This window comes from Colwellia sp. TT2012 (genome assembly GCF_001440345.1).
In the GTDB taxonomy this organism is placed as follows: Bacteria; Pseudomonadota; Gammaproteobacteria; order Enterobacterales; family Alteromonadaceae; genus Colwellia.
In genome coordinates this window covers 115,343-173,013 of the sequence record NZ_LJYX01000009.1, presented here as the reverse complement: position 1 = coordinate 173,013, position 57,671 = coordinate 115,343, and the positions used below count along the sequence as shown (strand labels likewise).

39 protein-coding genes and 3 tRNA genes (2 of these 42 running past the window's edge) are annotated in these 57,671 nt (G+C 40.1%); 13 read left to right on the top strand and 29 right to left on the bottom strand.

Translation table 11 applies throughout. The annotated features are described in order from the left end of the window. The 20 genes from ASU03_RS06855 to ASU03_RS06760 form a co-directional block, all read right to left on the bottom strand. A protein-coding gene (locus ASU03_RS06855) for a SpoIIE family protein phosphatase (protein ID WP_057831132.1) crosses the window boundary here: on the bottom strand, positions 1 to 1,579 show its 5' portion. The gene continues 170 nt to the left of window position 1, outside the view; the window shows 1,579 of its 1,749 coding nt (coding positions 1–1,579); the start codon lies at positions 1,577 to 1,579; its stop codon lies beyond the left edge, outside the window. A 39-nt stretch (positions 1,580 to 1,618) separates the two neighbouring features. Then, on the bottom strand, positions 1,619 to 1,924 hold the full coding sequence (locus tag ASU03_RS06850; protein WP_057831131.1) for an STAS domain-containing protein: 306 nt from the start codon (positions 1,922 to 1,924) through the stop codon (positions 1,619 to 1,621). Between the two features lie 36 nt (positions 1,925 to 1,960). Beyond that, positions 1,961 to 3,151 (bottom strand): methyl-accepting chemotaxis protein, encoded by a 1,191-nt coding sequence (locus tag ASU03_RS21750; protein ID WP_057831130.1) that lies wholly within the window; start codon positions 3,149 to 3,151, stop codon positions 1,961 to 1,963. Next, complete coding sequence (locus ASU03_RS06840; protein WP_057831167.1) at positions 3,148 to 4,257, bottom strand: protein-glutamate methylesterase/protein-glutamine glutaminase; 1,110 nt, start codon at positions 4,255 to 4,257, stop codon at positions 3,148 to 3,150. The genes ASU03_RS21750 and ASU03_RS06840 overlap by 4 nt, the downstream gene beginning before the upstream one ends. Before the next feature lie 33 nt (positions 4,258 to 4,290). Further along, the gene (gene cheD, locus ASU03_RS06835) at positions 4,291 to 4,950 is read right to left on the bottom strand and encodes a chemoreceptor glutamine deamidase CheD (protein ID WP_231731513.1); all 660 of its coding nucleotides are present in this window, start codon (positions 4,948 to 4,950) and stop codon (positions 4,291 to 4,293) included. A 36-nt stretch (positions 4,951 to 4,986) separates the two neighbouring features. Further along, positions 4,987 to 5,892 (bottom strand): CheR family methyltransferase, encoded by a 906-nt coding sequence (locus ASU03_RS06830; RefSeq protein WP_442855129.1) that lies wholly within the window; start codon positions 5,890 to 5,892, stop codon positions 4,987 to 4,989. Between the two features lie 61 nt (positions 5,893 to 5,953). Then, the gene (locus ASU03_RS19780; protein WP_082627185.1) at positions 5,954 to 9,988 is read right to left on the bottom strand and encodes a methyl-accepting chemotaxis protein; all 4,035 of its coding nucleotides are present in this window, start codon (positions 9,986 to 9,988) and stop codon (positions 5,954 to 5,956) included. A gap of 91 nt (positions 9,989 to 10,079) precedes the next feature. Next, positions 10,080 to 10,631 (bottom strand): chemotaxis protein CheW, encoded by a 552-nt coding sequence (locus ASU03_RS06820; RefSeq protein ID WP_082627184.1) that lies wholly within the window; start codon positions 10,629 to 10,631, stop codon positions 10,080 to 10,082. A gap of 96 nt (positions 10,632 to 10,727) precedes the next feature. After that, positions 10,728 to 11,255 (bottom strand): chemotaxis protein CheW, encoded by a 528-nt coding sequence (locus ASU03_RS06815; protein WP_057831129.1) that lies wholly within the window; start codon positions 11,253 to 11,255, stop codon positions 10,728 to 10,730. Then, positions 11,252 to 13,372: a chemotaxis protein CheA gene (locus tag ASU03_RS06810; RefSeq protein ID WP_057831128.1), complete on the bottom strand. Its 2,121-nt coding sequence runs from the start codon at positions 13,370 to 13,372 to the stop codon at positions 11,252 to 11,254. The genes ASU03_RS06815 and ASU03_RS06810 overlap by 4 nt, the downstream gene beginning before the upstream one ends. 129 nt (positions 13,373 to 13,501) lie before the next feature. Beyond that, positions 13,502 to 13,864, bottom strand: coding sequence for a response regulator (locus ASU03_RS06805; RefSeq protein ID WP_057831127.1), 363 nt, complete (start codon positions 13,862 to 13,864; stop codon positions 13,502 to 13,504). A 71-nt stretch (positions 13,865 to 13,935) separates the two neighbouring features. After that, positions 13,936 to 14,211: an STAS domain-containing protein gene (locus ASU03_RS06800; RefSeq protein ID WP_057831126.1), complete on the bottom strand. Its 276-nt coding sequence runs from the start codon at positions 14,209 to 14,211 to the stop codon at positions 13,936 to 13,938. Between the two features lie 1,508 nt (positions 14,212 to 15,719). Then, positions 15,720 to 16,223: an FKBP-type peptidyl-prolyl cis-trans isomerase gene (locus ASU03_RS06795; RefSeq protein WP_057831125.1), complete on the bottom strand. Its 504-nt coding sequence runs from the start codon at positions 16,221 to 16,223 to the stop codon at positions 15,720 to 15,722. A gap of 176 nt (positions 16,224 to 16,399) precedes the next feature. Continuing rightward, positions 16,400 to 17,299: a DMT family transporter gene (locus ASU03_RS06790; RefSeq protein WP_057831124.1), complete on the bottom strand. Its 900-nt coding sequence runs from the start codon at positions 17,297 to 17,299 to the stop codon at positions 16,400 to 16,402. Positions 17,300 to 17,359: 60 nt separating this feature from the next. Next, complete coding sequence (locus tag ASU03_RS06785; RefSeq protein ID WP_057831123.1) at positions 17,360 to 21,280, bottom strand: AAA family ATPase; 3,921 nt, start codon at positions 21,278 to 21,280, stop codon at positions 17,360 to 17,362. Continuing rightward, entirely contained in the window at positions 21,277 to 22,812 is a 1,536-nt protein-coding gene (gene sbcD, locus ASU03_RS06780) for an exonuclease subunit SbcD (RefSeq protein WP_331456663.1), read from the bottom strand. Before sbcD ends, ASU03_RS06785 begins: the two co-directional genes overlap by 4 nt. Before the next feature lie 337 nt (positions 22,813 to 23,149). Then, entirely contained in the window at positions 23,150 to 25,618 is a 2,469-nt protein-coding gene (locus ASU03_RS06775) for a response regulator (RefSeq protein ID WP_057831121.1), read from the bottom strand. A 243-nt stretch (positions 25,619 to 25,861) separates the two neighbouring features. Beyond that, entirely contained in the window at positions 25,862 to 26,404 is a 543-nt protein-coding gene (locus tag ASU03_RS06770) for a hypothetical protein (RefSeq protein ID WP_057831120.1), read from the bottom strand. An 8-nt stretch (positions 26,405 to 26,412) separates the two neighbouring features. Beyond that, positions 26,413 to 27,744 carry a S41 family peptidase gene (locus ASU03_RS06765; RefSeq protein ID WP_197411212.1) on the bottom strand — a complete coding sequence of 444 codons (1,332 nt, stop codon included), beginning with the start codon at positions 27,742 to 27,744 and terminating at the stop codon, positions 26,413 to 26,415. 300 nt (positions 27,745 to 28,044) lie between these two features. Next, positions 28,045 to 29,736 (bottom strand): 7TM diverse intracellular signaling domain-containing protein, encoded by a 1,692-nt coding sequence (locus ASU03_RS06760; protein WP_057831118.1) that lies wholly within the window; start codon positions 29,734 to 29,736, stop codon positions 28,045 to 28,047. A 368-nt stretch (positions 29,737 to 30,104) separates the two neighbouring features. Here ASU03_RS06760 and ASU03_RS06755 point away from each other — a divergent pair, with 368 nt between their 5' ends. Together ASU03_RS06755 and ASU03_RS06750 are read left to right on the top strand one after the other, a co-directional pair. Next, positions 30,105 to 31,616 carry an MFS transporter gene (locus ASU03_RS06755; protein ID WP_057831117.1) on the top strand — a complete coding sequence of 504 codons (1,512 nt, stop codon included), beginning with the start codon at positions 30,105 to 30,107 and terminating at the stop codon, positions 31,614 to 31,616. A 95-nt stretch (positions 31,617 to 31,711) separates the two neighbouring features. Next, positions 31,712 to 33,439 (top strand): bifunctional protein-serine/threonine kinase/phosphatase, encoded by a 1,728-nt coding sequence (locus tag ASU03_RS06750; RefSeq protein WP_057831116.1) that lies wholly within the window; start codon positions 31,712 to 31,714, stop codon positions 33,437 to 33,439. 369 nt (positions 33,440 to 33,808) lie between these two features. Here ASU03_RS06750 and ASU03_RS06745 read toward each other — a convergent pair whose 3' ends face one another. Then, the gene (locus tag ASU03_RS06745; RefSeq protein WP_057831115.1) at positions 33,809 to 36,169 is read right to left on the bottom strand and encodes a S8 family serine peptidase; all 2,361 of its coding nucleotides are present in this window, start codon (positions 36,167 to 36,169) and stop codon (positions 33,809 to 33,811) included. A 209-nt stretch (positions 36,170 to 36,378) separates the two neighbouring features. Between ASU03_RS06745 and ASU03_RS06740 the strand changes: the two genes are divergently transcribed. Beyond that, complete coding sequence (locus ASU03_RS06740; RefSeq protein ID WP_057831114.1) at positions 36,379 to 37,077, top strand: 2OG-Fe(II) oxygenase; 699 nt, start codon at positions 36,379 to 36,381, stop codon at positions 37,075 to 37,077. Between the two features lie 151 nt (positions 37,078 to 37,228). Beyond that, positions 37,229 to 39,544 (top strand): FdhF/YdeP family oxidoreductase, encoded by a 2,316-nt coding sequence (locus ASU03_RS06735; protein WP_057831113.1) that lies wholly within the window; start codon positions 37,229 to 37,231, stop codon positions 39,542 to 39,544. 87 nt (positions 39,545 to 39,631) lie between these two features. Here the strand turns inward: ASU03_RS06735 and ASU03_RS06730 are convergent, their stop codons facing one another. After that, positions 39,632 to 40,669 (bottom strand): formate dehydrogenase accessory sulfurtransferase FdhD, encoded by a 1,038-nt coding sequence (locus ASU03_RS06730; RefSeq protein WP_057831112.1) that lies wholly within the window; start codon positions 40,667 to 40,669, stop codon positions 39,632 to 39,634. A 281-nt stretch (positions 40,670 to 40,950) separates the two neighbouring features. Here ASU03_RS06730 and ASU03_RS06725 point away from each other — a divergent pair, with 281 nt between their 5' ends. The 3 genes from ASU03_RS06725 (at position 40,951) to ASU03_RS21405 (ending at position 42,910) form a co-directional block, all read left to right on the top strand. Further along, on the top strand, positions 40,951 to 42,060 hold the full coding sequence (locus ASU03_RS06725) for an NAD(P)/FAD-dependent oxidoreductase (protein ID WP_057831111.1): 1,110 nt from the start codon (positions 40,951 to 40,953) through the stop codon (positions 42,058 to 42,060). 272 nt (positions 42,061 to 42,332) lie between these two features. Next, a complete protein-coding gene (locus ASU03_RS21745; protein ID WP_269432997.1) occupies positions 42,333 to 42,464 on the top strand; it encodes a hypothetical protein in 132 nt (43 codons plus the stop codon). 23 nt (positions 42,465 to 42,487) lie between these two features. After that, positions 42,488 to 42,910 (top strand): GGDEF domain-containing protein, encoded by a 423-nt coding sequence (locus tag ASU03_RS21405; protein ID WP_057831110.1) that lies wholly within the window; start codon positions 42,488 to 42,490, stop codon positions 42,908 to 42,910. A gap of 8 nt (positions 42,911 to 42,918) precedes the next feature. On the opposite strand, the gene ASU03_RS06715 is transcribed toward ASU03_RS21405, so the two are convergent. From ASU03_RS06715 to murQ, 3 genes are read right to left on the bottom strand one after another with little or no spacing between them, the layout of a single operon-like run. Beyond that, a complete protein-coding gene (locus ASU03_RS06715; protein WP_057831109.1) occupies positions 42,919 to 45,876 on the bottom strand; it encodes an FAD-binding and (Fe-S)-binding domain-containing protein in 2,958 nt (985 codons plus the stop codon). Between the two features lie 44 nt (positions 45,877 to 45,920). Beyond that, positions 45,921 to 47,105 carry a DUF1343 domain-containing protein gene (locus ASU03_RS06710; protein ID WP_157465837.1) on the bottom strand — a complete coding sequence of 395 codons (1,185 nt, stop codon included), beginning with the start codon at positions 47,103 to 47,105 and terminating at the stop codon, positions 45,921 to 45,923. Positions 47,106 to 47,115: 10 nt separating this feature from the next. Then, positions 47,116 to 48,042, bottom strand: a complete 927-nt coding sequence (murQ, locus tag ASU03_RS06705) for an N-acetylmuramic acid 6-phosphate etherase (protein ID WP_057831108.1) — start codon at positions 48,040 to 48,042, stop codon at positions 47,116 to 47,118. 223 nt (positions 48,043 to 48,265) lie between these two features. On the opposite strand from murQ, the gene alr reads away from it, so the two are divergent. Continuing rightward, entirely contained in the window at positions 48,266 to 49,348 is a 1,083-nt protein-coding gene (gene alr / locus ASU03_RS06700) for an alanine racemase (protein ID WP_057831107.1), read from the top strand. A gap of 36 nt (positions 49,349 to 49,384) precedes the next feature. Here the strand turns inward: alr and queE are convergent, their stop codons facing one another. Then, on the bottom strand, positions 49,385 to 50,053 hold the full coding sequence (gene queE, locus ASU03_RS06695; protein WP_057831163.1) for a 7-carboxy-7-deazaguanine synthase QueE: 669 nt from the start codon (positions 50,051 to 50,053) through the stop codon (positions 49,385 to 49,387). Between the two features lie 139 nt (positions 50,054 to 50,192). Here queE and queC point away from each other — a divergent pair, with 139 nt between their 5' ends. Together queC and ASU03_RS06685 are read left to right on the top strand one after the other, a co-directional pair. After that, on the top strand, positions 50,193 to 50,849 hold the full coding sequence (gene queC / locus ASU03_RS06690; protein WP_057831162.1) for a 7-cyano-7-deazaguanine synthase QueC: 657 nt from the start codon (positions 50,193 to 50,195) through the stop codon (positions 50,847 to 50,849). Between the two features lie 525 nt (positions 50,850 to 51,374). Continuing rightward, complete coding sequence (locus ASU03_RS06685) at positions 51,375 to 51,587, top strand: hypothetical protein (RefSeq protein WP_057831106.1); 213 nt, start codon at positions 51,375 to 51,377, stop codon at positions 51,585 to 51,587. A 48-nt stretch (positions 51,588 to 51,635) separates the two neighbouring features. Here ASU03_RS06685 and uvrB read toward each other — a convergent pair whose 3' ends face one another. Continuing rightward, positions 51,636 to 53,657, bottom strand: coding sequence for an excinuclease ABC subunit UvrB (gene uvrB / locus ASU03_RS06680; RefSeq protein WP_057831105.1), 2,022 nt, complete (start codon positions 53,655 to 53,657; stop codon positions 51,636 to 51,638). Beyond that, positions 53,654 to 55,042 carry an MATE family efflux transporter gene (locus ASU03_RS06675; protein ID WP_057831104.1) on the bottom strand — a complete coding sequence of 463 codons (1,389 nt, stop codon included), beginning with the start codon at positions 55,040 to 55,042 and terminating at the stop codon, positions 53,654 to 53,656. Before ASU03_RS06675 ends, uvrB begins: the two co-directional genes overlap by 4 nt. A gap of 662 nt (positions 55,043 to 55,704) precedes the next feature. On the opposite strand from ASU03_RS06675, the gene ASU03_RS06670 reads away from it, so the two are divergent. The 3 genes from ASU03_RS06670 (at position 55,705) to ASU03_RS06660 (ending at position 56,138) form a co-directional block, all read left to right on the top strand. Further along, positions 55,705 to 55,780: transfer RNA gene (locus ASU03_RS06670), tRNA-Asn, on the top strand. 102 nt (positions 55,781 to 55,882) lie between these two features. Beyond that, positions 55,883 to 55,958 (top strand) — tRNA-Asn (locus tag ASU03_RS06665). A 104-nt stretch (positions 55,959 to 56,062) separates the two neighbouring features. Then, a tRNA-Asn gene (locus ASU03_RS06660) sits at positions 56,063 to 56,138 on the top strand. A gap of 1,074 nt (positions 56,139 to 57,212) precedes the next feature. On the opposite strand, the gene clpA is transcribed toward ASU03_RS06660, so the two are convergent. Beyond that, a protein-coding gene (gene clpA, locus ASU03_RS06655; protein ID WP_057831103.1) for an ATP-dependent Clp protease ATP-binding subunit ClpA crosses the window boundary here: on the bottom strand, positions 57,213 to 57,671 show its 3' portion. It continues 1,797 nt past the right edge of the window; only the last 459 of its 2,256 coding nucleotides appear in the window; the start codon falls outside the window, past its right edge — the gene reads right to left on this strand; the stop codon is at positions 57,213 to 57,215.

Below are 57,671 nucleotides of genomic sequence, written 5' to 3'. Positions count from 1 at the left end.
TATCTTTAATATTTATTATCATCTTGCCACCTTTAGTCAGGGGAAAGTATTTAAGGGTAATGCCAACAAAATCTTCAGAGCCTTGAATATCATCATTCGCCAACATCTCTAGCCTGTTTGCTCGCTCTTTAAAATATTGACTGAAACCTTCCGCTGAATTTTTTAGTGAGGAGTTCAACCCGAGTACTCCATGATCTAGGGCATTAATAAACAGCTCTGTTAATATAGTATATAAACTTTGCCAATGCTCACCAGCGCCTTCTAAATCATTAATTTGATTCATAACTAACGGGATTGGATTAACCTTTTTGAGTAACGCTCCCGTTAAATGTAAGTGATAAGACCAAGTGGGTAATAAATTTTTGACGGTAGCAAAATAGTTATCCTCTTCGGTAAAACCTTCAGGTATTGTTACTTTATTACTCAATTTAATTTGTTGCCAGCCACTACAGGGAACATCGACCAATGAAATATCATCCTCTTGGGCGCAGTTCTGGCAAAAATCATCAAGGCGATTCAAAACCGTGTTTACCAGCATGTTATTGCCTACTCCATCCATAGCTGCTTTTTCAAAACGCGAAAAGCCAAAGAGTTCCCCTGCCTGATTACGTGCTTCAACAATGCCATCAGTGATAAATACTATGCGGTCATTAGCCGTAACTTGCACGACTTCGACCTGAGCATCGGCAAGCAATTTTGGTAAAATTCCTAAGGGGGGATGTGTTGAAATAAATTGTTTTTTTATGTTTGCCTGAACATCAAATAAGTATCCATCGGGTAAACCGGCATTAAATATATATGCCGATTTCTCATGCTCTGAAATGCAGGCAAAACTGGCCGCAAAAAACAAATCTCCGGGTAATAAGGTAAACATTTGCCGGTTTAATTGAGCGATTATTTCTAATAGGGAAAAACCCTTTTTAGTCATTGCTCTGAACGTTTCAGTGACTGGAATAGCACCAATCGATGCCCGTAAGCCATGGCCAGTGAAATCCCCAAGTAAAATATGCAGATCACCATTAGGACATAAGGCACTCAATTGGATATCACCGCTAAAAATAGTGGCGGCTTTTTTAATAACACCAATCTTATCTAAGGCAAAATTTCTCGCTTCAATGACTCCTGACATCATTTTTTCAGCAAGCTCCGCATCATTCTGTTGCTCTAGTTGTAAACCTTTTACCTGGTCAACTAAATCACTAATCCTTTGAATAGACTTTATTTTAGCTTTGAAAACTCTAGGCGTAAAAGGCCGTACCAAAATACTATCACCGCCAGCCTCGACACTATCAATAAAAGCTTGTTCGCTATCCATGCTGGTAATAAATATAAGGGGTGCTAGTGTTCCCTCCCCCGACAGTTTCTTTATTCTCCTGGTCGCTTCAAAACCATCCATAATAGGCATATTAATATCCATTAAAACAAGATCTGGTTGGTGTTCAATATACATTTTCACACCACTAGCACCATCATTAGCAATAATGACTTGATAATTTTCCTCCTTCAATAACACAGTTAACAACTTACATTGCATTTTAGAATCATCAACAACCAAGGCAAGCTTTTGATTTGTAGACATATATCCACCATAAATATCGATAAACAAGAAGGTGTCAGATTATTCAATCGTCATTAACCGATGAAATTGAGCTATTTCTAAAATTTTCCTTACTGTATCGCTCGGTTTGGAAATAGTTAATTGTCCCGCATAAAGTTGTACATGATCTTTAAGTAATAAAATCATACCCAAAGCAGAACTGTCCATATATTCTGTTTTACTTAAATCCAGTACGTAGCTTAAATCTTGCGTGGTAATACTGGTGTAAGCATCACGAAATAGCTGGTGTAATGAGAAATCAAAGCGAGCATCAATGGCAATAACGAGTTCTTTTCCATCGGATGAAATTCTACGGATAACGGTCATAAAAGCATTCCTTATATAGTTAAATAATTAAACAAGTTAAAATAATTCCACTTCACCTTCTTCCATATTAAGCTGTAATACACTCCGTGAGTTATCTGATTTTTGAGTCGCTTGATAGACACTTTGACAAGTACATTTGAGCTGAATTAATTGTTCGTGCATATCTACATCAGTGTTTTTATTGAACATTACTAACACATCACTTATTTCATGAATATTACTGATATTCAGTTGTAAGGATTCTAATGACTGTCGGGTTATGTCTTCAAATTGCAACGAACGAATACCAAGGCTTACTGCTTGAGTTATCTGAGGAGCTAGGGTGGCAAGTTCTGCCACACTTTTAGCCGTTTGAATGTTGACCTGCTCAACATGACTCATCATGACAGACATCTGCTCCTTTGATTCCAGGGTTGAAGTCATATCTGCTGAGGCCATTATTTCAACGGATGAACGAAGGTTGGCAATAATGCCCTTAGCTTTTTTTATTTCTATACGAATATCCTCATTGAGTGCGGTTGAGCCGATAGACAATGAACGCACTTCATTAGCAACGACGGCAAAGCCACGACCAGCTTCGCCGGCTCTTGCCGCTTCAATGGCGGCATTTAAGGCTAATAAGTTAGTTTGACTTGCTAAGCCTTCAACCTGAGACAACAACTTAAATATACGGTCAAATTGTGACACCATTTCATCGGTATAAGTCATAGTTACCAGGCTTTGCTTACTGGTATTAATGATGACACTAACAAAGTCATCTAAGGTTTTATTTGAATCAGTGACAAAGTTTTCTAATGTTACACCTTTACCCTCTTCTGTCCTGCCAGAATGGGAAATCAGTACTTTGATCATATACTGCTGCTCTTCACTTAGACGCTGCAGATTCTTAAAACTATCCGATATCCCCGTTACGGCATCAGCGACAACCTCCTTTGTCCGGGCTAATTCTTGTTCAACGATATTAATTTCTTGATGAATAAATTGTTGTAATTCAAAAATAACGCTATGAATAAGTTCCTCATCAACCACAGGCATACCCGGCTCAGTCGTAGTCATACACTCTTGTTGGATTATTTTATTAACTTGAGCCGCTAAAGCGAGCAATATAATGAGTAAGATAGCTAATAAAAGCATAAGAATTGTTTTATCATCAGTAAAAAGGTAACTGGTCAATGACAGCAGACATAAAAAGCACGAGGCATACAAACCCTTTTTTAAATTTCTCATAAAACGGCCCCAACACAATTTTTCGCTAAGACATCTTGCATTTCAACACGAGTTAAACCGGCGTAATCGAGTAGATGTTTAGTGACTTCAAGCAAAGGAGCCTGCATAGTCTGAGCCGAAATTGCGTGGGCTCTACCAGGCATGCCCCATATTAAGCTCGAATTTTTATCTTGAATAATAGTGCGTGCACCCAATTCTTTTAGCCGTAACATGCCTTTGGCACCATCTTGTCCCATGCCAGTTAACAAAACAGCTTGTACATTGTCGGCAAAATCACGCATTGAATTGAACAAAACATCCACAGCCGGTTTATGCCTATTTACCTCGTCCCCGTCGCTTAAAGTACAAAATAAAATGCCATTTTTATGGACAACCTCTAGATGTTTATCGCCTGGGGCTATATAAACATGTCCCACTTTGATTTTTTGACCATGACTTGCCTCATGTACCTCCACTTGACAGTGTTCATTGAGGCGTTGCGCAAAACGTAAACTAAAGGTTTTAGGTATATGTTGAGTTATGACAATGGCGGGAGCATTACTAGGTAAGCTGACAAGAAGTTTTTTAATCGCTTCGGTGCCCCCCGTAGAAGCGCCTATAGCAATAAGGTGATTAGCCCGTTTGATACCAGTAAAAGATAATATATTGCCACTTTCTTTGATTTTTTTACCACTGGCTAAGGTATCCGATAACTTAAAATTCTTTTGGTCTATGGTGACTGCTTGAGTAATTTTTTCAATGAGCACTTCTTTAAAGCTGGCTTGGGGAGCTAGTAACTCTTGAATGGTTGGCTTAGCAATAAAGTCTACCGCTCCAATTTCAAGTGCTTGTAAGGTAATATCGGCTCCTTTAGTGGTTAACGTTGACAGCATAATGACCGGCATAGGTCGCAAGCGCATCAACTTAATAAGAAAAGTAATACCGTCCATTTTAGGCATTTCTATATCTAGGGTTAATACATCAGGGTTTAATTTTTTGATTAGTTCTCGGGCAACTAAAGGATCTTCAGCCTCGCCAACCACTTTAATATGTGGGCTATAGCTTAATGCATCCTTGATGATGTTACGAATAACCATAGAGTCATCAATAATAAGTACTTTAATTATATCCATACAATTTAATTCCTTAAGCGGTAGCCACTAAAAAAGTTCAATCTCGCCACTAACCTCTTTTTTATTAATTTGACTGCGATAGTCACTTTCTCGGCGATAAATAGTGTCATTGTGCAAGTTATCCAGTCGTTTAATAAATACCCGGCCACTACAAGGCTCAAAAATCACTTTTCTGGGGTAAATATCACCAATATCACTACTTTCAATGATAATTTCTTCTTGGTCTAAATAAGCCAAGGCAAAATCAATATTCCTTTGTCCAACATCAGACATTTGATTAAGTACTTTTGCGCCACCAAATAATTTAGCTCTTAGGTTTGTTTTTCGACCACCCGACCTTAAAATAGTATTAATAAGGTGTTCCATTGCGAAGTTGCCATACCGGGTCGCATCTGTCGTTTTACCTCTTAACCCCCAATTAACTTGATGCGCTTCTTTGTTGGTGATCGGGAGCATAAAGTGATTCATGCCTCCTATCCGACTGTTTTCATCCCAGATACACGCTGAAATACAGGAACCCAGTGTTGTTGCTATCGCCACATTCTCAGTCGTCATGTAAAACTCACCGGGTAAAATTTTGGCAACTACCATATCTCGTTGTTTATCCCAATAATGATTAATTTGCATAAATTCAGGCAAGCACTGCGCCATATATTCAGATATTTGTGGATGATCATTTCGTAGCACAAAACGTCCTCACTAAAGCAGACTTTAGTTAACTAATTAGGGTTTTCTAAAAATGGTTCGACCAACATTACTAAAATACTGTTGATAATTACCTAAATTCTCACTGTGCCCTAGAAAAAGTAAGCCTCCGGGCGCTAGCATTTCATAATAGCGGGCAAATAATTCTTGTTGTGTTTTTTTATCAAAATAGATGATAACGTTGCGGCAGAAAATAGCATCAAATGGCCCTTTCATCGGCCAGTCATGTAATAAATTAAGTTGCTTAAAAGTGATGGTGTTTTTTAGCTCTTTATGTACTTTGACACTTTGACTACTTTGTCCAGACCCCTGAAGAAAGTAATGTTGTTTGACCTTGAGTGGGATTTCTTCAATGCGATTAACATCATAAATTCCTGCTTTGCCTTTCGCTAACACATTACTATCAATGTCTGTGGCAAGAATTTTTACATCCCACTGGGCTAGATCTTTTTTCAGCGCTTCAAGTATAGTGATAGCAATACTGTAAGGTTCTTCTCCGGTTGAGCATGCTGAAGACCATACTCGAAGTTGTTTTTTTCCGTTTTTGCTCGCGGTTTTGTTTTTTATCAAGGTGGGGATCACTTCGTTAGTTAGATATTCAAAGTGGTGATTTTCTCGAAAAAAACTGGTTAGGTTTGTGGTTATCGCATTAATAAAAAAGTCTTTTTCTTGCTCGCCGTGATCTCTTAATAACTGACAATAATCAGAGAACGAGTTAAGCTTTCGTTCTCTGATTATGCGAGTTAATCGTCGGTATAACATCTCTTTTTTACTGTCATTTAATACAATGCCAGTTGTTTTATATACAAACTTACAAATAAACTTAAAATCGTCTTCAGACAATCTCATCGCCTGCTCTCTATTTACCCGACGATCTTGCGGATGACCTTGCATATTAGCTCCATTCCTCCTTAGCTCAGTCATCCGTATACCTCTCCATCATGTCAATGTTAGTATTCTACTTTTACCATCCTCTTTTTTACCTCTAGAACTCTTCCCATTCTTTATCAACCGGTGTACTAGGTCGTTTGGCCCGGCGAGTTGGAGCAGGCGTTGATGCTGGACGCCTATCGGTGGGAGCAGGAGCCGATGCTGGACGCCTATCGGTGGGAGCAGGAGCCGATGCTGGACTAAAATTTGATTGCCTAGCGGCTGGATCTGCTTGTCTTGCTTGTCTTGGTTGTCTTGGTTGTGCACTACGCTGTTGGCGCTGAACTTCAACGGGTTGCTGAACTGTTTCACCATTATCAAAGAAGGCAACTTGATCTAATAACAACTGAGCTTGCTCTTCCATCGATTTACTGGAAGCGGCGGCCTCTTCAACCAAGGCAGCATTTTGTTGAGTCATTTCATCCATCTGGCTCACCGCAGCACTTACTTCACTAATCCCAGCAGATTGCTCTTTACCTGCATTATCAATATCACTGATCATTCTACTGACCTCTTCAATGGCAGTAACCAGCTCACTAAAGGTTTGCCCCGTTTCATCAACCAACTTAGTACCTTGACCAACAGCCTCGACACTGTCGTTAATCAAACCTTTAATTTCTTTCGCTGCCCCTGCTGAGCGTTGTGCTAAATTTCGAACTTCAGCAGCAACAACAGCAAAGCCTCGTCCTTGCTCACCGGCTCTAGCAGCCTCTACCGCAGCATTAAGCGCAAGTAGATTGGTTTGGAAAGCTATTTCATCGATAACACTAATAATGTCGGCAATTTTTTTGCTCGATTTATTAATATCACTCATGGCAACAATAGCACTTCGAACCACGGTACCGCCATTACTGGCTTTCTCCATAACAGACTTCGATAACTTACTTGCTTCTGACGAGTTCTCGGCATTTTGCTGAACCGTACTGGTTAACTCCTCCATGGCAGAAGCCGTTTCTTCTAAGCTAGACGCTTGTGATTCAGTCCGGTGACTTAACTCATTATTCCCCGCGGCAATTTCGCGTGCTGAATCAAAGACATTAGTGGAAGCATTACGTATTTCATCAACCATATTACTTATATTTTCAATGGAGCCATTCATCGCATTAGCGAGTGCCAGGAATTCACCACCGTAATCATTGCGCATGGTTTGGGTTAAATCACCGTCGGCTAGTGCTGTGGCAATATTAATGGCATCATTAATAGGCTCAACAATAGAGTCCATCAAACTATTAATATTAGTGCCTAACTCTTTCATAAAACCTTGATATTCTTCCACATCAATTCGGCTATCTAATTTACCGGCGATAGCATCTGAAATTAATCTATCTATCTGACCTTGCGCGTCTTTTTCTTCGGTTAAATCTACCCATTGCACCCCTGTACCAACATGATTTCCCTCGCTATCGAGTAAAGCCATGGCAATCAGTTGAAAGGTTAATCCTGCCACCGAAATTTCAGTGGTATAGGGTAAGTTATTAGGATTACCTAATAGATTTTGTTGATGTGCTGGGTTTTTATGGAAAGTATCAAAGTTAGTGCCTACCATGGTATCCACACTAAAAGAAGGTAAGACCGTGCGTAATGTAGCTTCACGGCGACGTAACATGGTTTTTACCGAGGGATTGGCGTAGACAATATTACCCTGAGTATCAGCCATCATTATATTTGTCGTCATGCCTTCCATGGTCGAGGTTAAACGCCCTACTTCAATAGAGTTTTGTCTTGCTGCTGTGACATCTTGCCATTCAAGGGCATTACCTATGTACTCGCCGCTCGCATCCATAATCGCGGTGACATTGAGCTCAAAGGATAAATGTTTAATTTGAATATCGGTTTTAAACGGTAAGTTATTTGGATCATCGAGTAATTTACGTTGATGTGCCGGGTTTTTATGGAAGGTATCAATACAGGTGCCAATAATCACTTCGGGATCGGCGACAAAACCCGGCCAATTCTCAGCAAAGGTTGCTTCATGTTCTTTCAGTAAAGCTAAGGTAGCGGCATTAGCATAGGTAATATTAAAATCCCTATCGATCATAATGTTAGCGGTACCCGATTGGTCAATAGCCCCTTGTAACTGCGCAGTTTTGTTTTCTTGTGCTCGTATGGCAGTAACATCTTGCCATTCCAGGGCATTACCTATGTACTCGCCGCTCGCATCCATAATCGCGGTGACATTGAGCTCAAAGGATAAATGTTTAATTTGAATATCAGTTTTAAACGGTAAATTATTGGGATCGTCGAGTAATTTACGTTGATGTGAGGGCACTTTATGAAAACTATCAATATTGGTGCCAATAATCACTTCGGGATCGGCGACAAAACCCGGCCAATTCTCAGCAAAGGTTGCTTCATGCTCTTTCAACAAGGCGAGGGTGGCGGCATTAGCATAGGTAATATTAAAATCCCTATCGATCATAATGTTAGCGGTACCCGATTGGTCAATAGCCCCTTGTAACTGCGCAGTTTTGTTTTCTTGTGCGCGTATGGCAGTAACATCTTGCCATTCCAGGGCATTACCTATGTACTCGCCGCTCGCATCCATAATCGCGGTGACATTGAGCTCAAAGGATAAATGTTTAATTTGAATATCAGTTTTAAACGGTAAATTATTGGGATCGTCGAGTAATTTACGTTGATGTGAGGGCACTTTATGAAAACTATCAATATTGGTGCCAATAATCACTTCGGGATCGGCGACAAAACCCGGCCAATTCTCAGCAAAGGTTGCTTCATGCTCTTTCAACAAGGCCAGGGTGGCGGCATTAGCATAGGTAATATTAAAATCCCTATCAATCATGATATTGGCGGTACCCGATTGGTCAATAGCCCCTTGTAACTGCGCAGTTTTGTTTTCTTGTGCGCGCATAGCGGTCACATCTTGCCATTCCAATGAATTACCTATGTACTCGCCGCTCGCATCCATAATCGCGGTAACAATGAGTTCAAAGGATAAATGTTTAATTTGAATATCAGTTTTAAACGGTAAATTATTAGGGTCATCGAGTAATTTACGTTGATGTGAGGGCACTTTATGAAAACTATCAATATTGGTGCCAATAATCACTTCGGGATCGGCGACAAAACCCGGCCAATTTTCGGCAAAGATGGCTTCATGCTCTTTCAGTAAAGCCAGGGTAGCGGCATTGGCATAGGTTATATTAAAATCCCTGTCGATCATGATATTGGCGGTACCCGATTGGTCTATGGCCCCTTGTAACTGAGCGGCTTTGTTTTCTTGCGCTCGCGCCACGGTCACATCTTGCCATTCAAGGGCATTACCAATGTATTCATCATTTTCGTTGAAGATGGCGCTAACATTAAGCTCAAAGGTAAGATGTTTTATAGTGATATCAGTTTTATATGGCAGGTTATTTGGATCTGATAATAACTCCCGTTGATGGCTCGGGTTGGTATGGAAACTATCAATATTGGCCGACAGAATGGTGTCTTTATCTGCCTTAAAACCTGGCCAATTTTCCGCAAAGGTAGCTTCGTGTTTCTTTAATAAAGACAAGGTCGCCTGATTAGCATACGTTACGTTAAAATCACGGTCAATCATCATAAATGCGGTCGCAGATTGATCAAGTGCCCCTTGAAATTGTGCGGTTAACTTATTGCTTTGCTCATTTTCGACAGTATTCTGTTCCATGTTAGGTCCTTTTGCTGACTGAGTTTTTGCGGCAGCATTTGCGCCGGCAATCATAGTAGTTGCTAAGGTTTGGTATACCACTGTCCAAGCCTTTTTAATGGGTGCGGTAAAGTCATCACCTAAACCTTGTGCTAAGGTTTTGAGTAACGCGGCGCCAACCGTATCGTAATGTTCAGGCTCTGCCCCGTAATGATGATGTTTGGCACCTAAGTTTTCTAATGCAGGAATTAATTTATCTGGTTTATCAAGTAACTTAACCGCGGTATCGAGCATCGCCATTAATTTTTTGCCTTGCTCGGTAATATCGTTGGGAAATAGCGTTTTTAATGAAGGGTCCATTTCAAACAAGGTGTCATAAAATATTTCTGCGGCTTGTGGCGCGATGGGTAATACTTTTTGCCAACTGTTTTGCACTAAACTTATTTGTTTGGGGGTCATAAGTTATTTTCCTGTGTGGTTATTTTTAATAATGGCTGATTGGGGGTAACTCTCTTTTACTCTCGATTTTAATTAGCTAGATATATTCTCGTTAAGCACTCGATAAACTAGGTGCTGAGGTGGTTAGCGCTTCGCTACCCGATAAGTTAACGGTCTCCTGCTCAGTACTTTTTTCATTTTCATGAACAGTACGATATAGATCGTCTTCATTTAATAGCGAGTCACTATCGAGTAAAATAATTAACTTCTCATCGACTGACGCTAGCCCTTTTAGAAAACAGCTATCTATATTGCTGCCAAAAGTAGGTGCTTGGCGTATAGATTGCTTGGTAAACTTGTAAACTTCTGAAACTGCATCGACCACAATACCGACAACCATAGTGCTCGCTTTAGATTGCTGGCGTAAAATGATGGTGACGGTTTGATCATTATAAGCAAGTTTTGGCTGACCAAAACGTAAACGTAAATCGATAATTGGAATAATTACGCCCCGTAAATTAATTACCCCTTTGATATAACAGGGTTTGTTAGGAAGTTCGGTCACAGCGCTCCAGACACGGATCTCTTGCACACATAGAATGTCAACGCCATACTCTTCACCCTGAAGTATGAAAGTAAGATATTCTTGTTCTATATCAGTCATGCTCTTTCCTTAAACAAAATAGTTACGGTATTACTACTGTTATATAAATAACCGAGACATTTATACTGCGGTTTGTTGCAGAGGCTTTGGTAAAAATCAACTATGCAATCTGTGCTGCTCGACTTTCTGCAAGTGGGCAACATTGAGTATGGTTACTACCTTATTTTCACTATTAATTAAGCCCTCAATATATTGTGGACCAACACAGCCGCCAAATGCTGGTGCAGGTTTAATATCAGCATTGTCAACATTGAGCACATCAGAAACGGCATCAACAACAAAACCAATAGTGCGTGAGTTACCTTCGTTGTGGTAAGTAAGTACAATAACTACCGTTGTATCTAAGTAACTCGCTTCGCCAATGCTAAATTTGAGACGTAAATCGACAATTGGCACGATAATCCCTCTCATATTAATGACACCTTTAATATAACTTGGTGCATTAGGTATTTTTGTTGGTTGCTCCCAACTTCTAATTTCTTCGACACACAAAATATCAACGGCATATTGCTCTTGTGCTAATAAAAATGTCAGATATTGATCACCGCTGGTGATAAAGTCGACACCTTCCATCGTGTGTTCACCTTCGACGGGAATATCTTGTGCCATCGCTTGAATATTCATAAACAAACCTCCGCTGTTACACTAGCATTGCCGTCGGTTTTTTCCCGTTGGGCATGCTGAGCTTGGGCTAACGCCATATGAATGATACCCGGTATATCCAGAATCATAGCGACTGAGCCATCACCCAGGATTGTCGCCCCTGAAATACCAGCAACTTGTTGATAATTATCTTTTAAACTTTTTATAACTACTTGCTGCTGGGCCAGTAAATCATCTACCATCAAGCCTATTTTTTGACCGTCAGCTTCAACAACGACAAGTAAGGCCTTATCTATTTCCGTGCATTTTGTCGCTAAATTGAACAGTTGATAAATGGGTAAAATGGGCACGTTGTCATCACGTAAACGATAAAGCACCATATCGCCAGACACACGATTAATTAGCTTGTTATCAATTTGCAGGGACTCAACAATCGCAATGAGGGGGATGATGTAGGTTTCGCTACCCACTTTGACTAGTTGCCCATCTAAAATGGCGAGTGTTAGCGGCAGATGCACCTTAAAACAGCTGCCTTTCCCCAGGGTTGACTCAACTTGAATTCGACCGCCAAGTGATTGAATATTACGCTTAACCACATCCATGCCAACACCGCGGCCGGATATATCAGTGACTTCTGCCGCGGTTGAAAAACCTGGTTCAAATAATAAGTCATATACCTGGCTTTCCGTTAAAATAGCATTGACATCAATCAAACCTTTTTCGACCGCTTTTGCTAACACGATTTCGCGATCGATACCGGCGCCATCATCCTTAATTTCAATAACAATATTGCCACCTTGGTGATAGGCGTCTAATGAAATGGTGCCTTTTTCCGGTTTACCCTTAGCAAGTCTAACTTCGCATGATTCTATGCCGTGGTCAGCAGCATTTCTTACTAAATGTACTAAGGGATCGCCAATTTGCTCCATCACAGTTTTATCTAATTCAGTTTGCTCACCCTTAATCACTAATTCCATTTTCTTACCCGTTTTTATCGCTAGATCATGGACAAGGCGAGGAAAACGATTAAAGGCAAAGCTGATAGGCAGCATACGGATACGCATAACGCTTTCTTGTAATTCTTTGGTGTTTTGTAATAGTTGCTCAAGACCACTGGTAAGGCGATCAACCTTGTCCATGTCAAAATCATTGCCTAACTCTGATAACATAGATTGGGTGATAACTAATTCACCAACTAAGTTAATTAAATTATCAATTTTATCTACCCCAACCCGAATGGAGCCAACATCTGCTTTAGCTTTAGCTTTAGCGGGTATATTTTCATCTTCAACCTTGCCGTCTTGAGCAAGCTCTGTTTCAGTGCTCGACTTTGGTGTATTCACAAGTGATTCTTGCTTGGTTGTCGTGCTCTGCGATTGCGGTTCTTCTTCTGAGGCTAGTACGTCAATATCTTGAGATGTATTTGAGGTGTCTGGTATTGGCACTACTTCTAATAAACACTCATCTTCAACCCATTCAAAAATTTCTCTAATCTCAGCTTCATCTGCGTCGGTGTAAAGCGTTAGTTGCCAGCTTAAATAGAGCTCTTGCGGATCAATATCGACTAAAGCAGGTAAATCATTGCAGTCGGCACTGAGTGTTAACTGGCCTAACTCGGCTAAGGCACTGAATATAAAAAGGGGATCATTACCCGTTTTGGCTAAACTATGCTCTGGAATGAAGTTGATGGTATAGCCGCAGACATTACTTGCTGCAACCATGTTTTCACTTTGATTATCGCTGTCACTTGACGGTTCATCGCCTAATGTTTCAGCTAAGCGGCTAGTGGTTTGTGCAACCTTATCCTGATCATACTCTTCATCATCCCGTGCAGCTTCAATGAGTAAACGCATACAATCGACAGATTCAAGCAATATCTCGGTATCTTTACTATTAATTTCTCGTCGGCCATCACGCATTTCATCGAGTAAGGTTTCCACTAGATGAGTAAACTCGGTTACTTTAACAAAGCCAAAAGTTCCGGCGCCCCCTTTAATCGAGTGAGCAGCTCTGAAAATTGAGTCAATAGTTTCATTATCCCCCTCTTTCAAGTTTAATAATTCTGACTCCATTAACTCGAGTCCTTCAAAGCTCTCTTCTAAAAAACTTGGAATAAATTGCGATAAATCAATACTCATAAGTGATTACCTACTCTTTCCTTGTCAAAATCAGGGGGTATTATCACGACAAGATACTTTTATTAATAGCACCTAAGATAATTAAGTTACTGATCTAAAATGATTAAACAGTTTTTTATATTAATAAAGTTACTTAACCACACGTTTAATGGTAGCTAACAACTTTTCTGGGTTAAACGGCTTAACCAACCAACCAGTTGCACCAGCCGATTTACCACGCATTTTCATCTCGGCAGAGCTTTCTGTGGTTAACATCAAAATAGGGGTGAATTTAAAATTAACTAGCTTGCGCAACTCGGTACATAAGCTTATACCATCCATATTGGGCATATTTACATCGGAAATCACCAAGTCAAAACTACTACTTTTCGCTTTATTTAAACCCTCTTGACCATCTTTAGCTTCAACCGTTTGGTATCCCGCACTTTTTAAGGTAAAACTGACCATGTCTCTTATGGAGTTTGAGTCATCAACAACTAACACTTTAGTCATACTGGTTTCCTCATCGTTTAAGGCATTGGAGTGCTGTATTCTATTGATTTATTTTTAATAAGAAAAAGTTCTCAATCCATGATGTATTGCAATAAAATGGCATCACTGATACCAAGTTGTTGAATACTTTCCTTTAAAACACTGGATTTTGACTGCCACTTAATTTCTTTACCCTGGGCAATGATGTAGGTAACAACGGCAAGGATAAATTGCACGCCGATAGTATCGATTCGTGTTAATTCACTGTCATCAATGGTTATTACATCTTGGTCATCAATTAATGGAATAATTAGAGCTCGATACTCGTCAACCTGAGCAATGGTTAAGTCATTGGGGAATTTGATCATTTATTAAAATATCCGTATTTTTATTATTGTGCTTTGTGCCTTAAAGCATATGACAGATTTAACGGAATGCAAGAAAGAGTATTCAAAAATATATAAATGATTTAACCTGTTGATAATAATGGAACTAATATCCTATTTTGTAACTATACTTCAATATTTAACTACATCATTTCAGCTAGCACAAAATATTAAAAATACAATAAAAATACAATAAAAGTTAACTAGTCTTAAATTTTTTAGAGGGTTATTAATAAATAATTTGGGTTTTAACGCCAAAGATAGAGAATATTAACAGAAAAAATAACAGGTCCTAACCAAACAAAATAGGGTAATAAACCCGAAAGATTTAACCATTATTTTGTAAGCGCGTAATTAGCCCCCCTATACCAATATATACCCGTTACCATTCAAAGTGCATGTTTCAGAGTGCTTGAGCAATTTCAATTCAAGGCGCTGTGATGAAATAATGGTTGTTTCATTATGAGTTACAGCAACGATGAAGTGATGTTGCTCAACCGCTTCTTCGATGGGTTTAAAATGACTTTATACCGCGTTAAATAATGAAACCCTAGCATGACTATGCTTCAATTATTTCCCTTGCCTAAAGCGCTTTTAATTCCCACTGAAATCGAGCACTTTGAATGGTGACGGGTATAAATCAAGGCTGTGCATAGTTACCTCAGCACATTAAGAGGAGATAATTATGAAATAACAACAAAATATTTTTCACGGGCCAAAACCACTTTAAACTACACAAAAGTAGTGGTTTAAGTCTCATGCAATTTTTTCACAACAATAACGTGAACCCCGCCACTTTTTAAGCCTGGGGGTAATCGTCTATCTGGCGAAATACTATCCGTTAAACCTCAACAGGTGAACAAGCAGCTAATACCAATTCCAATAAGTTGCTTGAACGTAGTCTGTCGGCAGAGAAGTACTTAAAAGGCTCTGTTGTAGAACACTGTTGTCTATAATGTAACACTCTGATTTAAAGGAAGGTATTGCTGATGTGATAAGATCGAGCTTCACAAGCATGACGGTATATGGATATACCCTTATTAGACTGTGCAGGAGCACACTGTCCTGATGTTTATGTGGAGCCCCATGGAGGGATTATGTTTAGGACAAACGGTATATCGCGGTGACAGGATGTCAATGAGCGTGTATGTGTCTCGCTCGTTTACTCAACAACACAAAACTACAACAGAGCCACTTAAAAACAGATTTAATATTGCACTCAGATAATGGTGCGCCGACGAAAAGCTTAACCATGCGAGCTAGAATGGCTGATTTAGGTGTCGTTAGCTAGACGCTTACGATTAATTTAGACGTTTTAATCCTACAACTTTTAACGCTAGTATAGCCATATAAATACAGCTAACTGGAAAAATAAAGTCGATAAAAAAACGCTAAGCAGTTTATCTGCTTAGCGTTTTTTATATCGATTACTTATCTACTAACTTATAATTGAGCTTATCAGCAGTAAAGACTAATTAACTAACGTTAACCTAGTGATCGTGACCACAGCTGCTATCAGCACTATGTACATGGCCGTGTTTCACTTCGTCTTCAGTCGCTTCACGCACGTCAACGATATCAAGGTCAAAAGTAAGTACTTTACCTGCTAGCGGTGGGTTAATATCAACCGTTACCATAAATTTACCGACTTTAATGACGGTAACTTGGCGTTGACCTTGTTCAGTTTGTATAACAGCAGTCATGCCCTTTTTCCATTTAGCACTTTTGCTCACTAAGCCTTGTAAGTGTTTAACTGGTACACGTTGCTCTAAACCTTCTTGATACTCACCGTAAGCTTCATCTGGTTGTAAGGTTACGGAAAACTTATCTCCGGTTGCTTTACCCGTTAAAGCTTTCTCTAAACCGGCTAAGGTATTGTTAGCGCCATGTAAATAGGTTAGAGGCTCATGACCGTTTGATGATTCTAATTCTTCACCCGCTTCATTTTTAAGGGTGTAATGAAAGTGAGCAACAGTTTTTTCAGCAATTATCATAGTGATCTCTTCGTTAATACCCGTATGAGTATAATTAATACTTAATGTTATATCGGGCAGTTTACCTTGCTTTACTCGGTAATAAAATATATTTAAAGGGCAATGCCATGGCTTTAGTCTCTAAGCAAGTCAATTTACGGCCATACTGTTATGCCCGTACTTTTATATCTAGCGAGTTACGCCCATACCAGTAAGATAACCACACTTAATATTATTAAGAACATACCAAGGTACTCTTTTAAGCTTACCGTTTCTTTAAATACCCGATAGGTCAATGCCAAGGTAATAAAGAACTCAACCTGCCCTAATGCTTTTACATAGGCGGCATTTTGATAACTGGCGCCGGTAAACCAACCAATGGAGCCCAGTACACTGGTAATGCCAACAAATAAACATAAACGCCAATGTTTAAGCATTAAGGCTAATTGTGATTTGTCTTGCAAGTAAATATAAATAAATGACATAACTGATTGCACCGTGATCATAAATACCAAGGTGACCGCAGCACTGACCATTAAGTCGGTATTAAGCGCCAAACTCGACTCACGAATTAACAAGGTGGTGATCGCTAAACCTAAGCCAGCCGCTAGGCCATATCCCATACCAATAAGGCCTTGTGAATCGGCTAAGATATCTCTCAATCTCAACTTCACTTTCGATACAAAGAACACACCAACAACACCGACAACAACACTGAGCCAGCCTAAACCGGACAGTGTCGCACCAAAAAATAAAGCGCCGACAATGGCCACTTGAATGGCCTCCGTTTTAGCCAAACTGGTAGCAACAGCAAAATTACGGTAGCGAAAAGCAGCCACTAAACAGGCGGTGCCCCATATTTGCATGACACAGGCCACTAAGGCATATTGTAAAAATGAGGTATTTAATGCGGGTACTGCTACGTCCCTAAAATTAAGCAGCCACCAAAGGTAGCACCAGGCAAACGGTAAAGCATAAAAGTAACGTACTCCTGTGGTCGCCATTGAGTTGAGCTTAGCGGATAACTTTTTTTGTCCTGCGGTTCTTACCGCCTGCATAGTCGCCGCTAAGAGGGTGAAATAAATCCAAATTTCCACAGATTAATCCTTTAATATGACTAAATAAGTTTTCAATATCGACCGCTTAAACAAGCTATCTTATTGCTTCAATTCAGTAGCTGTCTCAGCATGAAATTCATATTGTTTATCTAAGCTGCTTATCCCCAAACCACTGAGTTTTCTTACTTTAATCTGCACACCAATGCGCTCTTTTAATGCCTCAACATGGCTAATGACACCAATCATTTTGCCACTGGCGTTTAAATTATCAAGAGCATCAAGCGCCACTTCTAAGGTATTGTTATCTAAGGTGCCAAAGCCTTCATCAAGAAATAAAGAGTCAATACTGGTTTTATTACTGACTAAATCTGAAAGTGCCAAGGCCAGTGCCAAACTTATCAAAAAGCTTTCACCGCCAGATAAGGTTTTAATATCGCGAGCAGTATCTCCTTGCCAGGTATCAACCACTTCTAAAGCTAAAGTATCGCTTTGCTGACATTGCAGTTGATAGCGGCTAAATAGTCTATCGAGTTGTGTGTTGGCAAGATGTACTAAATTGGCTAACGTTAAGCCTTGGGCGAAGCGTCTAAATTTGGCGCCATCGGCTGAGCCAATAAGGGCATTAAGGTGACTAAGATCATCCAAGGAGAACTGCGCTTGTTTGATCTGCGTAAGTAGATTTTTTTGCTGAGTTTTATTGGCTTGATCTTGGCTGATTTGTTGACCGAGCTGACCTGTTTTTTGCTGGCACTCTTTCAACATGTCCGACATTTTCATTAAGCTTTTCGACACTGATTTTTCATCAAAATCGACAGCACCATTTTCCTTTAACCTAGCCTTTTGCAGGTTCAATTCAAGAGTGACTTTTTCAGCTTGGTTTATCAATACTTGTGCTTGTTTTTTACTATCACCAATATCATCGGCAAGTTTGCTCAGTTGCTGCTTTTTATCGGGACTAAGCAAAGCGGATAAAACCTGTTGTTCATCGGTAAAATCACTGGCTGCTAGGAGTTTTGTCCAATCACGGGTTACGCTGTCACTTTGCTTAGCCACCGTCTCTAATTGTGTTTTTTCCGTGCTTAGTTGGCCTTTACTTTCCTGCTGTGCTGATATTTCTGCCTGATACAGACGTTTCGCCTGTTCAAGATTTTTATCATCAGCCAGTCGCTCAGCAGTTATTTTTTCTGTCAATATAACCGTATCTTGCATCTGTTTATCGGTGATACCAAGCTCAACAAACAAGGTGACACGTAAGGTGTTTTGAGCGGAAATTTCACTTTGCTGGCCACTTAATTGTGTTTTTACTTGGTTATATAAGTGCTGCTGTTGTTCAACCTGCTGTTTTAGTAAACCTAGCGTGTGCTCAATGCCAGTTAAGAGCTCTTGTGCGGCTTGCTGGTTACTGACAATTTGTTGGTATTCTTGTCCCTGTTTTTTTACAGAGCCTAGCCAAGTTTCATCAATACATATTGACTGAACTTGTCCGCTAGTCTCATCACTTACCGAAACATTAGGCAAGGCTATTTTACTCTCAATTCCGCTCACAGTGATGTCGGCTAATAATTGTCCATTGAGGGTGACCATAGCTTGCTGTGCTAAGGCTAAATCCTTGGCTATCTTTATCTTAAGGTCACGCTGAAAATTGCCTTGTTCGTGCAATAGTTGTAATTGATTTTTCTGACTAGATAATTGCTTATCACCAAGGGTGATTTGCTCAAGGTTTTGTTGCTGAGCTTGACTGTTTTGCTGCAGTGCTTGTTGCAAAGACAGTAACTCATCAAGCTGCTGACTTAAGGTATTTAATTGCTGAGTTAACGCTTGCGCAGTGCCTGCTTCTATTAATGAAATCTGCTGTTCATTTTGCTTGCTAGTAATATCTTCCTTGATAAATGGCTTAACAGTTAACGACTGCCAATTTTGCTCAAGACTCTGTTGCTCGTTAGTGATGCCTTGTAGACGAGAATGTTGCATGGCAAGTTGCGCCGTTAACTGCGCTTGCACACTATTAAGGGCTTTACCTTGTTGTTCTAATTGCGACAATTCATCATTGAGCCGTGATAAACGCTGTTGCTGCTCATCACTATCAAGTGCTTGATAATCATTTATCGCTGGGTGTTCACATGAGCCACATAAGGGGCAAGCGTCTTCGGCTTGTAGTTTTGCTCTGTGCTCACTGAGCGCCATAATAGTTTGCTGCTGAGCAAGTAAACGTTCAACGTCTTTTTTCTGTTGCTGATTAGCACCATAACTTATGCGTAACTGTATTAGCTCTTGCTCTGTTATGGTCAGTTGTTGCTTATCTTTTACTTGTTGTCGTGACAAACCTTGTTGCTCATCAGCCAACACCTGAAACCGCTGTGCTAGCTGCAGGGCTTGTTTTAAGCTTAGTTGTTGCTCTTGGCTATCAACAACCGCTTGATTAAGGGTCTCGCTGGTTACCTCAGTTATCGCTGCTGCCTGATTTACGCCCTTATCCTCTGCGTTATCATCACTAAAGCGAGCAAAGATAGCCTGCGCCGCTTGGCTGTTTTGCACCCCTTGCTGTGCTTGGTCGACCAGGGTTTGCTGTTGTTCATTAAGCGCGAGTAACAGCCCTTCACTCTGCGTAATGTGCTGCTGTTGTGTTTGATGTTGAGCTTGTAAACCAAGCAGCGTTTGCTCAAGCTTACTTTGCTCGGTTAATAAGCCCTGCACACTCACTTGCTGTTGAGTTAATTGCTGATATTGATTTTGCCATAAGGGTAGTTTTTCCGGCAATTGCTGCAAGGCATGGCCTTGAGCTAACGCTTCTTGTTGCTGCACCACTGTCTGTAATATTTGCTCTTGCTCGGTTTGAGCCGTAACTAAAGCCGCTTCGTTAACCGTTAATTCCTTGCTTTGTCCCGCGACACTATTGTTAGTCTCTTGCCAAGCTGCTTGTTGGTGAGTAATGGCATGTTCAAGCGGTTGGATCTTTTCCTGCAATACTTGCTCAATAACGTTACGTTGTTTTTCTGCCGTAATTTGGCTGGTTTTTAGCTGGGTTAAGACACTATCACTGGCTAAAACCGCTTGCTCCAGTGTTGCTAATTGCTCGGTTTGACTAGTCACTTGCTGCAAACTTTGCTGGTATTGCTGACGATAATGCGCCATTTGCTCATAAGGCGCGCGCAGCGGCTCAGCCAAGGTCGACTGGATGAGTAAATCAAGATCGGCTTTTGCTTGCTGCTCTTGCGTCTCTATCACTGTTAACTGCTGCTTTGCCTCTTGTTGTGCTTGTGCATTAGTCGATAAATTCGAGCACCAATTTTTTACTTGTTGCGCCTGCTGCACTTGTTCATTTAACTGTTTTTCTTGCCTTGTGGTTTGCGCAAGTTGTCGCTCAAGCTCACTGACCTGTTCTTCATCAAGTAAGGCTACACCTTGGCTCTGAGCTTGTAATAACTTCAATTCTTCACTGGCACTGCGGTGATTATCAAAAACTTGTTGGGAAATATCGCCGTAAATTTCGGTACCGGTGAGCTGTTCAAGTAATTGCGCGCGCTCATTGGCCGGAGCATTTAAAAAGGCGGCAAACTCTCCTTGGGAAAGCATCATTGATTTGGTAAAACGTGAAAAGTTAAGCCCAGTTAAATCGCTAATATCGCTGCGCACTGTTTTAAGCTTATTTGACATTATGGTGCCATCGAGTTTAGCGAGTTCCGCCACAGGCTCTAATAAATTGCCATCAAGCTTATTGCGGGCTCTTTTTTGGCTCCAAAAGGCCCGATATCCTTGACCTTTCACTTCAAATTCAACCTCAGCCATACAGTGACTAGTATGGCGGGTCATTAACTGGTTTTGTTTTTTAGAAACAGTTAAACGCGGTGTTTGATGATAAAGCGCTAAACAAATAGCATCGAGTATGGTGGTTTTTCCGGCCCCAGTAGGACCGGTAATGGCGAATAAACCGCTGCTATCAAAAGGCGCGGCACTAAAATCTATTTTCCAACTGCCTTTGAGAGAATTAATGTTCTCAAAGCGTAAAGTTAAAATTCTCATAAATTGTCTTGCTCAACCTCTTCAACCTTGCCATTTTCCTTGCCCGCATCACTATCACAAGCCTCGCTTTGTCCTTGTTTTTCAGCCTCACCTTGCTTAACTTCAGCTGAGCGCTTAGCGGAAAGCTCCACCGATAGCTCAGTAAACAATAATTTCAAGCGCACTTTACGGGCTAATTCCTCCTCTGTTTGCCAATCCAGTTGTGACAAACGCGAATCAAATACTTCTGCCAACGATAATTCGCTTAAAGTACTGTTATCTTGCTGTGACAGTTGTGCTTGCAGACGTTGCCGTGCTTTTTTACAACGACGCACCAATAACACTTCAAACGGCATATCAACAACAAGCTCACTGACTCTTTGTGATAAATCACGCAAGTGATCGCCATTATCAATTTCGATATCAAGCCAAGCTTTGCTCTCAATCGCTAGCTCGGTTTGCGCACTCTGCTCTTTAAACAATTCAAACTCTACCAGGGTCTTTTTTAAGTTGCACTCAAGCTCATCCACGGAAGTTTTTACCATATATAACGCTTGAAAACACGGCACCATAATATCGTTAACCTGAGCAAGTTTGCCCGAGATGAACTCAACCATAAGTACGCGTTTTTCCTGTTTTGCTTCATCAAAACTAAGCGCGATTGGCGAGCCGCAATAACGAATGTGCTCTGATTTCGCCACGTGTTGCGCTCTATGGATATGACCCAGAGCTATATAGTCTGCTGGCGGAAAAGCGCTAGCAGGAAAAGCTTCTAACGAGCCTATATAAATATCTCTGACCGAGTCACTTTTACTGTCATTTATCGAGACACCAAGGGCGGTTAAATGTCCGGTGGCAATAATAGGCAATTGCTCGCCCTGCTCTACATCTTTCGATATTTCTTTGGATGGTGCTTTAGCTTGTGTTTTGGCTTGCTCTTTGAATAACTTTTTAGCTAAAACAACCGCGTGTTGATAAAGGTGCTGATAATGAGCACTGATCGCCTGTTGTAAATTTTGCTGTTTATCACTGGCTGACTGACCAGCACGGCTTTTAATAACATCACGTGGACGGACAAAAGGAATGGCACAAATAATGGCCGATGCTTGCCCTTTGGCATTCATTAACGGAAAAACTTGCTGTGCCAAGGCCTTAGCTGCCGCACTTGTTTCATTACTTAAATCATCTTCAGCAAGTGACACAGGTATTACTTGGGTAATAACGCGGGTAGATAAACTGGCTAATACCGCTTGCGACTCAGACAACATCGCCACTGAGTCATGATTTCCAGCCAATATAACCAATTGGCAAGCAGTCAGATGTAGCTTGGCAATAAAATCATAATACATTTCACGGGCATAACTTGGTGGGGTTGAGGTATCAAAAATATCACCGGCAACAATAATGGCCTCAATATTATGTTTACTAACTTGTGCTATCAACCAGCTAAGAAATTGTTGATGTTCATTGGCGCGGCTTTTGCCGTAAAAATATTGGCCAAGGTGCCAATCTGAGGTATGGATAATGCGCATAAAACGGGAAAAACTGTGCAATGAAAACGTGCCCGTAGTTTACCTGAACAAGTAAATTAAGTGTAGGCAGTTATCACTATCCTTTAAGGCTAATTAATAGTAACGACCAAAAAGCTCACACTGACCACCCGCTATACCATTACAAATATCTCTTCGGCTTTAGGTAGCCAAATACATGGCTCATAAAATTCATTGTTAGGCCTTTTTCCCTTTAGGATTGCCAATATGCCCCTTGTGTAGCAGAAACACTCAGAGCAGAGGTTTTTGTCCCGGCACAATGTTCCGACCCTCATTAAAAATATCGTGCTCATCGGTAGCATTTTTGCTATTAACAGGTTAAGCAGCTGAATCGAATTACTCAATTAATGAAGGCTTTATTGGTCTTATTTAGCCACTTATTAAGGGTCTCCGTTAATATTTCTAACTCTATTGGCTTAGTTAAATAGTCACTCATACCCGCAGCAAAACATTTCTCATCATCGCCAATCATAGCGTTAGCAGTCATGGCAATAATAGGGATGTCTTTATAGTTATCCCCTGCTTCGCCCAAGCGAATTTCTCTGGTCGCTTGATAGCCATCCATGGTTGGCATTTGGCAATCCATTAACACCAAAGTGAAGGGGTCGTCTGCATGGGCGTTAGCCAAAACATGTAAAGCTTCTTGGCCATTCTTAGCCGCGGTAACATTAAGGCCAATGGCATTAAGCATTTGCGTCGCTACCACAGTATTAATTCGGTTATCTTCGACCAATAAAATTTTAACATCAGCTGACCTGCTTATAGGCTCGACACCTTGGTCACTGCTAGCGCTATTATGTTCAGCTAATTCATGCTTTTCATGGGAAAATGAAGCTAGATATTGATGGGTAATAATAGGTTGCGAGCCGTTAGTATCACTGGCAGTGGCTTTTATTATTGCTAACGCATCCAAAATATCGGCTCCGGTAACCGGTTTTGAGAAATAGGCACTAAAACCTAAATCACTAAAGTACTGCTTATCTCCTTGTGCTGACATGGATGTCATCATTACCATAGGCAGTTGATTAAAACGCTTATCGCTTCTTATTTTCCTAGCAAAAGTGGCACCGTCCATTTCCGGCATCTGCATATCAACAAAGATCACATCAAACAAAGCCTGCTCATTGTCATAACACTGTGCCAGTTTGAATAACGCCGCAGCTGCACTGTCCGCTTCTTCTACATAACAGCCCCAGTGCTCTAATTGTCCCCTTAATACTTCCCTATTGGTGGCGTTATCATCTATCACTAATAAGGATAACTTGCTGACATCAATATGGGGGATTACCTGTTTAGATTGGTTACTTTTTAACAAAGTAATATTAAATTTAAAACAACTGCCCTTAGCCAAGGTACTAGTAACGGATATGGAACCTTGCATCAATTCACATAATTGTTTGGCTATGGATAAACCGAGCCCAGTGCCGCCATATTTTCGGGTAGTGGAAGAGTCAACTTGGGTAAATAGTTGAAAAAGCTTATTAATGGCTTTTTTCGGAATACCTATGCCACTATCCTGCACGGTACAAGTAAAGATTAACGCACAATTTTCGTCCTCCACTAGTTCTGCCCTAACGATAATCTCGCCCTTTTCGGTAAACTTTATGGCGTTTGAAACTAAATTAGCAATGATTTGCCTAATGCGGTCTGGATCACCTTTGACCATGGAATGTTCAATATGAGTAATATCGAGAATAATTTCTAAGCCTTTACTTTCAACTTGTAAGGCTACAGATTGAGCAAATTCAATTAATAAACTGCGCACATCAAAGTCCAGTATTTCTAAATCTAGTTTCCCTGCTTCCACTTTGGAAAAGTCTAAAATGTCATTCAATAAAACTAATAATGACTTAGCGCTAGAACGAGCGATAGTTGCCTTATATAGTTGATTTTCATCCAGGTTTGACCTAATCAATAAATCTAACATGCCTAAAACGCCATTCATTGGAGTACGAATTTCATGACTCATGCTAGCTAAAAACTCGGCCTTTGCTTTAGTTGAAGCTTCGGCATCAGCTTTGGCCAGCATGAGCTTATTAAACATTTTGTTGATGATGTTAGAAACGACCGCTAACATAGATAAAAAAAGTGTGGCAGCGGTTAATATAACCGTCATCATGGCATGTGAATTACTAGATTCTCCGTGGGTTAAATCGCCTGTTGCCAAAAAGATCGATGCTTGCATACCCATATAATGCATACCGGTAATAGCGGCACCAACTAACGCCGCAGAGCGTATCAACTGGTATTTCCCTTCCCTGGTAGAATTAACAGTATATTTTCCGGCATACAGAGCAAAAATAGCCAAGACTACGGCAACAATGATAGAGAGCAGGAAAAACCAGGGCTGGTAAACTAAAATGAAATTACCATACATTGCTTCCATGCCCATATAATGCATGGTGCCAATACCCGCTCCTAAGATAATTCCAGCGCCGATAAGCTGCCAACTATCATATTTATCACGATCAATAAAAAACAACGCGATGTAACTGGCCGCAATAGCAGGCAGAACAGATAATGCGGTGAGTACAAGATGATGGTGCACGGCTACGGGTAATGATAACGCCAGCATACCAACAAAGTGCATCGACCATATTGCGCACCCCATGGCGATAGAGCCGCCAATATGCCATAAGCGCTTAGTGGTAACTGACTCAGCATTACGCATAGAAGGAATGGTAGATAACCCCGCGTACACCCCAATCCAAGCAACGATATAAGAAGCAAAGACAACAAAGTAATTATAATCGGTAGTTAATGTCAGCAAGAGATCGGTATTATTATCTATAAATTCTAAGCCAAACATATTTTGCGTCTCAAGATTGAAAGAGGAGGAGATAAAATTTACAATTCATTAGCATTTAGCATAGACCCATTTAGCCCTAGGTCAATTTCACCTTAGCGTGATCCTTATTTTCTCTGCTGTCAAAAAAGTTGCCTTCGCGAACAGGTTGGCAATTAAGCTTATGACTATATAAATGGGCTATTTCTCCCGCTTTATTCAAAAATCAGTTAGCTTAAGCTAACTTCAATAGTTACCTTTAAAAATCTATTGCTCTGCTAGCACTCGCCAATTGTCTATTAACATAATAAAATCGCCTTTTTCGCTTAGCTTAAGTCCAATTGAAAGTACGGTGTTTTCATCGACTAGGTTAATGTCTTTGGAAAAGTTAACACCGGCAGATAGACCGACTCTCTTTTTATTGCCCGCTTTTCTTTCAAGGTTAATCATAGCTAAATTTTTTATCGCTTTAGCATTTAGCTTTAAAATATAAATATCCATTGCCGGCCGACTAGAGAAGTAGCTTTCTTTAGCCGCAAGCTTAGCCAAACTTACCTTTTCTAAAGGAAAGTTATAATGTCTTTGCCCTGCTTCATCTTCAACCGTTGCCGATAAAGTTACCGAAACGACAGGATCAAAATTTGCGGCACTATTTATCGTCACTTCGATGGTAATGCCACGAGGATCCACTTGGAAAAAATCATCGGGTTTAGCATCAGCAAAATGCATCATGGTAGCTAGTGGCACACTTGAGCAGGCGTTTATCAGTAAAGTAGCAAGTAAAATTGAAATCAGGTTGAACTTCTTCATTATTTTTCCTAATGAGAGACTGTAGCAAAAGGTTTAGTGGTAGAAAACTCCCGATATAATGGCTTAGTCATCAAGCGAGTCTTCTGGCTTGTAGCGCTGTTAAGATAAGGTGAACATTGCTTATGCTCTAATAAATAGACCGCCTCGCTTAACATAGGATCCTTACTCGAGCCCCAAGGTCCTGCCACACTATCAATCGCTGGACAATCCACTGCTATGCCGTCAAAAAAGTCACCATAGCCGTCGGCATTATGGTTATGATGAGTAATAGCAAAGATAACTTCATCACAGAGTTGAGCGACTCTCATGCCCACGGGTTTACCATAGGTTTTTTGACCCACTAATTTTACCTCTAAAAAAGGTTTTAGCGAGTTGATCAATACTTCACTACCCGAAGCCGATTCTCCCGTAGTGATAAAAACCACTTTCGACAAACTTAAATAGTGTTCCGCCTTGTTAAGATTAAAAATCTCAACAGCACTAACATGGTTGGCGTTATTGGTTGGCGCATTATAAATTTCCCCAAAGACATTATCACCACCAATTTGACTGGCTAATTGGTTAGACATGCGAGAGGTACCACCATGGTTATAACGTAAATCGACAATGAGTTCATCGACATTTTGCTCCTTAAAATAGCGAAAAACTTGATTTAAGTCCTCACTACTGGGGTCAATAAAACTGTTATAAACCAGATAACCAATTTTCCCTACTTCGGACTCAATCACCTCAGTAGCAAAAACGGTATTGGTGGTTACTTTACTTTGTATCATTTCTCTGGTGATTACGGTGCCATCGAGTTGTCGCCAAGTAAAAGCAACCAACTGGCTTTGCTCTATAGTGAGCCAGAATTCTGCCCAGCTAAAGTCTGCTTTACTGAGTAATTCACTTAAATTATTGCCGGCTATGTGAGTAATACGATCGCCTCGACTTAAGCCTATTTTTTGTGCATTGCTATCGTCAAAAACAAAATTAACGATTAGCTCATCCGTCATTTCATCCGTGCTATTAGCCATGCCATAACCAAACGTTTGTGCATTAACAAACATATCGTCACTTTCTTGTTTAGAAACAACAAAACTGTAACGGTCGAGCGGGTTTTTCTCTTTAATGTCAGCTAATAAATCGTCTATAGAAAGAAAGTCTGCCAGTACGGAGTTTTGATCTAAGGCATCATTCCATAAATACCAATCATTCATGTATTCCCACATGGCGATATTTTTTAGGCTTTGCTCACGACAAACTTGTTCATCCATAGTGATTATTGGACTGTCTTGTTGACCTTCTTGTTGACCTTCTTGGCAAGCTGGCAGCAGGCATACCAAGAGTAGAATATTCATTATTTTTAACATTAATCCTTTACCCATTTATTTATAAGTCGCTTAAAACGTCGATAAATAGTCATACAGTTTTGCCTGAGAAACTGTGCTAACCGACGATAGAAACGCTACTTTAATGACATAAAAAGCAAACAACAAGGGGTAAAAACTCATTGAATTTTCAGATAAAAGTGAAGCGTATATGTCAGGCACTATAAATACATTAACTAGTTGTTATATATGGTAATAACAAGAATACAGCCGTTAAATTAATTATTGAACGGTAGATGTTTTTTTCACAAAAAGTAGAGCTATATGACTCTAAATCAACTTTTTTGTTTGATTTAAAAACTTTCGACCGACGGGGACGGTTTCGGTGTCTAACTGTAAATCATAGTCGGCTGAACTTCTGCGTTGTAATGACATAGCTTGCCGTGGATTAACTAAGTAGGATTTGTGTATGCGTATTAAATACTCGTCACCAAAGCTTTCAACTAAATTTTGTAAATTACAGGCAAGTTCAATTTTGTATTTACGCTGATTCTTTTTATACACAACTAAGCTCTTATTTCCTAAGGCTTGCACATACATTATTTCAGGTAAAAAAGCAGTTACTTTAGCCAGTTCAGGAAAGAGTTTATGAGCAATCACATTGTTTAAAACTTTGTCTTTAAGTTGGTTACTGATTTCTAATTGTTTGACTAGTTTTTGCTGAGCCTGTTGCAGCTGTATCTCAACTGCTTTTTCATTTTGTTGCTGTTGATAATATATCGACACTAAACCGGCACTAAAAATAATAATTTCAATGGCTGAAGTCATTTGTAGTAAAGGCCATGAAAAGTGAAAATCAATAATATTCCCCGCGGATAAACCCATGATACTAGCCATAACAAAAAACATAATGGTGGCCGCTAAATAATAACCAGCGGCAGTTTTCTGTTTGTGAACACCGATAATAGCAGCAGACAAACAGGCAATAAAAATCACCAAGCAAGTGAATAAGCCAAGACCATAACAAAACTGTCTAACGGATGAGGGTAATAGACTTTGCAAACTTAACCTAGCAAGCAATAATAGCAGTAACAGTAATTGAGCAACTATCAAGACTTGGTATATCCGGCGCGAAAGTTCCTTAATTTGTAGATAATGTTTAGCAAATTCACCAATAGAGACGATTAATAATCCGCCAATAATCACGGTAATATTTTTTACATAAGTCACGTTTGGCAACAGATACTCTAACCAGCCTTGTCCGGATAAAAACCAGCTAGTCAGTAGTAACAACATTACGCTGTAAGCCAGGTAAGCCGGCGTTTTTAAACGCAGGTATAACATGAGGTGATAAAGCGAAAAAAGTAACAACATACCAAAAAACAAGCCGCTATATAACGAGGAAAGTTGCAGATCGGCAAAGAAGGCTTCATCATCAAATAAGTAAAGTGAAGTTCTTAAATACTGGCCCTGTAATTTCAAGTAAAAAGTCTTAGATGCCATTTTTTTAGGTAGGCGAATGACAATATTTTGATGAAATTGAGCACTGCCATGGACGATTTTTTTGACCCATCCTGCTTTTAACGTTAAATAGTGCAACTCAACGGGGGTATGAATGCGGTTTTTTTTAAGCACTAAAATTTGACTTTTTTTACCGTTATTCTCCGCCTTTGTTGGCGCTAAGGTTAATTTTAACCATAAGAAATCACGTTTGCCCAAATTGATAAAATTGCCCTGATGAGGGCTAAAGCTTACCTTATTCAAAGGCGAAATAAGCGCTGTTATTCCCCAATCATTCTCGGTGATAGCCGCTACTTCAAAGGTTAATGGGCTTTGATCTACTTTATTTTCCGCATCGGTTTCCGCAGCTGAATGAATAAGCCAAACCATGCCTATTGAAATAATGGCCATCAGCAGCACAATAAAAACTAAGCGATTATATTTATCATTAAATAGTCCTAACTGATGGCCAATAAAACTATCAGTGATTGTCACCGGCCGTGTTAGACGAGAAAAATTCATAATAAGGTGAGCATCCTGACTGCCGCATTGAATTAGCTATGGTTATTATCACTGAACATATCTACTTGTTACACTTTTGTAAAGTTGCTAGCCAGTGTTTTTCATTAATTCTTTTATGCGGTAACCATCCCTTGTTAAGTTAAAAACAAAGCTCTTCATTCCAGCTCAGCTGAAAATGTCCCCTAGGATAAAGATATAAACTTGCTACATTTTATCACTTATTAAGCTGCACTATGGTGCATACCAACCGTTCCCAAACTTAAAACAAAATAAATACCTTTAAATATCAAAGTGTTAAATGATGGCTCATTTTTTGCTGATGATTTACTATTGTTTGAAAATTTACCCTAACTAAATCAAGGTTTTGTATGAGTCAATCATCGTTAAAACATAATTTTTTATCCTTTCAGGGCCGAGCCAGAATTCTCCATAGTACCTGGCTAGCTTTTTTTATCACTTTCCTTGTGTGGTTTAGCCATGCACCGCTCATGTCTACCATACAAACCAGTATGGGCTTAACAGATATTGAAGCTAAAATATTATTGATTTTAAATGTGGCATTAACGATACCAGCACGAATTGTCACGGGTATGTTGGTTGATAAATATGGTCCGCGTAATTCTTATACCGCAATGTTGGTGGCTACGGCACTATTATGTTTTTTCTTTGCCTCTGCGCAAAGTTTTGAAACCTTAGCGTTAGCTAAGTTTTTAATGGGTTTTGTTGGTGCGGGTTTTGTCATTGGCATTCGCATGATCAGTGAATGGTATCCAGCAAAGCAATTAGGTTTAGCCGAAGGTATATATAAGGGCATGGGTAACGTAGGCTCTGCCGTTGGTGCCGGTAGTTTAGTGTATATCGCCAGTTTATTTGGCGGCGAAGATGGCTGGCGTTATGCCATTGCTTCAACCGGCGTATTGGCACTGTTATATTCAGTTTGTTACTATTTTGCCGTAACAGATACACCGGTAGGCTCTACTTATTTCAAACCTAATAAGTCCGGTGGTCTTGAGCTAACTAGCAAGCGAGATTTTGTTTTCTGTCTATTGTTTAATATTCCTATGGTGGCGGCATTGGCCATCTTAACGTGGCGAGTAACCGATGCTGGTGTGGTTGCTGGTACAGGTGCCGAATTAATTATTGGTGCCGGTTTACTCAGTGATTTTGCTTCCTATGTTATTTATGGCTTATTACTGGCATTGACCCTTTATCAATCGTGGAAATTGTATCAGGTGAATAAAGACATGTTGCAATCACCGCCTATGGATGAAATCTTGCAGTATAAGTTCAAACAAGTAGCCATCTTAAGTCTTGGTTATGCGGTAACCTTTGGTGCTGAATTATCGGTGATATCTATGTTAGCGCAATACTTTGAAAGTCAATTTTTAGTCGCTGCTGCTGCTGCCGGTATATTTGGTGCTTGTTTCGCCGCCGTTGATGTATTTTCTTGCCCCTCAGGTGGTCTGTTCAGTGATAAGTTTGGTCGTAAAGTTCCCTTGATCTTTTTATTAAGCGGCGCATCATTAGGCTTTTTTGTTATGTCATTGATCACCCCAGCATGGCCTCTTGCGGCAGTGGTTGCCACCATGATGATTTGCTCATTCTTTTTAGGCTCGGCCGCCGGATGTATTTTTGCGGTAGTGCCCCTAGTTAAACGTAAATTAACCGGACAAATTGCCGGTACGGTTGGTGCCTACGGTAACGTTGGTGCGGTAGTATTTTTACTGGTATTTTCCTTTGTTTCTCCATCGGTATTTTTTGCTACTATCGGTGCCGGGGTAGCCTTTGCCGTTTGTTGTTCGCTATTTTTAGATGAGCCAAAAAGTACCATGGCCGAAGTGATGCCTGATGGCACAGTGCAAATGATTGAAGTACATTAACACTGATTATTTGATAAAATTTTATGGTCGCTTAACGCTTACCGGTATAAGATTCAAGCGATTTTTAACCTAGATAAAAAACAGGATGGAGCGATTTGGCCAGTGCATTAAGCTTTACTGTGGCACAACGTTCAGTAGCAGGTAAAAAAGCTCAGAACGAAGATGCCATTGGTATACGACTTCCTAAAGATTCGTTACTAACCAACAAAGGCGCTGTAGCGGTAATTGCTGACGGTGTCAGTGCGGCAGAAGCCGGTAAAGAAGCCAGTGAAACCTGTGTGCATAATTTTTTATATGACTATTATTCTACGCCCGATAGTTGGAGTGTTAAAAAATCAACGTCACAGGTGTTAACCGCGCTTAATCGTTGGTTATATGGTCAAGGGCAACAATTCAATGACGTACAAAAAGGCTATATTAGTACCTTCAGCTGCATTATTTTTAAATCACAAACTGCCCATGTTTTTCATGTGGGTGATAGCCGTATCTATCGTTTTCGCCACGGTGAATTAGAACAAATAACCCGTGATCACAGCACTTATATTAATGCCAAACAAAGTTATCTATCTCGAGCCATGGGTTTAGATGTAAAGCTCGATGTCGACTGTCACAGCTTAGCGGTAGAAGTAGCAGACATTTACTTGTTAACTACCGATGGCATCCATGACTTTGTTAAACACAAAGAGTTAGCCGCTATTTTAGCTAAGCTAACACCAGAAAGTGATGAAGCCTGCTTTGAGCTGGCATGCGAAAATTTTATTGCTCTAGCGCTAACCAACAGCAGTGGCGATAACTTAAGTTGTCAAATCTTACGACTTGATAGCCTGCCGGCACAAACCATCAATGAAGTTGGCCGCAAGCTGTCAGAATTACCTTTTCCACCTTATTTAGAGCCTGAGATGATATTGGACGGTTACAAGGTTGAAAAGGTCTTACATGTCAATACCCGCAGTCAAGTGTATGTGGTGCGAGATGTTGACAGCGGCGCACGTTATTGTATGAAAACACCGTCGGTCAATTTTGACGATGATTTACCTTATATCGAACGTTTTATTATGGAAAGTTGGATGGGTAGTCGCATCAATAGCCCTCATGTAGTTAAAGTAATTGAAGGTAATAGAGAACAGAATTGGCTCTATTATTTAACTGAATATATTGAAGGCATAACCCTAGAGCAATGGATAAAAGAACACCCAACACCTGCGGTGCAAGATGTAGTCTATATTCTGGCTCAAATTGAAAAAGGTCTACGGGCAATGCACAGGCGAGAGATTTTGCATCAGGATATCAAACCAGGCAATATTATGATTGATCATAATGGCGAAGTTAAAATCATTGATTTTGGCTCATGTTATAGCAAAGGTATTGCTGAAATAGCCACGCCACTGGACGAACCAGGTATTTTAGGCACTGCGGGCTACTCTGCGCCAGAAGTCGTCATCACAGGAAAGAGTACGGTGCAATCTGAAGTTTTTTCATTAGCTGTGCTCGCCTATGAAATGTTAACTGGCAAAGAGCCGTTTTCTGGCAAGCTCAATAAATGTCGAACCGTTAAAGCCTATATGAATACCAAATACATTCCCTGTTTTGATATCAATCCCTTGGTGCCTATCTGGATCGACTGCGCGATAAAAAAGGGCCTACGTTTTAAAGCTGAACGTCGCCATGAAGACGTATTAGAGTTTTTACATGAATTACAAAAGCCCAATCCTAAATACAAAAGTAACCACAACGCGGTATTAATGGACAAAAATCCACTGTTATTTTGGCAAGCTTGCTCCGCATTTTGGTTGCTCGCTTTTTTTATCTCGCTAGTATTTTAACTTAATACCAAATTGATTAAGTTCTTTCCCACTCAGCGAGAATTAAAAGGCTTAGAGGCAAGGCATTGATTGAAGAGAATGGGTTACTCCCTTCTCAAAATCAATAACGCTGTGTGTAATCCTTTTAAACTCGCCCTCGGGAGCTTATTCGATGGCCACTAACTTCGTTAAATTCATTTGATTTAGAGTGACTAAACCGAAACGAATTTACCTTGTTATTGAACATCGAGCATAACTCTGAGTTGGGAAGAAATTTAATCAAATTGGTATAAGTCCATTATTTCAAAAAAAAAGGGTAACTTTCGTTACCCTTATATTTTTTTGCTTACTCGCTTATTTTATCAAGCTATTTTACTTAGCTAGTACAAATTACTGTGGTGTAGCTTGTATGTTTAACGTTACCCCTGATGCGGCTGAATACCCGTAGATATCAACATACCAAGTACCCTGTGCTGGGTCAGTAAAGTTACAGCTTTCATTGTTGCCATTTTTATAAGGGCGACAATCATAAGTAGACGATGTTGATTGCTTACCTTGAGTAACATACAAGTCTGCATCACCACTACCACCAGAAAGGCTAACCGTTAGGTCGGCGTAACCCGCTGCTAAATCAAGGGTATAACGAGTCCATTGTCTGCTTGCCACTGAGATGTTGTTCACTGTGCTATCAATTGGGTTAACAGCACCGCCGCCACCCGTACTTGGCTCAATGTAACTAGCGGTTAAACTAACGCCAGTAAAATCACTATAAGCTTTGATTTTCACATAATAGCTTCCGCCAGCTTCTGTACTCGCACAAGATTCAACATTACCTGCTCTATATGGACGACAGTCATAAACACTGTCCGTTGGCTCAGCACCAAATTTCACATATAAATCCGCATCACCACTACCACCTGTGATGGCAAAGTTAATATCGGTTGCACCCACGGGTACTTCCATAGTGAAAACAAGTTCATTACCCGTAGTAGCGGCTAGCTCTGTTTTAACGACACCATTTTCAAGTACGGTATCGTCTGGGGTTGTACCACCGCCGCCACCTGTACCACTACCATCACAACCATTCGCGCTGATGTAATCAATGGCATCTTTAGTTTGCGCTAATCCATAACCAAATTTAACATCCCGGCCAGTTGCACCAAGATCTTGTGCCGTGGCATTAAGTACATTACGAATTTCGACGTTAGTACAGCTAGGATGATGACTCCATACTAAGGCAGCGACACCAGCAACATGAGGTGATGCCATTGAGGTACCACTCATCTTGCCATAATTACCCGCGCCAATATTTACCGTTGCACTCGCGCCTAAGTGACTTAACATGGCTGCACCATCAGTATCTGAAATAGTAACACTCGGAATGCTAGTCGCGTTGGTGGTACCTAGGGTGCCACCAAAACTGCCCGCTACGTTATTATAAATAATAGCGCCAACACCACCGCTGTCTTGACAAGCTTTGACTTTATCGTGAAATGAAATGCTACCGCGAGCAATTAAACACACATTACCGTTAGCACCCGAATCAATCGACTCACCCGTGCCAAAGTTATAAATAGCACCTGTGGCACTGCCCTGGTTTGCCATGGCATTAGCCGAATAGCCAATACCAGCAACCGACACTTCGACCACTGAACCCAAACCTTCCGGGTAAGTAGAGTAAACATCGACACCTGGGCCTGATATTTCAACCTGACTATTTTTCTGTGAAAAATCAGCTAAGACTTTATTGCTATCAATAGCTGCCACTGACATGACTGAGTCATATGAAGCGGGAAAGCTTTCAACGTCAGTTGTACTGGTAGCAACACCATCATTACCCGCCGCTGCGATAAGTAATACGCCAGCATCATAAGCGGCTTGCATGGCATTAGCTTCACTGGTACTTGAGCCCGTACCGCCTAAGCTCATATTAATAACATCTGCGCCATTGCTGACACAGGTATTAATAGCGCTGACTAAACTAGAGGAGTAGCCCCAACCTGATTCATTAAATACTTTAACAATATGCAAGTTAGGATCGGAACCAATAACACCACGAACACCAATACCATTATTAAGGGCAGCAATGGTACCAGCTACATGAGTACCATGTGGGCCGCCATGATCAAACCAATTACCCGTACCACTATCATTAGTACCATTAACCGTACCGCCTTGCGCGCCCATATCTTCATGAGGCATATTTAGACCTGAGTCAATAATACAAATTTTCTTACCACCGGCGTTCGCTGAAGCAATACTGTCATCAACTTGGTCCGCTTGTACCATACCAATACCATAAGGTACGTTTTGCGCCATAAAACGACGTGGTAAATCTTCTTCTACGTATTCAACATTATCATCCATCGCTAAACTCATCACATCGGCTGGTGATAACTCAGCGGTGATGATATTCATATTAGGAAATTCAGCGCCAACTTTAACACCTAGAATTTTAAATTTTTTCTTAATGGCTGCCAACCGAGTAAAAGCCATAGGGCTGGCCATATCGCTCAAAGTGCTAAAATTACTTATCGTTGATTGAACGTTAGCGGATTGCTTATATTTGACAATAAAGCGTTTTGGTAAAGGTGAGCTTGCCACGGCTGATAATAAATTATCTGTGGTCTGCACACCTACGGGTTGCGCTGCATATAAAGCTGTTGATATTGATAGCGACAAGATACTTGCCGTTGTTATTATTGCGGCCTTATGTAGCGATATTTTGTTGCGTTTTATATTGTTTGACATGACTATTTCCTGTACGTTGAATGATATTTATTGATTTTTTTATAAAAATTCAGTACACAATGATATAAATCAAAGCCAGACAAACATAACATCAATGCCACGAATGTTACAAGTATGTTACAAAATATTTATTATTAAGTTAAATTACCCCTAATATGCAATATAAGAATGTCTGTTAAATTTACGCAAAATAGCTTTAAGGATTAATAATGAGCCAATTTATAGGTGTGTTTGACCACGCACTATCCGATGATCTGTGCGACAAACTAATCAAAGGTCATCAAAGCAGTGATAAAGTAGTAAAAGGTCGTGTAGGTCATGGGGTGATGACACATCTGAAAGATAGCATGGATGTCACTATGGTTGAAAAAGAATGGCAAGCACTACAGCTTGAGCTCATCAACGCCAGTTACCCCCATGTCAAAGCTTATTTGACTGAGCATTACATGGCGTTAATTTCAGCTTTAAACCCTACAGTTACAGATCCTGAAACAGGCTTACCTACCTCGGTAACGAAAGAGAATTTTGACCGTTTAGGCACGGTTTACCTAGACCAGTTGATCCAGTACGTTTTTTGTTACGACAATTTCACCGTGCAACGCTACGAGCAAGGGGTTGGTGGCTATCATTACTGGCATTCAGAAATTTTCCCGCAGTTACCACACAATAAGCCATTACACCGAGTATTAGCGTTTTTGTATTACTTAAATGATGTTGATGAAGGTGGCGAAACAGAATTTCATTATCAAGGAATAAAGGTTAAACCTAAAAAAGGCTCATTAATTATTTTTCCTGCCGGTTTTACTCATACCCATAAAGGTCATATTCCTTTGTCGGATGAGAAATACGTGGTGACTTCATGGCTAATGTATAACAAAGCTGAACAGCTCTATGCTAAGAAGGGCTAGCTGTATTCATTTCAGCACACAAAAGCCCAATAACACTGAACGCAAGCCAGTTGAATGACTAGCGTCTAACCTCTGCCTCCGTATATAATTGATTCATGAATGGTAGTTGAATTTTTGCAATTGTCTGCGTCGTTATTTCAAGGTGTATTTTGTGTCTAAACATTTCAGTAAAAAGCCCAACAAAGCCGGTGGTTTTTCCTCATTAACCTCGACCTTAAAACACATCATGCAAAGCCAGCAACCACAGACTAATGTCAAAAATTTATTAAGAGCAAATAAGGATAAAGGCTTTGATTGTCCTGGCTGTGCTTGGGGCGATGAAAAAGAAGGTTTATTGCAGTTTTGCGAAAATGGCGCCAAAGCCATTGCCTGGGAATCTACCAGTAAAAAAGTCGATGCCAATTTTTTCGCCCAATATAGTGTCCGCCAGTTACAAAAACAAAGTGATTATTGGTTAGAGTATCAAGGTCGGTTAACTGAGCCGATGAAGTACAATAAAGACACTGATCATTATGAGCCTATTGACTGGCACGATGCCTATCAGCTGATAGCCGATAAACTCAACAGTTTATCTTCGCCCAATGAAGCAGAATTTTATACTTCTGGCCGCGCCAGCAATGAAGCCTCGTTCCTTTATCAATTATTCGGCCGACTCTACGGCACTAATAATTTTCCTGACTGCTCAAATATGTGTCATGAAGCCAGTGGTATCGCGTTAAATGAAGCGATTGGTATTGGTAAAGGCACGGTAATACTAGATGACTTTAACCACGCCGAAGCGATATTTGTTTTTGGACAAAACCCGGGCACCAATCACCCTAGGATGATGAATGCCTTGCGTAAGGCCGCACGAGGCGGTTGTAAAATAGTAAGCTTTAACAATTTAAAAGAAGTCGCACTGGAACGTTTTGCCAGCCCACAAGATCCTATCGAGCTTTTTACCCCCAAGGCAACAACTATCAGCCACGCTTATTTCACCCCTAAATTAGGCGGTGATATGGCGGCTGTTCGTGGCATGGTCAAAATAATTCTCGCGCGCAACAGCGAGCAAATAGAAAACGGCAAGCCCGCACTAATCGATAATGACTTTATCAAACAACATTGCCAGCAATTTGACCAATATCAGCAGGTAGTTAACGACACCTCATGGCAACAAATTGAACAACAATCTGGCCTATCGTTTAAAGAATTGTCGCAAGCGACGGATATATTTTTGCACGCAGACACGGTAATTTGCACTTGGGCCATGGGCATCACCCAACATAAACATTCTGTAGCGACCATTCAAGAAATTGTTAATTTACAGTTGTTGTCTGGCAATATTGGTAAAAAAGGCGCTGGTTTGTGTCCGGTACGTGGTCATTCCAATGTGCAAGGTAATCGCACCATGGGCATCAATGAAAAGCCTACGGCGGCGTTTATCGAGCAACTTTCACAAGCCGTTAATGCGCAACTACCCAAAGAAAAAGGTCATAACGTTTATTATGCGTTAAATGCTTTTTTACAGAAAACCAGTAAGGTACTGATTTGTTTAGGGGGTAATATCGCCCAAGCCGCGCCCGATACTAAACAAACCCATCAAGCATTAAAAAATACCGAGTTGAATGTGCAAATAAGTACCAAACTCAACCGTAGTCATTTATGCATAGGTGAAGACGCGCTCATTCTGCCCTGTTTAGGCCGCACTGAAATAGATAATCAAGCCACTGGTGAGCAGTTTATTACCGTGGAAGATACTTTTAGCATGGTGCATGCATCACAAGGTAGCGTAGTGCCCCTAGCAAAGACCATGCACTCTGAAACCGCCATTGTCGCGGATATTGCTGATGCTACCCTCACTAACTCCCCGATAAACTGGCAACAGCTAAAAGGCAATTATGATCTTATTCGTGATTTAATCGAACAAGCCATCCCAGGATTTAGTAATTTTAATCAACAGCTTGAACAACCTGGTGGCTTTTATCTTGGTAACAGTGCCGCACAACGCCAATGGCACAATCCTCAAGAAAAAGCCTTGTTCGCTGCTAATTGCCTGCCAACAAATATTATCAACATATCTACCGAGCAAGTAAACGAACTGCAAAAAAAGAATCAGCCACTGTATACCTTGCAATCTTTGCGTTCACACGATCAATTCAATACCACCATCTATGGCATGGACGATAGATACCGAGGTGTAAGTAACGCCAGAAATGTATTATTTATCAACGAAAAAGATGCCTTAAAACAAGGTTTTAAAGATAACGACTATGTTGACATCACCTCTATTTGGTCGGATAACCAAGATCGCACGGTAACTAACTTCATCTTATGTTTTTACGATATTCCGCGAAGTAATCTGGCTGCTTATTACCCAGAAACCAACCCGCTGGTGCCGCTGGACAGTTATGGTGATCGCTCTTATACACCCACCTCAAAATCGGTGGCGGTGATCATCAACAAAGCGGCACAACCACCGTTGATTTAACTGGAATTACCGCAGGGGCTCGTGCTGGTGTTGCTGCTTGATTATTTTTACTCTAGCCTTTACTCCATATTTATTCGATATAATCAGTTAAGCATTAGTTAAGCGCCAATCACCATGATAGACATTAAAGCCTTTATCACTGGCAAAACCAATCAAGGTTAAATCAAATTGCTTAGCTGCTTGTATGGCAAGATCAGAAGGTGCACCAACACCGACTAAAACATGAATACCGGCCATGATGGTCTTTTGTACTATTTCAAAGCTTATTCGTCCACTAACAAGTAGTAAGCATAACCTTGCTTGTTGCGACGATTTAGCTAAGTTACCATGCATTGACTTATTTTGAACGTCGTTGGATGTTAATAAAGCGCCAATCACCTTATCTACCGCGTTATGACGACCGATATCTTCATAGATATGTTGTAAATTTAGCTTTTGATTCAATGAGCGAGCCCTTGGTAGCTCAGCTGCTCCTGCTGACTCTGTGTTACACTCTAGCCAAAATAAGGCTACGCCATGTACGCCACCCGTTTTATCAAATAGACCTTGTTCACGACGCATTTTACTGGATAATAAAAGTAATGAATGTGCCACCAGAATATTTTTATGTTCAACAAAAGATAAATTTATTGTAGTTTTAAGCTCTAGTGTTTTTAAGGAGGTAGTGCCACAAAGACCACAACTAGAATAGCTCAACATATATCGTTCTAATGAGGATAAGTCGGGGATAACCCCCGCAGTAAAGAGTACTAACCACTCATTTTGCCCGCCTTGCCCCGTTATATCGTCAGACTCTAGTTTTATTGACTCAATATCACTAAGTTGCTTTATCACCCCTTCACTATGCAATAAGCCGATTATCAATAAGTAATCGTGTCCCGGTGTGCGCATGGTAATAGTGAATACTCTGTTTTCCACCACGCCTTGTGCAAGCCAAGATAAAGTGATCTGCAAGGGTTGTTCAACAATAACCGTATCGGTACTGGTTTTCCTTATCAGTGTGCGCTGATTATTTTCTGTAACAGCCGCTAAAACGCCACTTACCCCCGTTCCTCCTGGACTAAACGTGTAGTTTACCTTGTTGATGGTTTTTGTTGAACCTTGAGCGCTTTCAGTATTTTCCATATGAAATTGTATTACTATTTTAAGGGTGCTTAATGAGTAAAGTTTACCGCCTAACCTTAAAACAGGAAAGCGCTAGTTACCTTGATTAACGAATAATACTTTAAATATGGTCTAGCTTTTGTTGCATAACAATTTATGCAGGCTAAATTATCTTTTGTCTATCGAACCTAGGTAAAATTCACTAAAAAATAGAGTAGATGTTTGTTTTATCGCTATAATTAGCACACTTAGGGTCACACTTACCACCAAGGGAAAGTGTGCTTGTTATTACGTAGGATAGTATGGATAAAGTAGATGTGCTTATTGTTGGCGCTGGTGTTATTGGTTTAGCCATCGCAGCAAAACTCAGTCAACAGTTAGATGATGTGTTAGTGATTGATAAAAATGCTAGTTTTGGTGAAGAAACCAGTAGTCGCAACAGTGAAGTAATTCATGCGGGTATTTACTATCCACAAAACAGCCTAAAAGCAAAGTTCTGTGTGCAAGGCAAAACCTTGCTTTATCAATATTGCCAAGAGCGCCATATTCCCGTTAATAAAATCGGCAAGTTATTGGTTGCCCAAGGCCCAGCAGAAGAAGCTTACCTTAAAAAAACCATGCTCAGCGCTAGCAAAAATGGTGTTGATGATCTTATCTGGATTGCTCAAGCCCAATTAAAACAGCTTGAACCTGAGCTAAGAGCAACGGCGGCTTTACATTCTCCTTCAACGGGCATCATTGACAGTCATGCTTATATGCAAAGTTTATTAGCACAAGCTGAACAAGATAACGCTATGTTTGTTGCCCAAACCAAAATGATTAGTGCCCTAGCTACACAAGATGGTTTTGACGTTAGCTTAGATAGCCAAGGTGAGCGGCTATCCATACATTGTAAATATTTAATTAATTGCGCGGGATTACACAGTGTATCGTTGGCGCATACCATTAAGGGCTTAGATAAAACTTTTATTCCCCAGCTGCATTGGTGTCGTGGTCATTACTTTTCTTATCAAGGAAAAAGTCCTTTTAAACAGTTGATATACCCTATCCCTCGTGACAATGGTTTAGGTATTCATGCCTCACTTGATATGGGTGGACAGTTAAAGTTCGGTCCTGATACTCAATATATTGAACACTTGGATTATGACTTTCCAGAGAAACTCAAAGACAAGTTTATAACGCAGGTATCGCAATATTTTCCCACGTTAGCAATCGATAAGTTACAACCGGCTTACGCGGGTATTCGCCCTAAGTTACAGGGGCCTAATGAGCCTTTTAAGGATTTTGTGATTCAAACAAGTCAAATACACCAACTTAAAGGCCTAATAAATTTATTTGGTATTGATTCACCGGGTTTAACGTCTAGTTTGGCCATCGCTGATTATGTTGCTGAGCGGCTAAAAGTTGTTTAATTGCTCATGCTGTATTACGTTTAAAGGAGTGCCACTTTTTACCTGCTAGTCGCTCTAGCGAATAAATTAACGTTCACACTCAATGATTTTTCTATCCCTCAATGGTGGCATAACAGCCATAATTTAGCGTTAACTCATGGCGACACCGATTTTGCCAACATCTTAGTATAGTCATAGCACCCAGTACAAAAGCACAAGAAGGCAACCACAAGATAACCTTGTAACGTATTGAATTTAAAGGTAAATATATTATCTCAATCACGCTGATTTCAATGTTAATTGCCATATGGAGTTTAGCGCTAGGTTATTTAATCCATCGCGCTAGTCGCCCGAAAGAGCGCGCAGCTAAAGTTTTAGCTCAACCTGCACCAGCAATAGCCTTTGGTGCTAAGAGTGATACTTAACGGGCGCACTTAATTGTATTGGTTTGAGAAAATGTTTTGAGCAACTAGCGTCAACTGACTTACATAATTTAAGTGTTATATTTTTCAATGTAGATGATTGTTCAGATTTATACCCGAAATACGGTCAGAACATGGCCAATAAGCTTTTACAACAATTTGTCAAAAAAATTAATAGCTCCTGCCGATCTAGCGATACGATAGATCGCTGGAATAGTGAAGAATTTTTATTGGTCTGCCCCGATACCAGCCTGGCACAAGCCGTGGCAGTAGCGGATAAAATTAGAGCCAGTATTTTAGCGACTGCTTGGCCAAACGACATCCAACTATCTTGCAGCTCAGGTGTTGCGCAAATGCACGATGAAGATTTAAATGATCTTATTGCTCGAGCTAATAAAGCGCTTTATAAGGCAAAAAACACCGGCAGTAATCGCACGGCGGCCGCTTAATTTATACCTTAATCACTGCACTGATCTAATAAATACAGTATCGATTGATAAGATATGCCTGAATGCTCGGTTAGCCCTATTTCACACGTGCGAGAGTTACTCAAACCTCGTTGACAACCCGGTGGTATTTGAGCTTTTAAAGCCGCCAAGGCACTTTTATTGAGTTCCGGTAAATAAAAACCTTTATCTCCGGCAAAACCACAACAACTGATATTTTCTGGTTCAACAATATTGTCACTACATAGCTTGGCAAGTTGCTTTAAATAACGGCCCTGGTCCATTTTTTCACTGCTACAGCTATTGTGTAGCATAAAACATTCATCGCTTTTATTAATCTGTAATTTATCCACCACATACTTGGCGATAAACTCAGTCGCTTCAAATATTACCAAGCTAGTGGCAGAATTATCTCTGTCTTCCCCTTGATTCAAGGTCAGTGCACATGGACTAGCATCGGTGATGACCGGCCATTTACCTTGCTCTGAAGCCGTGACTACTTTTGCTAAAAATTGCTGCCTTTTATCTTGAGCAATCTGTGCTAAGCCTTTTGACTGCCATGGCATGCCACAACATAATTCACCACTGCCCTGCGGTATAATGACGGTAATATTGGCTTTTTTACATAGTGACAATACGACTGCAACTAAACTGCGTTTATCTGGTGCTTGTTCATCACAACCAAATATACGATTGGCACATGAAGGGATATAGACAACTTTGTTTGCCGCCTTAGTTGTTGCTACCGGTGTTGCAATATTGCTGGCAACAGGTGCTGAGAGCAGCTGATTTTGACCATTAAACTCACCTTCAGCAATGACTTTAGCACCGGCTGGCCAGGCTTGAAACCATAAAGGTATGGCATTATTACTCAAGGTACTAACAGCCTTAAAGGACTTTTTAGTGAACTTATTACCGGCGATATGATTTATCGTAGCCACTGTATTTAAACCCAACCTAGCAATACTCGACACCGCAGAAAAATTATCTGCGATCACTTTAGCCGAAAAGGTTTTTACCTTACTGCCAGTATTTTTCTTTTCTCTTAGCGACTTGATAAACATGCCGGTATCAATACCCACTGGACATTGTTGACCACATAGCCCAGTGGCCGCACAACTATCGATAGCAAAAAACTGATAATCTTTTTCCAAAGCTCTTAACTGAGCTGTTAACGCTATTTTTTCCGAGTCATTGGCATGGGTAATTTGTTGGCTTAATAGGGCTTTTTGTCGCCATAACGCAATGCGTTGACGTGGGGTGAGGGTAAAATCTTTCGAAGGGCACACGGGTTCACAAAAGCCACATTCAATGCAGGTATCAATAATGTCATCTGTCGCCATCATGGTTTTTAAGTGGCGTAGATGGGCCTCGCTATCGTCATTGATGATAACGCCAGGGTTAAGTATGCCTTTAGGATCAAACAATGTTTTTATTTGTTTCATCACTTGATATAAGTCCCCGCCCCACTCCATTTCCACAAATGGCGCCATATTACGACCCGTACCATGCTCAGCTTTAAGCGAGCCTTGATAGTCAATGGCAACCATTTTAGTTACCTTGGCCATAAAGTCACGATAACGACTGATTTCCTTGTCACTGGCAAACGTTTGAGTGAAAACAAAGTGTAAATTTCCGGCTAAAGCATGACCAAAAATAATCGCTTCATCATAACCAAATTGCTTAAATAATTGCTGTAAATCGTTAACACCTTCTGCCAGCCTTGCCAGTGGCAGAGCAATATCTTCAATGATTACTGTGGTTCCCTTTGGGCGAACTGAGCCAACGGCAGGAAACATGCCCTTGCGTATTTTCCATAACGCCTCGATTTCGTCTTTATCAATCGTAAAGGCTTTTTGTGCTTGAATAGACTTTTCCACCATTTTAATATGGACCAATAATTGCTGCTCATTGACTTGCAGTTGTCCGACGGTATCGGCACTTATTTCAATTAACAAGGCCACGCTTTGTGCGTTTAAAGGCTTATCAAGACTTACAATCGAGGTAAGTTGACCGTGGACACTATTTAATGCCCGAGCATCCATGATTTCTACTGCATCGACACGTTCTTGAGCTAAGGACAAAACAAGATTACAGGCAATGTCCATATTATCAAAAATAAATAGCCCGGTAGATTTATGAGGCAAGACCTCGATCGTATGGAAAGTAATGTTATTAATAAAAGCCAGTGTTCCTTCTGAGCCTATAATTAAGTGACTAATAATATCGATAACATCGCTATAATCAACCAGCGCATTTAAGCCGTAGCCGGTGGTATTTTTTAAGCGGTATTTATGCTTAATTTTAGTGACTAAAGCGATATCCGCATTGACATAGTCAACAATTTTCATCAAGCGAGTGGTAAAACTTTTGTTTTGCTGAAGAAATGTTTCCCTTGACTGACTATCAGCGGTATTTAACTGGCTGCCATCAGCAAATATCAAATCTATATCCGCCAGGGTATGATAACTATTGTCTTTTACCCCACAACACATGCCCGAAGAATTATTAGCGGCTATGCCACCTATTTTACAACTATTGATCGAGGCGGGATCAGGACCTATTTTACGGGCATAAACCTGTAGTGCTTTATTTGCGTGAGCGCCAATAACGCCTGGCTGTAGAGAAATTTTTTCTCCTTGGTCTAAGATCTTTATTCCCTGCCAGAGGTTTGATAAAATTATCAACACTGAATCACTAATGGCTTGACCGGACAAGCTAGTCCCAGCTGCACGAAAAGTGATGGCTACTTGATATTTATTAGCCAGTTTTATCACTTGGCGTACCTGAATGTCGCTATCAAGTTGCAAGACAACTTTTGGTACTAAGCGGTAAAAACTCGCATCGGTGCCATAAGCAAAGCGTTGCAAATAGCGCTCAATTACATTGTCTTTTGGTAGGATTTTGGCAACAGCCTGACTAAATTCTATAAATGCGCTTGCCGCTACGGTTTGCTTCGCACTAGCCATCCAAATTCTCCTTATAAAGCGGTCGTTCCATAAAAAGTTCTTCGCTAATTAATATCGGGATAGAGCAAATAAGGCCGACGCTTTGCTCTAAAGCTATCGATATCAGCCTGCCAACTTTGTTTTATTTGTTGAGCACTTTGTCCCGAAATAATTGCTTTTCTTAATTTATCCGTGCCTGCTAATTTATCCATAAATTTTGGACTGTTAAAGAAAATAAGGCCTTTTTTTGCAAAGGCTTGATACCAAGCCAGTAAATAATGTAAATTTAAACCTTGGCTAGCAACATGGCGAAGATCTTCTCCCTGTAGCTTTACCTGCATTAATTTTGGCTTAGTTGCGGCCCCTGGCGTTGACACTGGGGTAAAGGTAAAACTGCCTAGATTAACTTTATCATGACCGATCACCTGAAAGGGAAATGGCGTGCCCCGACCAATACTTACCGGTGTGGCTTCAAAGAAGGTTAATGAGGGATATAAAGCGATGGCCTGATCATTAGGTAAATTAGGGCTTGGTTTTATCGGTAGGCTATAAGTGAAATCTCTCTGGTAATTTTTTACTTTAACTACCGTTAGCGCCAAGTCCTTTTTGCTGGTTAACCAAGCTTCTCCTTTAATCATTTGTGCAAGCTCTGCTACCGTCAGCCCGTGTAGAATAGGTATGGGGTGCATGCCAACAAATGAGCGAAATTCTTTTTCAAGTACGGGACCATCAATAAAACTACCATTAGGATTAGGTCGGTCTAAGACGATAAATTCAATACCCGCATCCGCTGCCGCTTCCATCATGTAATGCATAGTACTGATATAAGTATAAAAACGCACACCAACATCTTGAATATCAAAAACTATGACATCAAATTTTTTCATGATATTTAATGAGGGTTTACGGGTTTTACCATACAGTGAAACCAGCGGGAGACCTGTTTGACTATCAAGGCTTGAAGCAAACTTTTCACCGGCATCTCGATTACCGCGGAAACCATGTTCTGGGGCAAAGATAACTTTAATATCTATATGCTTTTTTAACAAAAAATCCACTAAATGCTCATCAAAAACCTTAGAGGTCTGATTGACCACTAAAGCAACTCTTTTGCCTTTTAGTTGTGGTAAATACCGTGATACTTGCTCGGCGCCAACGATTATAGGTTTTGCTGTCATCGCACTTGCCGGTAAATTAACTAAGCATAGCGAGCAGTAAAACAATAACGTCAGCCTTTTTATAAACATCATAAACACAGTATTAACAGCCTTGTTGCTCAATAGCTTTACGCAAAAAGCCTTTATTTGCCAATAATGCTGCTTTAGCTTGGCTAAGGTCTAAACCAGTTAAGACCATTAAACTGGCAAGTTTTGTCTGATTATTTGCTTGGCCAAGGGCGTACTCTGCGGTAGAAAAATCACACTCAGTGGCCTGCATGACTATGCGGACGGCTCGAGCATATAACTTTTCGTTACTGGCATTGACATCTATCATTAGGTTTTTATAGCTTTTGCCACTACGGATCATACTGGCAGTACTGAGCATATTTAAAATGAGTTTTTGTGCAGTTCCTGACTTCATCCGAGTAGAGCCGGTTAGCACCTCGGCACCAACTACCGCGCAAATATCAACATCACTATTTTGTCCATAACTACTGTTAACACTACAGCTAATACCGATAACTGCAGCACCCTGCTCCTTAGCAAATGCCATTGCTGATAACACGTAAGGCGTTCGACCACTGGCAGCGATGCCCACTAAGACATCTTTGCTAGATAAATGCACCGCTTTCAAATCATCTATTGCCAGTTGTCTATTATCTTCAGCACCTTCAACAGCTTTATACATAGCGCCAGCACCACCAGCAAGAATGCCAATAACTTGCTCACTCGACACACTAAAAGTAGGTGGGCATTCAACCGAGTCAAGTACTCCTAATCGACCGCTGGTACCGGCGCCAATATATATAAGTCGACCACCACAGGCAAAAGCCTCAACGATAAGATCAACCCCTTGCGCAATTTCGGGTAACAATTGACCGACAATAACCGCTACTTTTTGATCTTCTGTGTTTATTTTTTTGACAACACCAAGTGAATCAAGTAAATCAATATCTAAGGTATTGGGGTTTTGCCCTTCAGTGCTAATGTTTTTAAGCTCATCAACTAAATCTGCTTGCCTGTTCATAGAATCATCTCGTTGTGGTTATCTGGCCTAATGGTTACTTCATTTCATTGACTAAATTCAGCTTGAATTTGTCAACGAATGATAAAAACACGATTAAGATAAGGTGCACTATAGTTATCATGGTACACTGATAACTAATAATAAATAGAGAAATTAACGACCTTTTTCATAGTCGAATTGATTTTTTTCGCCACTTTTCATCCGTTAATTATCACCCTATTATATGAGCTATATCTCCAGACTTACGCAAGCCGTTATCGACCTAGATGCCTTAGTTAAAAACTACCAATATATTGATAGCCTCGCCCCTAACAGCAATACCATTGCGGTGATTAAAGCCGATGCTTATGGTCATGATGCCAATAAAGTTGCCCATGCACTAAGCGCAACCGTTAATACTTTTGCTGTCGGTTTTATTGATGAGGCAATGGCACTGCGCAGTGCTGGTATTAATAATACTGTGCTTATTCTTGAAGGGCCGTTTAAAGAAAATGACTTTGAGTTGGCACAGCGACATAATTTTTCATTAATGCTGCACAGTGATTATCAAATAGCCTGGCTGAGATCTCTTAACATTGAATTTTCTGGTGATATTTGGTTAAAAGTAGAGACTGGCATGAACCGCTTAGGTTTCCACCTTGAGCAAGTCGACCTCATCATGACACAGTTAAGCAATCAACAAAGAAGTAAGCTAGTATTGTGCTCGCATTTTTCTTCGGCTGAGCAGCTTGATAGTGTAAAACCTATAGAGCAATTGGCTAAGTTAATGAGCTTAGTCGCAAAGTATCATTGTCAATTTAGTATGGCGAATTCCGCTGGTATTTTAAATTGGCCCGCAAGTCATGGCGATCACACTCGATTAGGCTTAGCACTTTATGGTATTTCTCCTATTGGCGAGAGTCCACTAAGCCAACCACTCATCCCAGTGATGACCTTACAAGCCAATATTATTGCGATACATACCTTGAAAATTGGCGAAACCGTTGGCTATGGCGACACTTGGCAAGCGAAAAGAAAATCAACCATAGCGACCATTGCGATTGGCTATGCCGATGGTTACCCTCGCAATGCAAAATCTGGCACTCCGGTATTCGTTAAGGGTAAAGTTGTCCCGCTGGTTGGTCGAGTTTCAATGGATATGATCACCGTAGATATCACCGACTTAGCAAACATTAATATTGGCGATACTGTTGAGTTATGGGGTAAAAACATCAGTATTGATATCGTTGCTCAACACAGTGATAGCATAAATTATGAATTATTAACCCGCGTGTCAAAGCGTGTCCCCAAAGTGGTTACGGATTAACGTTAGTCACCTAAAAAGTAAAACTAGCAAGAGCTGTTATTCAATACCGATATATTTGTGTACTTGTATCGATAAACGCCAGTTATTAGCGATACATGTTGCTATCGCTAACTCTGTTGCTCGCTTCTTTTGGCTAATCGGCTGTAAGTAAATAGCAGTATTTTCTACCTTATGCAAGGCCAATAAAGCTTTCAAGTCATCGACATGTTGCTCTGTCGCAATAGGATGCTTTATTTCATTTGCACGTGACATAGCGCTTGCTAAAATTTTATAGCCACCGCGCATATTAATTTTAGGCGAAACGGTTACCCAACATTTTTCTGTGGTAATAATCTCAAACGTGCCAGACGTTTCAATTTGTGTACTATAGCCTTGTTGTTCAAACAACTGGCATAATGGCGTTAAATCAACCATACAAGGTTCACCGCCAGTGATAACTATGTGTTTCGCTTGAAAGTGCTTTTCTTGCACTAAGGCAAAAATTTCAGCAACAGTAAAACTAGACCATTGAGATGTCTCCGCTTTTTTAGCTAACATAATGTCAGGACTGACTTGATCATCAAGCTCAATGTTCCAAGTATGTTTAGTATCACACCACGAACATCCTACAGGACAGCCTTGTAATCGAATGAAAATTGACGGTTGTCCGGTAAAAGAACCTTCACCTTGAATGGTTTCAAAAAGCTCATTAATTTTATAGTTCATGGGTAATATGGTTTTCTCTGCTACATTGTGGTGTGTCTTATTAGGCATAGTGCTCACTTTCTGCTTTAGCCCATTGTCTATTTCAAGTAAAATAACAGGCGTTTTATATTATACCTTAGATCAATTAAGAGAGCTTCAAATGACTGAAAAAGTTATTGTTATTTATTCTGGTGGCATGGATTCCTTTACTGTATTAAACCGTGCTCGAAAAGACGGTAAACAAGTTTTTGCTTTGTCATTTAATTATGGACAACGCCATGTAAAAGAATTGCAGTGCGCTAGCACTGTCTGTAATGGGCTCGGTATCAACCATAAGGTAATTGATATTTCGGCAATAAATCAATTATTTACTGGTTCTTCTCTCACCGATGATATCGATATTCCCGAAGGCCACTATGAGGCTGATAGTATGAAGTCAACCCTAGTGCCCAACCGTAATATGATTTTACTTTCTTTAGCCGTTGCTTATGCAGTGTCGGTTGGTGCTAAGCAAGTTTATTATGGTGCCCATTCAGGTGATCATGCCATCTACCCAGATTGTCGCCCTGAGTTTGTCGAAAAGATGAATGATGTTTGTAAAATTGCGAATTATGAAAGTGTTGAAATATTTAGCCCCTATTTAACAGTGAATAAAACCGCAATCCTCGCTGATGGTATTGCTATGGGTCTTGATTACAGTAATACTTGGACCTGTTATAACGGTCGAGATAAAGCCTGTGGCAAGTGTGGCGCATGCCAAGAGCGCTTAGAAGCTTTTTCTGAAAATAAGGTTACAGACCCAATTACCTACGAATAAGAAAGCAAAGAAATTACCGCAAAAGTAGTTGAAACAGTAAAGTGATAACCAATCAAGGTTAGCTGCCAATATGACCCTAATTATTTTAGTAGCCTCGCAGCTTTAGTACCATCGTTTTAGTCCCCTTATGTCAGGCTAAAACGTATCAATTACTGGCAATAAAATATAAATATTAGGCTCTGTTATGGGGCAATATTTTAACTTTATTTTTGATTATAGCCTCGATGACTAATGTTATTACTCACATTTACCTGCTTATTAGTATCGAATTAATTACCCTAGCGGCAAGATTGGCTGACAAATTAGCCATTAACCACCTCGGCAGCGACCCTTATTGCGCTAAATAATGAATGAAAAGCGTAATTTCAAATTATTGGCTATCATTAACATAATGCTTTTTAATAACTTATCCGACTATAGATTATTATCTTCCATGGATTTATTTTTAAGATAAAAAATGTATAACCACTAGGGCACTTTAGCCCTAGACTTATAAGGTGTTCAATGAAAAGTTGAGGTTGTCTTATGAGTGCTACGTGGAAGCATCAAGCACGACGTTTGAAGCAGATGATTGATGCAAATAATGAAACTCAAGCTCACCTTTATATGGAACGGCTATTATTATTTCCCATCGATATTCAAGATAAAATAATAGAAGATATTAGTCACCTTCCCCACTGCAGTAGTGATGCGGTTGCTAATATTCTTGGCCAATACTCAATACAAGAGCTAAAGTAGCTGCATAGCTACTTTAGCTGGATTCTGGCAGATATTTATTGATATACATTAGCTTGATAATTGCTGTATTCGTAGTTTGGCAATTTTGTCCCGTACCGCGGCAGCTTGTTCAAACTCTAAATTTTGCGCGTGATTCAGCATTACTTTTTCAAGACCCACTATTTTAGTATCTATTTGCGCAGTGGTTAACAGGGGCTCTTCTGCTTGCTGGTTAATATGATAATGTGCATTAGCTTCTGCTACCTTATCAAGTGCTTTGGCATCGCTATAACTGCCAACATCCATTACATCGGTGATTTTACTGGTAATACCTTTGGGAGTAATATTATTATCTAAATTATATTGGTGCTGTTTCTCTCTACGTCGATCGGTTTCATCTATAGCCCGTTGCATTGAACCCGTTACTCTGCCTGCATATAAAATTGCTCGACCATTGATATTACGCGCAGCTCGGCCAATAGTTTGAATCAAAGAACGTTCAGAGCGTAAGAAGCCTTCTTTATCTGCATCTAAAATCGCGACTAAAGAGACTTCCGGCATATCTAAGCCTTCACGAAGTAAATTGATACCAACTAAGACATCAAACTTACCCAACCTAAAGTCCCGTATAATCTCGACCCGTTCCACCGTATCAATATCTGAATGTAAGTAGCGGGCTTTAATACCATGCTCATCCAGGTAATCGGTTAAATCTTCGGCCATACGTTTTGTTAACGTAGTTGCTAAGACTCTTTCATTTAAAGGTAAACGTTTATGTATCTCTGATAACAAATCATCTACTTGTGTTTCAACCGGTCTAACTTCAATTTGTGGATCAAGTAAACCGGTCGGTCTAACCACTTGCTCCGCAACATCACCCGCAGATTTTTCTAATTCATAGTGACTTGGCGTAGCAGAGACGTATATGGTTTGTGGCGAAAGCGCTTCAAATTCATCAAACTTCATTGGTCGGTTATCTAAAGCCGACGGTAGACGAAAACCATATTCCACTAAGTTTTCTTTACGCGACCTATCCCCTTTGTACATGGCTCCAATTTGAGGCACGGTAACATGAGATTCATCTATGATAAGTAAACCATCATCAGGTAAGTAATCGAATAACGTTGGTGGGGCATCGCCTTGCTCTCTGCCAGATAAATAGCGAGAATAGTTCTCTATACCAGAGCAATAACCAAGCTCTGTCATCATCTCAATATCAAATAGGGTTCGTTGCGTAAGACGCTGCTCTTCAACTAACTTATTATTATCTTTGAGTTGCTGTGCTCGGTGTTTAAGCTCAACTTTAATTTTTTCAACTGCCGCAACAATTTTTTCTCTCGGTGTTGCATAGTGTGTTTTAGGGTAGACAGTAACACGAGCCAGTGTTCTTTCCACTTGTCCCGTTAGTGGATCGAATTGACTAATCCGCTCTACTTCTTCATCAAATAGCTCAATACGTAAGGCGAGCCTGTCGGACTCGGCTGGAAATATATCAATGACATCTCCACGTACTCTATAGGTTGCTCGCGCAAAAGCGACATCATTACGAGTATATTGCAGCTCAGCAAGTCGGCGTAAAATGTCACGCTGATTAATAATGTCACCTTGGCTAATATGTAACATCATCTTTAAATAGGAGTCAGGATCACCCAAGCCATAAATAGCAGAGACAGAAGCAATAATAATAACGTCTCGACGTTCTAACAACGCTTTAGTAGCCGATAAACGCATTTGCTCGATATGTTCATTTACCGAGGCATCTTTTTCGATAAAGGTATCAGTAGCTGGCATATAAGCTTCAGGCTGATAATAATCATAATAAGAAACAAAATACTCAACCGCATTGTTAGGAAAGAACTCTTTCATCTCACCATAAAGCTGAGCTGCCAAGGTTTTGTTCGGCGCTAAGATCATGGTGGGTCGATTAAGCTTTTCAATCACATTAGCAATGGTAAAGGTTTTACCTGAGCCAGTTACACCTAAAAGAGTTTGATGGGCTAGACCCGATTCAATACCGTCTAAAAGTTGTTTTATTGCCTTTGGTTGATCTCCGCTTGGGGTGTAATTCGAGCAAAGGGTTAGATTTTTCATAGCACTTGCTCCGTTGTCCCAGGGTCAAGAGGGGTGAATTGCTTGGTAAATAGTCGATATGAAATCATAGCCATAAATACATTGCCGAGTAATGCTCCGGCAAAAAGCCCTGCTAAACCGTAAAATAGATTACCTAAATAGGCTAAAGGTAAATAACAAACAAAGAGTCTTACAAAACTTAAAGCTAAAGCTATCATAGGTTTATGCAAAGCATTAAAGGAAGAATTTGTTAAGATGATAATGCCTTGCAAGCCATAGCCCAAGGGTAGTATCCAAATAAAGAGTTTAATTAAGTCCGCAACTTCTGCCTCATTGGTAAAAACACTCGCGATCCAATGTGCGCAAAAAGCCAATAAAAAATAAATTAAAATTTGCCAAGCTAGGATAAATTTTATCGCGACTTTATAAGCTTGTTCGACACGATGCAATTGACCAGCGCCGAAGTTTTGGCTAATAAAGGGTGGTAAAGTCATAGAAAGAGCAAGTACTATCAAACAAGCTATTGATTCCAGTCTTGAACCAACACCAAAAGCAGCGACAGCTGATTCACCATAGGTGGCGACTATGGCCGTCATTATAGCGGCAGCAAGCGGCGTTAACATATTTGCACCCGCTGCAGGTAAGCCAATTTTCAATATATCTCGACAAGCACTGAGCAGCTCTTTTAAAGGCAGCATACTAGTATGAATAAGATCATATTTTTTAGTTAAAATGTACAGTACAAAGCCTAAACCAAACAGCCAAGAGATCAGAGTAGCAATGGCTGCCCCTTGTATTCCCATCGCTGGTACTGGACCTAAACCAAAAATAAAAATGGGGTCAAGTACCGCATTAATAAGGCCCGCACTACCCATAATGATACTGGGTGTTTTAGTATTTCCTGAGGCACGTAGAATAGCATTACCTATCATAGGCCCAATTAAGCAAACACTACCTATATACCAAATATCCATATACTGATGGATTAAAGGTAATAAAGACGGCTGGGCACCCAGTAGAATAAATAAAGGATCGGTAATGAGATAACCGATGAAAGATAAACAGGCAACGATAATAGCGGCTAAATACATGGCGGCTGTGGCGACATTTTTTGCTGATTTAGTATCTTTTTTACCTAAAAATCTAGCAATAACGGCAGAGGTCCCTATGCCCAAACCAATAGTTAAACTCAGTACGGTGAAGGTAACAGGAAAAGTAAAACTTATTGCTGCTAAAGGTTGAGTGCCGAGAAGACTGACAAAAAACGTATCGACTAAGTTGAATGTCATCAACAGCACCATGCCATAAATCATTGGAATGGTCATACGCTTTAGCGTGTTAGCAACGGGGTCTTCAAGTAGGTTAATTTGCTTGTTATTTTGTTGGGATAAATCTGTTTTGGTCATTTGGTTACTATCGTGATTCTAATGGTAAGACAAGGTGAATTATAGGCAATGATGTATTGTAAAAGATTAACTTACTTTTACCTAGTGTAGATTTATTCGTTTAACTTTGATTTATGAGCAAGTAGCCGCCAATAAGAATTATTTTTAATAACCCTACTGAGTCTTAAAGCTGAAATTCGATAGCTTAAAATACAATAAGCGGCTCGCTAAAGTAAATGAGTAAATAAAACAACAGCCCGTAAAAATGATTAGCGGTCTAGTTGTTCAAAATTCAGCCAAAATTAATAAAAAAGCACAAAATCCAGCTAAGACATTGAAAACAAATAGATAAATTATATAACACCAAATACGTTGACATCGAGCCAAGTCAAACAAAACGTTATTGTTATGCTACTTTACACTTTAACTCACATAGTTATCCACAGGAACCGTGGATAACTAAATCTATAATTAATTGAAATTATTTAACCACTTTGGCTTATGGAAAGTATTTCAATAATCGACGTGTTTAAAAAACACCCTAAAACTGTTGTAAAAGCCACACTTCTGAGTACATTTTCAACAAACAAATATATTTTTAGATTTTTATTGTTTTTGTGTTGACACTTAGGCCACAGGTCTTTAATATTCCGCCCCGTTAGCCACTGAGGTTAACGCGAGATTCCCCAATAGCTCAGTTGGTAGAGCGATGGACTGTTAATCCATGTGTCACTGGTTCGAGCCCAGTTTGGGGAGCCACATTACTATTAGCGATAATAACCAAGTATCGTTAATTGGTTTTCTAAGTCTAACTTAGAAACAAGTTTCAACTTCATTGATAAACAGAAGTTAAAAGTTTATTCCCCAATAGCTCAGTTGGTAGAGCGATGGACTGTTAATCCATGTGTCACTGGTTCGAGCCCAGTTTGGGGAGCCACATTTACTATTAGCGATAATAACCAAGTATCGTTAATTGGTTTTCTAAGTCTAACTTAGAAACAAGTTTCAACTTCATTGATAAACAGAAGTTAAAAAGTTTATTCCCCAATAGCTCAGTTGGTAGAGCGATGGACTGTTAATCCATGTGTCACTGGTTCGAGCCCAGTTTGGGGAGCCACATAGAATGAAAAAAACCTGCTCTGGCAGGTTTTTTTTCGCCTAAAGAATGCCTATAGCTTATAGCAGTATTTCGTAAAAACATATCCCCTAGGACTGTCCTATCAACACTCTACTCTTCACGACAAAAGGGCATCTGTCACTAGTGCCCATCACTTTATGTGAAGAGTTAGCCGCTATATTTAGCTAACAACCTACCGGTACCGTATTTTCGCCTCCAAAAACCTATTAGCAGCTAATAGAGCAAACATATGAGCTCATAGCATCGCCGTGTAAGCGTGAGCTATACATCTTTACACTCTCGACAATAAAGGGCATGTGTTACGGTTTAAGGCCTTTAGATGAAGAGTTGACTGTCATATAAAAGCAATAAAACTGCTATTAGCGGTTTTTCTTGCCTGGTATAAGTCTATACCCGTCACCATTCAAAGTGCTCGATTTCAGTGGAAATTAAAAGGGCTTTAGGCAAGGTAAATAATTGAAGCATAGTCATTATATGGTTTGATTATTTAACGCGTATAAAGTCATTTTAAACCCATCGAAGAAGCGGTTGAGCAACATCACTTCATCGTTGCTGTAACTCATAATGACGCTACATGGATGGAGCTGATTAGAGAATGCAGACGGTACAGGAGTCCCTTATTAGATAATGCAGGAGCAATTATCCTGAGCATATTCTCCTGAACAACCATTATTTCATCACAGCGCCTTGAATTGACATTGCTCAAGCACTCTGAAACATGCATATTGAATGGTAACGGCTATATAACGACAAAATGCATGGTATTAGCCAATGCTCTGTAATTTTAGTTTGTACCATACTGTTTAAATATGTGATTTATATTACGAAGGAATAATTAGCACTAGTAAGACGCGTGATTGATTAATAGCGAATATTAGGATTGAGCGTAACGCAGTTACTGTTGATTTTAACAAGCCATAGTGGCTAAATATTTATGCGCATTGGTATTCTCTTAATTGCAGACACTACAGGTTTTTTTCGTTATTAGCTGCCATGCATAAAAAAGCCCTACGAAGTTTCCTTGTAGGGCTTTAGATTAATTACTGTGAATTATTATTTTACGGTGATCAATTCCTTTTTACTTTCGTAGTTAAACACCAGCTTATCTTTTTTAACATCAACTTTAGCTACGCCACCCTGTGTTAACTCACCAAAGAGTAACTCATTAGCCAATGTCTTTTTCAAATGCTCTTGAATCAGGCGAGCCATAGGTCTAGCACCCATAGTCTTGTCGTAGCCATTATCAGCTAACCACTGCCTCGCTTCTTTACTCAATTCAAGTGAAACACCTTTATCATCCAGTTGTACTTGTAATTCAACAATGAATTTATCAACCACTTGCTGAATTACAATGTGATCTAAATGATTAAACCAAACAATATTATCTAAGCGATTTCTAAACTCAGGTGAAAATATCTTATTAATTTCACTTAATCCATCAAGACTGTGGTCTTGTTGTTTAAAGCCAATGGATTGACGCACGGTCTCTTGTACGCCAGCATTGGTTGTTAA

Coding starts and splice junctions, on each gene's coding strand:
- ASU03_RS06850 (WP_057831131.1), bottom strand. CDS start 1,924: ATGACCGTTATCCGTAGAATTTCATCCGATGGAAAAGAACTCGTTATT.
- ASU03_RS21750 (WP_057831130.1), bottom strand. CDS start 3,151: ATGAGAAATTTAAAAAAGGGTTTGTATGCCTCGTGCTTTTTATGTCTG.
- ASU03_RS06830 (WP_442855129.1), bottom strand. CDS start 5,892: ATGACTGAGCTAAGGAGGAATGGAGCTAATATGCAAGGTCATCCGCAA.
- ASU03_RS19780 (WP_082627185.1), bottom strand. CDS start 9,988: ATGACCCCCAAACAAATAAGTTTAGTGCAAAACAGTTGGCAAAAAGTA.
- ASU03_RS06820 (WP_082627184.1), bottom strand. CDS start 10,631: ATGACTGATATAGAACAAGAATATCTTACTTTCATACTTCAGGGTGAA.
- ASU03_RS06815 (WP_057831129.1), bottom strand. CDS start 11,255: ATGAATATTCAAGCGATGGCACAAGATATTCCCGTCGAAGGTGAACAC.
- ASU03_RS06810 (WP_057831128.1), bottom strand. CDS start 13,372: ATGAGTATTGATTTATCGCAATTTATTCCAAGTTTTTTAGAAGAGAGC.
- ASU03_RS06805 (WP_057831127.1), bottom strand. CDS start 13,864: ATGACTAAAGTGTTAGTTGTTGATGACTCAAACTCCATAAGAGACATG.
- ASU03_RS06800 (WP_057831126.1), bottom strand. CDS start 14,211: ATGATCAAATTCCCCAATGACTTAACCATTGCTCAGGTTGACGAGTAT.
- ASU03_RS06795 (WP_057831125.1), bottom strand. CDS start 16,223: ATGATAATTGCTGAAAAAACTGTTGCTCACTTTCATTACACCCTTAAA.
- ASU03_RS06785 (WP_057831123.1), bottom strand. CDS start 21,280: ATGAGAATTTTAACTTTACGCTTTGAGAACATTAATTCTCTCAAAGGC.
- ASU03_RS06775 (WP_057831121.1), bottom strand. CDS start 25,618: ATGTTTGGCTTAGAATTTATAGATAATAATACCGATCTCTTGCTGACA.
- ASU03_RS06770 (WP_057831120.1), bottom strand. CDS start 26,404: ATGAAGAAGTTCAACCTGATTTCAATTTTACTTGCTACTTTACTGATA.
- ASU03_RS06765 (WP_197411212.1), bottom strand. CDS start 27,744: ATGAATATTCTACTCTTGGTATGCCTGCTGCCAGCTTGCCAAGAAGGT.
- ASU03_RS06760 (WP_057831118.1), bottom strand. CDS start 29,736: ATGAATTTTTCTCGTCTAACACGGCCGGTGACAATCACTGATAGTTTT.
- ASU03_RS06755 (WP_057831117.1), top strand. CDS start 30,105: ATGAGTCAATCATCGTTAAAACATAATTTTTTATCCTTTCAGGGCCGA.
- ASU03_RS06745 (WP_057831115.1), bottom strand. CDS start 36,169: ATGTCAAACAATATAAAACGCAACAAAATATCGCTACATAAGGCCGCA.
- ASU03_RS06740 (WP_057831114.1), top strand. CDS start 36,379: ATGAGCCAATTTATAGGTGTGTTTGACCACGCACTATCCGATGATCTG.
- ASU03_RS06730 (WP_057831112.1), bottom strand. CDS start 40,669: ATGGAAAATACTGAAAGCGCTCAAGGTTCAACAAAAACCATCAACAAG.
- ASU03_RS06725 (WP_057831111.1), top strand. CDS start 40,951: ATGGATAAAGTAGATGTGCTTATTGTTGGCGCTGGTGTTATTGGTTTA.
- ASU03_RS21745 (WP_269432997.1), top strand. CDS start 42,333: ATGTTAATTGCCATATGGAGTTTAGCGCTAGGTTATTTAATCCATCGC.
- ASU03_RS06715 (WP_057831109.1), bottom strand. CDS start 45,876: ATGGCTAGTGCGAAGCAAACCGTAGCGGCAAGCGCATTTATAGAATTT.
- ASU03_RS06710 (WP_157465837.1), bottom strand. CDS start 47,105: ATGATGTTTATAAAAAGGCTGACGTTATTGTTTTACTGCTCGCTATGC.
- murQ (WP_057831108.1), bottom strand. CDS start 48,042: ATGAACAGGCAAGCAGATTTAGTTGATGAGCTTAAAAACATTAGCACT.
- alr (WP_057831107.1), top strand. CDS start 48,266: ATGAGCTATATCTCCAGACTTACGCAAGCCGTTATCGACCTAGATGCC.
- queE (WP_057831163.1), bottom strand. CDS start 50,053: ATGAACTATAAAATTAATGAGCTTTTTGAAACCATTCAAGGTGAAGGT.
- queC (WP_057831162.1), top strand. CDS start 50,193: ATGACTGAAAAAGTTATTGTTATTTATTCTGGTGGCATGGATTCCTTT.
- ASU03_RS06685 (WP_057831106.1), top strand. CDS start 51,375: ATGAGTGCTACGTGGAAGCATCAAGCACGACGTTTGAAGCAGATGATT.
- uvrB (WP_057831105.1), bottom strand. CDS start 53,657: ATGAAAAATCTAACCCTTTGCTCGAATTACACCCCAAGCGGAGATCAA.
- ASU03_RS06675 (WP_057831104.1), bottom strand. CDS start 55,042: ATGACCAAAACAGATTTATCCCAACAAAATAACAAGCAAATTAACCTA.